The sequence below is a fragment of the Streptomyces roseoviridis genome (assembly GCF_039535235.1).
Taxonomy (GTDB): Bacteria; Actinomycetota; Actinomycetes; order Streptomycetales; family Streptomycetaceae; genus Streptomyces; species Streptomyces roseoviridis.
This window is the reverse complement of sequence record NZ_BAAAWU010000001.1, coordinates 4381869-4438802: the sequence shown is the minus strand read 5'-3', so window position 1 is coordinate 4438802 and position 56934 is coordinate 4381869. Positions and strand designations below refer to the sequence as shown.

Annotated in this window: 52 protein-coding genes (2 of these 52 running past the window's edge); 37 read left to right on the top strand and 15 right to left on the bottom strand. The window is 72.9% G+C overall.

What is annotated here, in order from left to right; genetic code table 11:
- Positions 1-1030, top strand: the 3' portion of a protein-coding gene (locus tag ABD954_RS20175; protein WP_345487480.1) for a P1 family peptidase. Its footprint begins 92 nt before the window's first position; only the last 1030 of its 1122 coding nucleotides appear in the window; its start codon lies off the left edge, out of view; the stop codon is at positions 1028-1030.
- Positions 1031-1200: 170 nt separating this feature from the next.
- Positions 1201-1980 (top strand): DUF6227 family protein, encoded by a 780-nt coding sequence (locus tag ABD954_RS20170; RefSeq protein ID WP_345487478.1) that lies wholly within the window; start codon positions 1201-1203, stop codon positions 1978-1980.
- Positions 1981-2013: 33 nt separating this feature from the next.
- Here the strand turns inward: ABD954_RS20170 and ABD954_RS20165 are convergent, their stop codons facing one another.
- Both ABD954_RS20165 and ABD954_RS20160 read right to left on the bottom strand, forming a co-directional pair.
- Positions 2014-2298: a hypothetical protein gene (locus ABD954_RS20165; RefSeq protein ID WP_345487476.1), complete on the bottom strand. Its 285-nt coding sequence runs from the start codon at positions 2296-2298 to the stop codon at positions 2014-2016.
- Between the two features lie 10 nt (positions 2299-2308).
- Positions 2309-3670, bottom strand: a complete 1362-nt coding sequence (locus ABD954_RS20160) for a tetratricopeptide repeat-containing glycosyltransferase (RefSeq protein ID WP_345487474.1) — start codon at positions 3668-3670, stop codon at positions 2309-2311.
- 422 nt (positions 3671-4092) lie between these two features.
- Here ABD954_RS20160 and ABD954_RS20155 point away from each other — a divergent pair, with 422 nt between their 5' ends.
- Positions 4093-5157 (top strand): proline-rich domain-containing protein, encoded by a 1065-nt coding sequence (locus tag ABD954_RS20155; RefSeq protein ID WP_345487472.1) that lies wholly within the window; start codon positions 4093-4095, stop codon positions 5155-5157.
- A gap of 83 nt (positions 5158-5240) precedes the next feature.
- Here the strand turns inward: ABD954_RS20155 and ABD954_RS20150 are convergent, their stop codons facing one another.
- Positions 5241-6767, bottom strand: coding sequence for an MFS transporter (locus tag ABD954_RS20150; protein WP_345487470.1), 1527 nt, complete (start codon positions 6765-6767; stop codon positions 5241-5243).
- Between the two features lie 61 nt (positions 6768-6828).
- Between ABD954_RS20150 and ABD954_RS20145 the strand changes: the two genes are divergently transcribed.
- Complete coding sequence (locus ABD954_RS20145) at positions 6829-7788, top strand: helix-turn-helix transcriptional regulator (RefSeq protein WP_345487468.1); 960 nt, start codon at positions 6829-6831, stop codon at positions 7786-7788.
- A gap of 1462 nt (positions 7789-9250) precedes the next feature.
- Here the strand turns inward: ABD954_RS20145 and ABD954_RS20140 are convergent.
- Positions 9251-10255 (bottom strand): sigma-70 family RNA polymerase sigma factor, encoded by a 1005-nt coding sequence (locus ABD954_RS20140; protein ID WP_345487466.1) that lies wholly within the window; start codon positions 10253-10255, stop codon positions 9251-9253.
- A gap of 154 nt (positions 10256-10409) precedes the next feature.
- Between ABD954_RS20140 and ABD954_RS20135 the strand changes: the two genes are divergently transcribed.
- Complete coding sequence (locus ABD954_RS20135) at positions 10410-10922, top strand: GNAT family N-acetyltransferase (RefSeq protein ID WP_345487464.1); 513 nt, start codon at positions 10410-10412, stop codon at positions 10920-10922.
- Here the strand turns inward: ABD954_RS20135 and ABD954_RS20130 are convergent, their stop codons facing one another.
- Positions 10923-11684: a dioxygenase family protein gene (locus ABD954_RS20130; protein WP_345492323.1), complete on the bottom strand. Its 762-nt coding sequence runs from the start codon at positions 11682-11684 to the stop codon at positions 10923-10925.
- A 129-nt stretch (positions 11685-11813) separates the two neighbouring features.
- On the opposite strand from ABD954_RS20130, the gene ABD954_RS20125 reads away from it, so the two are divergent.
- Entirely contained in the window at positions 11814-12302 is a 489-nt protein-coding gene (locus tag ABD954_RS20125; RefSeq protein WP_345487462.1) for a MarR family winged helix-turn-helix transcriptional regulator, read from the top strand.
- 98 nt (positions 12303-12400) lie between these two features.
- On the opposite strand, the gene ABD954_RS20120 is transcribed toward ABD954_RS20125, so the two are convergent.
- On the bottom strand, positions 12401-13939 hold the full coding sequence (locus tag ABD954_RS20120) for an MFS transporter (RefSeq protein WP_345487460.1): 1539 nt from the start codon (positions 13937-13939) through the stop codon (positions 12401-12403).
- Between the two features lie 75 nt (positions 13940-14014).
- Positions 14015-14686 (bottom strand): TetR/AcrR family transcriptional regulator, encoded by a 672-nt coding sequence (locus tag ABD954_RS20115; protein WP_345487458.1) that lies wholly within the window; start codon positions 14684-14686, stop codon positions 14015-14017.
- Positions 14687-14903: 217 nt separating this feature from the next.
- Here ABD954_RS20115 and ABD954_RS20110 point away from each other — a divergent pair, with 217 nt between their 5' ends.
- Complete coding sequence (locus tag ABD954_RS20110; RefSeq protein ID WP_345487456.1) at positions 14904-16178, top strand: M6 family metalloprotease domain-containing protein; 1275 nt, start codon at positions 14904-14906, stop codon at positions 16176-16178.
- Here ABD954_RS20110 and ABD954_RS20105 read toward each other — a convergent pair.
- From ABD954_RS20105 to ABD954_RS20090, 4 genes are all read right to left on the bottom strand, one after another.
- Positions 16151-17836 carry a class I adenylate-forming enzyme family protein gene (locus ABD954_RS20105; RefSeq protein WP_345487454.1) on the bottom strand — a complete coding sequence of 562 codons (1686 nt, stop codon included), beginning with the start codon at positions 17834-17836 and terminating at the stop codon, positions 16151-16153. The genes ABD954_RS20110 and ABD954_RS20105 overlap by 28 nt on opposite strands.
- An 89-nt stretch (positions 17837-17925) precedes the next feature.
- Entirely contained in the window at positions 17926-18729 is an 804-nt protein-coding gene (locus ABD954_RS20100) for a ScbR family autoregulator-binding transcription factor (protein ID WP_345487452.1), read from the bottom strand.
- 178 nt (positions 18730-18907) lie between these two features.
- Positions 18908-20143, bottom strand: a complete 1236-nt coding sequence (locus ABD954_RS20095; protein ID WP_345487450.1) for a cytochrome P450 family protein — start codon at positions 20141-20143, stop codon at positions 18908-18910.
- 101 nt (positions 20144-20244) lie between these two features.
- A complete protein-coding gene (locus ABD954_RS20090; protein WP_345487448.1) occupies positions 20245-20940 on the bottom strand; it encodes a ScbR family autoregulator-binding transcription factor in 696 nt (231 codons plus the stop codon).
- Positions 20941-21202: 262 nt separating this feature from the next.
- Here ABD954_RS20090 and ABD954_RS20085 point away from each other — a divergent pair, with 262 nt between their 5' ends.
- Positions 21203-23029 (top strand): acyl-CoA dehydrogenase family protein, encoded by a 1827-nt coding sequence (locus ABD954_RS20085; RefSeq protein ID WP_345487446.1) that lies wholly within the window; start codon positions 21203-21205, stop codon positions 23027-23029.
- A gap of 297 nt (positions 23030-23326) precedes the next feature.
- Complete coding sequence (locus tag ABD954_RS20080; protein ID WP_345487444.1) at positions 23327-23908, top strand: TetR family transcriptional regulator; 582 nt, start codon at positions 23327-23329, stop codon at positions 23906-23908.
- A gap of 200 nt (positions 23909-24108) precedes the next feature.
- Here the strand turns inward: ABD954_RS20080 and ABD954_RS20075 are convergent, their stop codons facing one another.
- Positions 24109-24810 (bottom strand): ScbR family autoregulator-binding transcription factor, encoded by a 702-nt coding sequence (locus ABD954_RS20075; protein ID WP_345487442.1) that lies wholly within the window; start codon positions 24808-24810, stop codon positions 24109-24111.
- Positions 24811-24980: 170 nt separating this feature from the next.
- Positions 24981-25751, bottom strand: coding sequence for a response regulator transcription factor (locus ABD954_RS20070; RefSeq protein WP_345487440.1), 771 nt, complete (start codon positions 25749-25751; stop codon positions 24981-24983).
- A gap of 457 nt (positions 25752-26208) precedes the next feature.
- Between ABD954_RS20070 and ABD954_RS20065 the strand changes: the two genes are divergently transcribed.
- The 4 genes from ABD954_RS20065 to ABD954_RS20050 all read left to right on the top strand — a co-directional run bounded on the left by ABD954_RS20065 (position 26209) and on the right by ABD954_RS20050 (position 31132).
- Positions 26209-27132: a ScbA/BarX family gamma-butyrolactone biosynthesis protein gene (locus ABD954_RS20065; RefSeq protein WP_345487438.1), complete on the top strand. Its 924-nt coding sequence runs from the start codon at positions 26209-26211 to the stop codon at positions 27130-27132.
- 31 nt (positions 27133-27163) lie between these two features.
- Positions 27164-28096: an NAD-dependent epimerase/dehydratase family protein gene (locus ABD954_RS20060; protein ID WP_345487436.1), complete on the top strand. Its 933-nt coding sequence runs from the start codon at positions 27164-27166 to the stop codon at positions 28094-28096.
- A gap of 120 nt (positions 28097-28216) precedes the next feature.
- Positions 28217-29209 (top strand): aldo/keto reductase, encoded by a 993-nt coding sequence (locus ABD954_RS20055; RefSeq protein WP_345487434.1) that lies wholly within the window; start codon positions 28217-28219, stop codon positions 29207-29209.
- Positions 29210-29377: 168 nt separating this feature from the next.
- The gene (locus ABD954_RS20050) at positions 29378-31132 is read left to right on the top strand and encodes an acetyl/propionyl/methylcrotonyl-CoA carboxylase subunit alpha (RefSeq protein WP_345487432.1); all 1755 of its coding nucleotides are present in this window, start codon (positions 29378-29380) and stop codon (positions 31130-31132) included.
- Positions 31133-31211: 79 nt separating this feature from the next.
- Here the strand turns inward: ABD954_RS20050 and ABD954_RS20045 are convergent, their stop codons facing one another.
- A complete protein-coding gene (locus ABD954_RS20045; protein WP_345487430.1) occupies positions 31212-32123 on the bottom strand; it encodes a hypothetical protein in 912 nt (303 codons plus the stop codon).
- Between the two features lie 311 nt (positions 32124-32434).
- Here ABD954_RS20045 and ABD954_RS20040 point away from each other — a divergent pair, with 311 nt between their 5' ends.
- From ABD954_RS20040 to ABD954_RS19930, 23 genes are all read left to right on the top strand, one after another.
- Entirely contained in the window at positions 32435-33730 is a 1296-nt protein-coding gene (locus ABD954_RS20040) for an MFS transporter (protein ID WP_345487428.1), read from the top strand.
- Positions 33727-34386: a TetR/AcrR family transcriptional regulator gene (locus tag ABD954_RS20035; RefSeq protein ID WP_345487427.1), complete on the top strand. Its 660-nt coding sequence runs from the start codon at positions 33727-33729 to the stop codon at positions 34384-34386. Before ABD954_RS20040 ends, ABD954_RS20035 begins: the two co-directional genes overlap by 4 nt.
- Positions 34387-34437: 51 nt before the next feature.
- Positions 34438-36012, top strand: a complete 1575-nt coding sequence (locus ABD954_RS20030) for an acyl-CoA carboxylase subunit beta (protein ID WP_345487425.1) — start codon at positions 34438-34440, stop codon at positions 36010-36012.
- A gap of 249 nt (positions 36013-36261) precedes the next feature.
- Positions 36262-36591, top strand: a complete 330-nt coding sequence (locus tag ABD954_RS20025; RefSeq protein ID WP_345487423.1) for a TcmI family type II polyketide cyclase — start codon at positions 36262-36264, stop codon at positions 36589-36591.
- Positions 36588-37859, top strand: coding sequence for a beta-ketoacyl-[acyl-carrier-protein] synthase family protein (locus tag ABD954_RS20020; RefSeq protein ID WP_345487421.1), 1272 nt, complete (start codon positions 36588-36590; stop codon positions 37857-37859). Before ABD954_RS20025 ends, ABD954_RS20020 begins: the two co-directional genes overlap by 4 nt.
- Positions 37856-39070 (top strand): ketosynthase chain-length factor, encoded by a 1215-nt coding sequence (locus tag ABD954_RS20015; RefSeq protein ID WP_345487419.1) that lies wholly within the window; start codon positions 37856-37858, stop codon positions 39068-39070. The genes ABD954_RS20020 and ABD954_RS20015 overlap by 4 nt, the downstream gene beginning before the upstream one ends.
- Before the next feature lie 62 nt (positions 39071-39132).
- Positions 39133-39396 (top strand): acyl carrier protein, encoded by a 264-nt coding sequence (locus ABD954_RS20010; RefSeq protein WP_345487417.1) that lies wholly within the window; start codon positions 39133-39135, stop codon positions 39394-39396.
- A gap of 137 nt (positions 39397-39533) precedes the next feature.
- Entirely contained in the window at positions 39534-40319 is a 786-nt protein-coding gene (gene fabG / locus ABD954_RS20005) for a 3-oxoacyl-ACP reductase FabG (protein WP_345487415.1), read from the top strand.
- Between the two features lie 20 nt (positions 40320-40339).
- Complete coding sequence (locus tag ABD954_RS20000; RefSeq protein WP_345487413.1) at positions 40340-41281, top strand: aromatase/cyclase; 942 nt, start codon at positions 40340-40342, stop codon at positions 41279-41281.
- Positions 41262-42188 (top strand): 4'-phosphopantetheinyl transferase family protein, encoded by a 927-nt coding sequence (locus ABD954_RS19995; RefSeq protein ID WP_345487412.1) that lies wholly within the window; start codon positions 41262-41264, stop codon positions 42186-42188. The genes ABD954_RS20000 and ABD954_RS19995 overlap by 20 nt, the downstream gene beginning before the upstream one ends.
- On the top strand, positions 42143-43621 hold the full coding sequence (locus tag ABD954_RS19990; protein ID WP_345487411.1) for an FAD-dependent monooxygenase: 1479 nt from the start codon (positions 42143-42145) through the stop codon (positions 43619-43621). Before ABD954_RS19995 ends, ABD954_RS19990 begins: the two co-directional genes overlap by 46 nt.
- The gene (locus tag ABD954_RS19985; RefSeq protein WP_345487410.1) at positions 43621-45633 is read left to right on the top strand and encodes an SDR family oxidoreductase; all 2013 of its coding nucleotides are present in this window, start codon (positions 43621-43623) and stop codon (positions 45631-45633) included. The genes ABD954_RS19990 and ABD954_RS19985 overlap by 1 nt, the downstream gene beginning before the upstream one ends.
- Before the next feature lie 60 nt (positions 45634-45693).
- Positions 45694-46461, top strand: coding sequence for an SDR family oxidoreductase (locus ABD954_RS19980; protein ID WP_345487409.1), 768 nt, complete (start codon positions 45694-45696; stop codon positions 46459-46461).
- The gene (locus ABD954_RS19975) at positions 46458-47831 is read left to right on the top strand and encodes an MFS transporter (protein WP_345487408.1); all 1374 of its coding nucleotides are present in this window, start codon (positions 46458-46460) and stop codon (positions 47829-47831) included. The genes ABD954_RS19980 and ABD954_RS19975 overlap by 4 nt, the downstream gene beginning before the upstream one ends.
- Positions 47832-47932: 101 nt before the next feature.
- Positions 47933-48958: a methyltransferase gene (locus tag ABD954_RS19970; protein WP_345487407.1), complete on the top strand. Its 1026-nt coding sequence runs from the start codon at positions 47933-47935 to the stop codon at positions 48956-48958.
- A gap of 41 nt (positions 48959-48999) precedes the next feature.
- Positions 49000-49674, top strand: a complete 675-nt coding sequence (locus ABD954_RS19965) for a hypothetical protein (RefSeq protein WP_345487406.1) — start codon at positions 49000-49002, stop codon at positions 49672-49674.
- A 49-nt stretch (positions 49675-49723) separates the two neighbouring features.
- Positions 49724-50650 (top strand): LLM class flavin-dependent oxidoreductase, encoded by a 927-nt coding sequence (locus tag ABD954_RS19960; protein ID WP_345487405.1) that lies wholly within the window; start codon positions 49724-49726, stop codon positions 50648-50650.
- An 81-nt stretch (positions 50651-50731) separates the two neighbouring features.
- Entirely contained in the window at positions 50732-51502 is a 771-nt protein-coding gene (locus ABD954_RS19955) for an SDR family NAD(P)-dependent oxidoreductase (protein WP_345487404.1), read from the top strand.
- A gap of 13 nt (positions 51503-51515) precedes the next feature.
- Entirely contained in the window at positions 51516-52193 is a 678-nt protein-coding gene (locus ABD954_RS19950; protein WP_345487403.1) for an antibiotic biosynthesis monooxygenase, read from the top strand.
- A gap of 1 nt (position 52194) precedes the next feature.
- On the top strand, positions 52195-52986 hold the full coding sequence (locus tag ABD954_RS19945) for an SDR family oxidoreductase (RefSeq protein WP_345487402.1): 792 nt from the start codon (positions 52195-52197) through the stop codon (positions 52984-52986).
- Between the two features lie 103 nt (positions 52987-53089).
- Positions 53090-53674, top strand: a complete 585-nt coding sequence (locus ABD954_RS19940; RefSeq protein WP_345487401.1) for an NADPH-dependent FMN reductase — start codon at positions 53090-53092, stop codon at positions 53672-53674.
- 15 nt (positions 53675-53689) lie between these two features.
- Positions 53690-54322: an antibiotic biosynthesis monooxygenase family protein gene (locus tag ABD954_RS19935; RefSeq protein ID WP_345487400.1), complete on the top strand. Its 633-nt coding sequence runs from the start codon at positions 53690-53692 to the stop codon at positions 54320-54322.
- Positions 54319-55461, top strand: a complete 1143-nt coding sequence (locus ABD954_RS19930) for an acyl-CoA dehydrogenase family protein (RefSeq protein ID WP_345487399.1) — start codon at positions 54319-54321, stop codon at positions 55459-55461. Before ABD954_RS19935 ends, ABD954_RS19930 begins: the two co-directional genes overlap by 4 nt.
- Positions 55462-55560: 99 nt before the next feature.
- On the opposite strand, the gene ABD954_RS19925 is transcribed toward ABD954_RS19930, so the two are convergent.
- The gene (locus ABD954_RS19925; protein WP_345492321.1) at positions 55561-56016 is read right to left on the bottom strand and encodes a MarR family winged helix-turn-helix transcriptional regulator; all 456 of its coding nucleotides are present in this window, start codon (positions 56014-56016) and stop codon (positions 55561-55563) included.
- Between the two features lie 193 nt (positions 56017-56209).
- Between ABD954_RS19925 and ABD954_RS19920 the strand changes: the two genes are divergently transcribed.
- A protein-coding gene (locus ABD954_RS19920; RefSeq protein WP_345487398.1) for an NAD(P)/FAD-dependent oxidoreductase crosses the window boundary here: on the top strand, positions 56210-56934 show its 5' portion. 373 nt of this gene lie beyond the right edge of the window; only the first 725 of its 1098 coding nucleotides appear in the window; it begins with the start codon at positions 56210-56212; its stop codon lies off the right edge, out of view.

Sequence of the window (56934 nt, the reverse complement as noted above, 5' to 3'; positions counted from 1 at the left end):
GGGCCTCCGGGTCGGCCACGCGCGGGTGCCGGGTGACCGGGCGCTATCCGGCACGACGGTGGTTCTCGCCCCCGAGGGCGGTGTGGTGGCCGCCGTGGACGTGCGGGGCGGTGGCCCCGGCACGCGGGAGACGGACGCGCTGGACCCCCGTAACGTCGTCCAGCGGATCGACGCCGTGGTCCTGACCGGCGGCAGCGCGTACGGGCTCGACTCGGCGGGCGGGGTGATGGCCTGGCTGGAGGAGCACGGGCGAGGGGTGCGGGTGGGGCCGGACCCGGCGCACGTGGTGCCGGTGGTGCCCGCGGCCTGCGTCTTCGACCTGGGCAGAGGCGGCGACTTCGGTGCCCGGCCGGACGCCTCGACGGGCCGGGCAGCCGTGGTGGCGGCCGCCGCGAGCGGGCCGCACGCGCGCGTGGAGACGGGCGCGGTGGGGGCGGGGACGGGGGCCGTGGTCGGCGGGCTCAGGGGCGGGGTGGGGACGGCGAGCACGGTCCTGGAGTCGGGGATCACGGTCGGGGCGCTGGTCGTGGTCAACGCGGTCGGTTCGGCGGTCGACCCGGAGACGGGAGTGCCGTACGGCAGCTACTTCGCCGGCGGACGGCCCTCGTATCCCGATCCGGTCGTCCACGGGGAGGCGCTGCGGCGGCTCGCCGAGGCGCGGGAGAGGTTCTCCCCACCGCCTCTGAACACCACGCTCGCGGTGGTCGCGACCGACGCGGCGCTGACCCGCGCGCAGGCGCAGAAGCTCGCGGGGACGGCGCACGACGGCATCGCGCGCGCGGTCCGTCCGGTGCATCTCCTGAACGACGGCGACACCGTGTTCGCGCTCGCGACGGGGGCGCGCGAGCTGCCCTCCGCGCCGGGGTCGCCGCCCGGTCCGCTGGCCCTCAACGACCTCCTCGCGGCGGGCGCGGACACCGTCACCCGGGCCATCGTCCAGGCGGTCCTCGCGCCGTCTGAGGGGGTGTCGGGGCCGGGCGGGGAGTTCCCCGCGTACCGGGAGCTGTACGGGACGGTGTCGCGCGACTAGCCCCGGCCATGCGACTGCCGGTATACCAAAGGGAGTTGACGGATGAACGAAGGGTGCGGGAACTCCCCGCTTGCCCCCGATCGTTTTCCCGAACGCCGGACACGATGTCAGACCCAGGGACTACGTTAAGCAAGCACCAAGTGACATGTGGCGACGGCCTGGAGACCCTCTTGAACGATCCGCGGGATCATTCTCACGATCCTTTCGAGACGACCGAGACCCACCTTGAGCGCCTCCTCGGCCGGGCGCTCAACTCCTTCGACCTGCCCGACTCCCTGATCGAGCGCCTGGAGACGGCGCTCGCCCACTCCAGTGCGCTGTACTCCTCGCACCACAGTGCGTCGCTGCACCGCACCACCTACCGCCACACCTACCTGCTCCCCGACGGCGCCGCGCTCAGCCTCTGGGAGCTGGTGCACAACTCCGGCCGGGACGGGGCGGAGCAGCACGAGCTGTACGCGGAGGAGGCGGAGGTACGGCTCGCGGCCTCCCGGCTGCCGGCCGGCCCCTCGCTCGGCTGGACCGCCGAGAACGCCGACGGCACGCCGGCCGAGGAGGACGGCGACCTGGAGCTGCTCAGCGCGCTCCTGGCCCGCCCGATACCGGCCCAGCCCCGGATGTACGTGCCGGACAACTCCGCAGACCACGCCCGCCGGGTGCTGCGCCGGGCGGAGAACGCGGACCGGCCGGGTGAGGCGACCGCCCGGCGGCTGCGGCTCGCGTTCGCGCACCACATCACGCAGGCTTTCGGGCGCCAGTGTCCCGTGGACGCGGGCCGGGACGCCGGCTTCACCCTCTACGAGCACCAGTTCCTGCTGCTGGACGGCAGCGAGGTCAGCCTGTGGGAGGTCGAGCACACGGCGACGCCGGACGGCCGCCACATGTGCGAGGTGTACGAGGACGAGCGCGCGGCGCGCGAGGCGATGGAGTCCCGTTCCCGGGTGCGCTGACGCCCTCGCGGCCGGGCCTGCAAGGAGGCCCGGTCAGCGGGGCCTGCGGACGAGCAGCGCGACCGTCACGCCGGTCAGCCGCTCGGTGCCGGTGGCGGTGTAACGGGCGCGCAGGACGCCGGCCCGGGCGGCCGGGAGGGCGCCCAGCGGGTCCGCCGCACCGGCCGGGACGACCAGCCAGAGGCGGGGTTCGGCGCCCGGGCCTGGACCCGCCGTCCCGGCCGGGCCTGCGGCGCCCGAGCGGCCGGTGAGGCCGGCAGAGACGATGGGGCCGGTGGGGCCGGTGGCGCGGTGTCTCACGGAGGCGGGAGTTTCCATGGTCGGCTCCTCAGGCGCGGAGGGCGGCGGACACGCTGTCCGGGGCGGGTCCCAGGGACGTGGCAGCGGAGCCGGGGGTTGGGGCGGGCGCTGGAGCCGGGGAAAACGCGGGCCCCCGGGCGGGGGTGGGATCCGAGGCGCAGGCGGCAGTGGAGACGGAGGCCGGGGAAGACGCGGGCCCCGGGACGGGGGTGGCATCCGGGATGGGGGTGGCGCCCGGGGCGCAGGCGGCAGTGGAGACGGGGGCCGAGGAAGACGCAGGATCCAGGGCGGCGGGCGCAGCGGGGACAGGGGGTAGGGAAGAGGCGGGGAGGGGGGTTCGGGGGACGGCGAGCTTCGCCAGGGCGAACTCGCGGTTCGCCCGGGTCTGTTGCCGGTAGGGGGCGGGCAGGTCCGGCAGGCCGAGCAGCCGGTCGCAGGCGGCGAGCGATGCCTGGTGGTCGCCGACCCAGTAGGCGGTGATCGAGTACTCGAACAGCAGCCCCCAGCGGTACACCCACGGCTGGAGGAACAGCACGTCCTCGGCCGGCTGCGGACGGTCGAGGACGGACGAGACGATCGCGTGGGCGGCGTGGTGACGGTTCATCCTCCGCAGGCCCGAGGCCAGCTCGTAACACGCCTCCAGGCGCTGCGGCCGGGACTCCCAGGCCCGTACGAACGCGTCCTGCGCGGTCGGCCAGTCGCCGGACGCGGCGGCGAGGACGCCCGCCTGGAGGAGGGAGTAGTAGACCTCCTCGCCCCAGCCGCCCATGGCCGCGCGTCGCTCGTACAGGGCGGCCGCCTCCTTCGCCCGGCCGCCGGAGTCGCGCAGGGTCTGGGCGAGGTAGAAGACGGTACGGGGGTTGGACGGGTCGCGGGCGAGTTCGGCGCGCAGGAGGCGGGCGTCGCGTTCGAACTTGTCGTGGCGCGAGCCGCCGTCGGCGTGATCCTCGACGACGAGTGCGTCCAGGTTCTGCTGGACGTGGTCGCGGTCCGCGGTCAGGTACTCGTGGGTGACGCCTTCGTAGCGCCAGGGAAGATCGCCCCTGACCAGGCGTTTGATCCGGTACTCCAGGGCACCCCGGTGCCGCAGCAGATAGGCGTCGGCGGTCAGCTCCGGCAGCGGGCCGTCCTGGTGCAGGACGTGGTCGGCGTCGAGGAGGAGCAGGTAGTCGGCGCGGCCACGGGCACGAGCGATGTTCAGGCTCCGGTTGTGACCGAAGTCCACCCAGGGCTCCTCGCGGAGTTCGCCGGGGATGCCCTGGAGAGCGGCGCGGATCAGGTCCTGCGTGCCGTCGGTGGAACCGGTGTCGGACACCACCCATGTGTCCACCAGGGGCCGGACTGAGGTGAGGCACCGTTCGATGACCGCGGCCTCGTTCTTGACGATCATGCACAAGCAGATGGACGGCCGCACGGCAACCCCGCTTCCGGTGGATCGGTCGGGGGCGACCGTACGCACGGCCGTTACGGGCGCGGCGACGGCACGCCGACTCGCCCACCCGGGTTCGCCTTCGCGTACGCATCCATACGGCTGGAGCGAATACGCCATGGCGTGGAGAGAGCCCCGGACCCATCAAGGCTTCGCAGGTGCGATCCGATGATCAGAAAGGAAGCTCATCCGACGCTTTCCGGTCATCACTCCTGTTCATCACTCGTGTCTCTCGCGCCGGCTCGTGACGGCCGGCGGAGGAAGGAGCATGCATGCGTCCTGATCCAAGGGATCGGTCCCGCTCCCGTCCCCGGTCCCCGCTCGGCCCGCTGCCACGGCGGCGTGGCTGGTTGAACGGTGGTGCGATCGCGTCGGTCGCTCTGGTGCTGACGGGCCTTACGCCCTCGGCGGCCGCGTGGGGCGACCCGGTGGCCGACGGCCGGTCCGGCGTCGCGACGGCCGGGCCCGTGACCGACGACGAGTGCGAGGACCGGCCGCCGCACGGCGAGCCGCAGGGACCGCCGCCCTGGGAACAGGAAGGCCCGCCGCCGTGGGAGCAGGAGGGCCCGCCGCCGCACGGCGATCCGCAGGGGCCCCCGCCGCACGGCGAGTCGCAGGGACCGCCGCCCTGGGAACAGCAGGGCCCCCCGCCGTGGGAGCAGGGGCCGCGTGGCCCCCAGGGGTCGCCGGTGCCCGAGGGCCTCCAGCAGTTCCTGGACGACAAGATCGGTTCGTTGCCGGGCAGCCGCTTCCTGCGGGCCGTCCCGTTCACGGGCGACGGCCACGACCCTTGCGAGGTCGGACCGACCGGACCGACGGGACCGACCGGACCGACCGGACCGACCGGACCGACGGGGCCCACAGGTGGCACGGGGCCCACCGGCCCGACCGGGCCCACCGGAGCGACGGGGGCTACCGGAGCGACGGGGGCCGCCGGGCTCACCGGACCCACTGGACCTACCGGCCCCACGGGACCCACCGGCCCCACGGGGCCCACTGGACCTACCGGCCCCACGGGACCCACCGGGGCCACCGGGGCCACGGGCGCGACCGGGCCCTGTTCCGACATCGACCTCTACGCCCCCTCGAACGCCGAGGACCAGCAGGCAGTCCTCACCGGCGGACGCGTGTACGTCGGCAGGGCGCCCTCACCGGGTGCCCTGATCGTCTGGCAGGACCTCACCAACGCGGTCGGGACCATGGCCGACCCCGCCAATCCCGGCTTCCCCGGCAACGCCTGCGGCGTGGCCTTCGCGGACCAGGGCATGACGGCCTTCGTCAAGATCGTGACGACCACCGGGCAGGTGTGGCAGACGATGGGCAACACCGCGGGGGCCAACTTCATCTGGAACCAGCCCTGGTTCCAGCAGACGACACCCACCCCGGCGGCGCTCCGCGCGAACAAGTTCGTGCGCGCCCTGCCCCCGGGCGCTTCTCCCAACAGGTGACACGGCGAAGGGCCCCGGGTGCGCCCGGGGCCCTTCGGTGTCCTGCGGTGTCCTGCGGTGTGCTGCCGCCCTCGCGGCGCCCTTCAGCCCGCCAGCGCCGGTTCCTTCACCGGCTCGGTCGGCTCAGCCGGTTCCTCCACCGCGCCCTCGACGTGCTGCTTCGGCTTCGCCGGCAGCGCGAACATGACCAGGAAGATGCCGGCCAGCACCAGCGCCGCCCAGCCCAGCGAGTTCTGGAACGCGTCGATGAACGCCGCGCCCGTCTCCGCCGGAGCCGCCGCCAGCCGCTCCTCGTCGATCGTGCCGAAGAACACCACCGACACCAGGCCGAGACCCAGCGCGTTGCCCATCTGTCCGGTCGTGTTGATCAGGCCCGAGGCCGAACCGGCGTGCTCGCGCGGCACCTCCGACAGCACCGCGTCCGTCAGCGGGGCCACGATCAGGCCCATGCCGAGCCCCATCACCACCAGCGGCAGGATCATCTGCCACGGGTCGATGCCCGACCCGTAGCGGCCCGAGACGAAGAAGTACAGGAGGATGCCCGCCGCCATGGTCAGGGCGCCCGCCTGGAGCACCTTGCGGCCGAAGCGCGGCACCAGCTGCTGGACCGACAGCCCCGCCGCCAGCGAGACCGCGATCGAGAACGGCACGCCCGTCAGACCGGCCCTGAGCGGGCTCCAGCCGAGCCCGATCTGCATGTACAGCGTCCAGACCAGGAAGAAGATGCCCATCACCACGCCGAACGTCAGCTGCACCGCGATGCCCGCCGCGAAGCTCTTCACGCGGAACAGCGACAGCTCGACGAGCGGCGAACCGTCCTTCCGGGTCTTGTACTTCTCGTACGCGACGAGGGCGGCGAACACGACGAGGCTGCCGGCCATCATCAGGTGGCCCCACAGCGGCCAGCCCAGCTCGCGGCCGCGCGTCAGCGGGTAGATCAGCATCAGCAGCGCCACCGTCACCATCGCCACGCCGACCAGGTCGAGGCGGAGCGCCTTCGGCGCCTTCGACTCGATGATGAACTTGCGGCCGAGGATCAGGGCGGCGATTCCCACCGGCAGGTTGATCAGGAAGATCGGCCGCCACTCGAGGCCCGCGATGTTCCACTGCGTCAGCAGCGCGCCGAGCAGCGGGCCCGAGACCGCGCCGAGGCCGACGATGGCGCCGAACAGGCCGAAGACCTTGCCGCGCTCGTGCGCCGGGAAGGTCACGTGCACGATCGACAGCACCTGCGGCACCATCATCGCCGCCGCCACGCCCTGGAGGAGACGCGAGCCGACCAGCATCTCCGGGCCGGCGGCGAAGCCGCACAGCGCCGAGGCGAGGGTGAAGCCCGCCGTTCCGAGGAGGAAGAGGCGCTTGCGGCCGTAGATGTCACCGAGCCGGCCGCCGGTGATCAGGCCGGCGGCGAACGCCAGCGCGTAACCGGCGGTGATCCACTGGATCGCGCCGAACGAGGCGCCGAGGTCCCGCTCGATGCTGGGGATCGCGATGTTGACGATCGTGGCGTCGACCAGGTCCATGAAGGCGGCGGTCATGACGATCGCGAGGGCGATCCAGCGCCTCTTGTCGGTGGTGGCCGCATCCATGACGGCGTCGTGTGAACTCATGCGGGAAACGTAGAGGGGATATAGGTCAGGTCGCGTCCTAGATGGCGCGCATCCTGGACGCATGACCGACACACCGGCACGACTCCTGAATCTGCTGTCGCTCCTCCAGACCCCTCGTGAGTGGCCGGGCAGCGAGCTCGCCGAACGGCTCTCGGTCTCGCCGCGCACCATCCGGCGGGACATCGACCGGCTGCGCGACCTCGGCTACCCGGTCGAGGCGACCATGGGCGCCGTCGGCGGCTACCGCCTGGTGGCCGGCACCGCGATGCCGCCGCTGCTCCTCGACGACGAGGAGGCCGTCGCCATCGCGGTGGGGCTCCGGGCGGGTGCGGGGCACGCCATCGAGGGCGTCGAGGAGGCATCTGTACGGGCGCTGGCCAAACTGGAGCAGGTCCTGCCGTCCCGGCTGCGGCACCGCGTCTCCACCCTCCAGAACGCCACGATCCCGCTCACGCGCGGGGACGGGGCGACCGTCGCGCCGCAGACCCTGACCGCGCTCGCGGGCGCGGTCACCGGGCAGGAGCGGTTGCGGTTCGGCTACCGGGCGGGCGACGGGGCGGAGACGAAACGGCTCGTGGAGCCCTACCGGCTCGTGTCGACGGGCCGACGGTGGTACCTCGTCGCCTACGACCTGGGGCGGGAGGACTGGCGGACGTTCCGGGTCGACCGGGTCAGCGAGCCCTTCCCCACCGGGGCGCGCTTCGCGCCGCGGGAGCTGCCGGCCGGGGACGCGGCGGCCTATCTGGAGCGGTCGATGACGCGGACCCAGCCGGAGCTCGACCTCGACGTGAGCTTCGAGGCACCGGCGGAGTTCGTGGCGGCGCGGCTGCCGGCACACCTGGCGCCGGTGGCCGACGGGGAGACGGCCTGCCGGCTGCGGGCCCGCACCGTCGACTCCGTCGAGTGGCTGGCCCTGCGGCTGGCGCTGGTCGACGCGGAGTTCACGATCCACGGCCCGGCGTCGCTGATCGCGTACGTGGAGGACCTGACGGGGAGGCTGTCGGCGGCCACGCGGGGGTGAGGGGACCTGCGGTCGGCCGCGGGCAGGTGGCGCGGACGCGAACCGGGGTCCTCGACGGCCGTGAGCGGGCCGCAGAGAGGTGCGCCGGGATCTGCGGTTGGCCTGGGTGGTGGCTGGGGCGGGAGCCGGGGTCCGCGGCGGGAGCCGGGGTCCGCGGCGGGAGCCGGGGTCCGCGGCGGCGGCCTTGACGGCCACGCGGGGGTGCCCCGAGCCCGCTGCTGCTCGCCAGGCTTACGCGGTCGCAATCCGACTCGCGGATGGCCAGGCACGGCGACCACCGAAGGCGGCCGTGCGCAGTGGTGACGGCGAGCCGGGCCCTGGAGGCTGCTGTCATCGGCCCCGCCGGGACCTGCGACCGGCGTGAGCGGGGGCGCGGTCGCGAACCGGGACCTGCGGTCGGCGTCGGCGTCGGCCGTGGGCGGTAGCGCGAGCCGGGGCCCGGGAGGGGCGGCCGCGAGCGGCTGCACCGGGGCGAGCCCAAGCCCTGCTGCTCGCCCGGCTGAGCGCGGTGGCGATGCGGCCCGGTCGGCGGGCCACGGCGGCCCCCCGTGGGTTGCCGCGAGCGGTGGCACGTAGGCGAGCGGGGACCTGAGATCGGCCGTGGGCGACGGCGCTGGGCGGGTCGGGGGCCGAGCGCCGTACGCGCGGACGGGAGCCAGGCCCCCGGGCCCCGGCCGCCACTGCTGTGGATGGACACGCAGGAACCTGCGGTCAGCCGTCGCGACGGCGCGGGAGGGCGAGCGGAGGCCTGCGGTCGGCCGTCCAGCGGTGCCCCGGGGGCGGGCCGGCCTGGAAGGCCGACGGCGGCCACGCCAGTGAGCCGGGCACCCGGACGCGGCCACGCTCGGGCGAGTCCGGGACCGAGCGCCGTACGCGCGGGTGCGGGGCCGGACCCCCGAGACCGCTGGCGGCCACGCCGGCGAGCCGAGCCCTCGCGAGCCCTCGCGGGCGGCCACGCCTGGCGGGCGGACCCCAACACGAGGCCCGTGGCCGTACGCGCGGGTGCCGACCGGGCCCCCGAGACCGCTGGCGGCCACGCCGGTGAGCCTAGCCCTCGCGAGCCCTCGCGGGCGGCCACGCCTGGCGGGCGGACCCCAGCACGAGGTCCGTGGCCGTACGCGCGGGTGCCGACCGGGCCCCGGAGGCCGCTGGCGGCCACGCCGGTGAGCCGAACCTCATGGGCCCTCGCGGGCCGGACCCCTGAGGCCGCTGGCGGCCCCGCCGGTGAGCCGAGCCCTCGCGAGCCCTCGCGGGCGGCCATGTCTGGCGGGCGGGCCCCAACACAAGGCCCGTGGCCGTACGCGCGGGCATGAGCCGCTCCGCCGCACGCGCCCCCTCCCCGGGCGGGTCCGGGGCCCCGGCCCCGGCGCGGCGCCCCCCCGGGGCAGGTCCGGGGCCGTCGCCCCCGGCGCGGTGACGCCAAGACGGGGCCGTCGGCCCCGGCGGCGGCGTGGGTGCCCCGTTACGCCACCGCGTCGAAGCCCGTGTCGCGGGCCAGCTTCTTCAGTTCGAGGAGGGCGTGCTTCTCGATCTGGCGGATGCGCTCGCGGGTCAGGCCGTGTTCCTTGCCGACCTCGGTGAGGGTGCGCTCGCGGCCGTCCTCGATGCCGTAGCGCATGCGGATGATGGAGGCCGTGCGGTGGTCCAGCCGGTCGATGAGGTCGTCCAGCTCCTCGCTGCGCAGCAGGGTCATGACGGACTGCTCCGGGGAGACGGCCGAGGTGTCCTCCAGGAGGTCGCCGAACTGGGTCTCGCCCTCGTCGTCCACCGACATGTTCAGCGAGACCGGGTCGCGCGACCAGTCGAGGACGTCGATGACCCGCTCGGGGGTCGAGCCCAGCTCGGCGGCGATCTCGGCGGGCTCCGGCTCGCGGCCGTGCTCGCGGTTGAACTCGCGCTGCACCCGGCGGATGCGGCCCAGCTCCTCCACCAGGTGGACGGGGAGCCGGATCGTGCGGGACTGGTCGGCGATGGAGCGGGTGATGGCCTGGCGGATCCACCACGTGGCGTACGTGGAGAACTTGAAGCCCTTCGCGTAGTCGAACTTCTCGACCGCCCGCACCAGGCCCGCGTTCCCCTCCTGGATCAGGTCGAGCAGGGGCAGGCCGCTGCGCGGGTAGCGCCGGGCGACGGCGACGACAAGGCGCAGGTTGGACTTGATGAAGAGGTCCTTGGCACGCTCGCCCTCGGCGACCAGCGCTTCGAGCTCCTCGCGCGAGGCGCCGGCGGCCTCGCTCTCCACCTCTCCGTCGAGGATCTGCTGGGCGTAGACGCCCGCCTCGATGGTCTGGGAGAGCTCGACCTCCTTGGCGGCGTCGAGCAGGGGCGTACGCGCGATCTCGTCGAGGTACATGCCGACCAGGTCGCGGTCGGCGATCTCCCCGCCCACGGCGCGAACGCTGCTTGCCCGGCCGCCGGTCCCGCTCGCGGCGGACGACTGACGACGGGCGACGGCACGGGTTGCCATGCGTGCTCCCTTGCTGAGTAGGTCGCGACACCCTTACGGGTGCCCTGCATCCGACGGAAACAACGACTGGAATCAGGACAGAATTCCCACCCGGCACCTGAGTTTTGGCGATCATGCAGTATCCTGCGCCGCCGACGACGGGGAGGGCGTGCCGATGGATCCCGGCAATGTGCAGGTCAGGGCGGGCACGGAGGGTGATCTGGCCGCGCTCACCGAGCTCTACAACCACTACGTCCGTGAGACCGCGATCACATTCGACACGGAGCCCTTCACTCCGGAGCAGCGGCTCCCTTGGCTCCGCTCCCACCCTGGAGACGGCCCCCACCGCCTTTTGGTTGCTCAGGCAACGAAGGCGGGCGGGATCCTCGGCTACGCGACGAGCAGCGCCTTCAGGCCGAAGGCCGCGTACGACACCTCGGTGGAGGTGAGCGTCTACCTCTCCCCCACGGCCGGCGGGCGGGGCATCGGCACCCTGCTGTACGGGGAGCTGTTCCGGGTCCTGGCGGGCGAGGACGTCCACCGGGCGTACGCCGGGATCGCGCTGCCGAACGCCGCCTCGGTCCGGCTGCACGCCCGCTTCGGTTTCCGCCACGCCGGCACGTTCGGGCAGGTGGGGCGGAAGTTCGGGCGCTACTGGGACGTGGCCTGGTACGAGAAGGACCTCTGATCAGCCGAACTGGACCGAGCGCTTGGCCAGGCCCATCCAGAAGCCGTCGATGACGCTCCGCCCCCGGTCCAGGTCGCCGGTCGCGTCGGCGGCGCCGAGGGTGACGAAGAGGGGGGCGAAGTGCTCGGTGCGGGGGTGGGCGAGCCGGCCCGCCGGTGAGGCGGACTCGAAGTCGAGCAGGGCGTCGACGTCGTGCGCGGCGAGCGCCTCGCGTCCCCAGGCGTCGAACTCGGCGGACCAGCCGGGCACTCCGGTGTGCCGGAGGGCGGCGAGGTTGTGGGTGAAGAAGCCGCTGCCGACGATGAGGACGCCCTCGTCGCGCAGGGGGGCGAGCCTGCGGCCGATGTCCATGAGGCGGCGCGGGTCGAGGGTGGGCAGCGAGATCTGCAGGACGGGGACGTCGGCCTCGGGGAACATCTCGACGAGCGGGACGTAGGCGCCGTGGTCGAGGCCCCGGTCGGGGATGTCCTGCACCGGGGTGCCGGGGGCGCGGAGCAGCTTGCGGACGGCGTCGGCGAGCCCGGGGGCGCCGGGGGCCGCGTACCGGACCCGGTAGTAGTGCTCGGGGAAGCCCCAGAAGTCGTACACGAGGGGGACGGTCTCGGTGGCGCCGAGGGCGAGGGGGGCCTCCTCCCAGTGGGCGGAGACCATGAGGATCGCCGTGGGGCGGGGCAGGCCGGCGGCCCAGGCGGCGAGCTGGCCGGGCCAGACGGGGTCGTCGGCGAGCGGCGGGGCGCCGTGCGAGAGGTAGAGCGCGGGCATCCGTTCCTGCGTGTGCCGTGTGGTGTCCACCGCGACCGCCTCCCGTTCATGGTCCTTGAAGTTTCAAGCTATGACCCCAGCGTACGGCGATGTAGTTCAACTTTCAAGAAGTGGCCGTACCATGGATCCATGACCGAACCCCGCTGGCTCAGCGACGAGGAACAGCGCGTCTGGCGCGCCTACCTCCACGCCACCACCCTCCTGGAGGACCATCTCGACCGCCAGCTGCAGCGCGACGCCGGGATGCCCCACGTCTACTACGGACTGCTGGTCCAGCTCTCCCAGGCCCCCCGCCGCCGGATGCGGATGACGGAGCTGGCCAGGGACGTGAAGATCACCCGCTCCCGCCTGTCGCACGCCGTCGCCCGGCTGGAGAAGAACGGCTGGGTGGCGCGCGAGGAGTGCCCCTCCGACAAGCGCGGCCAGTTCGCGCGACTGACGGACGAGGGGTACGAGGTGCTGCGCCGGACCGCGCCCGGGCATGTCGGGGCCGTACGGCAGGCCCTCTTCGACCGGCTGACGGACGAGCAGGTCGAGCAGCTCGGCGCGATCATGCGGACCGTCGCCGAGGGCCTCCAGCCCGCCGGCCCGGACGCGGACCTGCCCTGGCTCCGCTGAACCAGGCCCGGACGCGGATCTGCCCCGGCTCCACTGAGCCAGGGCAGGTCGCCGGAAGCGGGACGGGGCCGGGCGCCCCGCACGGTCGGTGAACGATCTCAGTGAACGATCACCGGCACCTTGACCTCGTCCTCGGCACCGGAGCCGGAGCCGGAGGCCGCCACCGCGCCGGTTCCCGGCCGGCCCGTGTTGATCAGGGTGACCGCCAGCGTCGCCGAGACGACCAGGATGCCGACCGCCCACCAGATGGCGGCCGTGTAGCCCTCGACCATGCCCTGGAGCTGGAGCAGCTGCCGCGCCGCCGGGGTGGTCGCGGCCGCCGCGTGGTCGGTGAGGTACGCGGTGGTCGCCGAGGCGGCGATGGTGTTCAGCAGCGCCGTACCGATGGCACCGCCGACCTGCTGCGAGGTGTTCACCATCGCGGAGGCCACACCGGAGTCCCGCGGGTCGACCCCGTGCGTGGCCAGGGACATGGCCGGCATGAACGCCGTACCCATGCCGAGGCCGAGCAGCAGCTGGGCCGGCAGGATCAGTCCGGCGTACGAGGAGCCGGTCTCCAGCTGCGTCAGGAGCAGCATGCCGAGGGCGGCGGTGAGGAAGCCGGGCCCCATCAGGAGCCGCGGCGGGACCCGGGTCATCAGCCGGGTGCCGATCTGGGTGGAGCCCACGATCATGCCGGCGATCATCGGGAGGAACGCGAAGCCCGTCCGGACCGGCGAGTAGCCCTTCACGACCTGGAGGTAGTAGGTCAGGAACAGGAACAGGCCGAACATCGCGATGACGGCGAGGCCGAGGGAGAGGTACACGCCGCCGCGGTTGCGGTCGGTGATCACGCGCAGCGGCAGCAGCGGGGACTTCACCACGGCCTCGACGGCCGCGAAGCCGGCGAGGAGCACGACGGAGGCGATGAACAGCGAGATGGTCAGCGGGTCCGACCAGCCCTCGGACTCGGCGCGGGTGAAGCCGTAGACCAGGGAGACCAGGCCGAGGGTGGACAGGATCACGCCCGGGACGTCGAGCGGGGCGCGGTTGCGGCCGCCGGAGGGCTCGCGGATCACGAAGTAGGCGCCGGCCGCGGCGACGACCGCGAACGGGATGTTCACGTAGAAGGTCCAGCGCCAGTCCAGGTACTCGGTGAGGAAGCCGCCGAGGATCAGGCCCACGGCGCCGCCGCCTCCGGCGATCGCGCCGTAGATGCCGAAGGCCTTGGCCCGCTCCTTGGCGTCGGTGAACATCACCGCGAGCAGGGAGAGGGCGGCCGGGGCGAGCAGCGCGCCGAACGCGCCCTGGAGCGCGCGGGCGCCGAGCATCATGGCCTCGCCACTGGCGGCGCCGCCGAGGGCGGAGGCCGCGGCGAAGCCGATCAGGCCGACCACGAAGGTCCGCTTGCGGCCCCACAGGTCGGCGACGCGGCCGCCGAACAGCAGCAGACCGCCGAAGGCGAGCGCGTAGGCGGTGATGACCCACTGGCGGTTGCCGTCCGAGATCCCCAGGTCCTGCTGGGCGGAGGGCAGCGCGATGTTCACGATCGTCGCGTCGAGCACGACCATCAGCTGGGCGAGGGCGATGAAGAGCAGGGCTTTCCAGCGGCTGGGATCGGCCTGGGCCGGCGGGGAGGTCTCGGTGATTCTGGACATGGGGGTAGCCACCTCTTGGCGCGGAAGGGTGAAAAAAGGACGTACGGGGCGGGGGGTGCGTTCGGTCGGGGCGGCTCAGGCGCCGCAGGCTTCGCGCCTCAGGTCCTCCAGGGTCGCGGGCGCGCCGGGCAGGGCGGAGCGGGCCGGGGCCTCCAGGCCGTCGAGGAACAGCCGCAGATGGCGGTGGACGAAGCGGTCCATGTGCGAGCAGGCCGTGCCGGGCAGCGGCCGGGTCAGCTGGAAGAGCGCGACCATCAGGTCGACGACGCTCACGTCGGCCCGCATCCGCCCGGCTTCCTGCGCCCGGACGACGAGGCCGTGGACGGCCTCCTCCAGCCGCTCGCGCTCGGCGCGCAGCTCCGGGTGCTCCTTGTCGAAGTCGCCGTCGAGCATCGGGCACAGGGCGCCGACCCGCTCGTCGGCGGCGGCGTGGGCGAAGCGGCGGACGGCGGCGAAGGCGTCGCTCTCCTGCTCGGCGGCCTCGCGGGCGCGCTCGGCGACGCGGGCCATGAGGGAGAGGACGACCTCGTGGACGAGGTCGGCGCGCTCGGGGAAGTTGCGGTAGAGCGTGGCGTTGCCGACTCCGGCGCGGCGGGCGATCTCGTCCAGGGGCACCTGGGGGCCGGACTCGACGAACATCTCCCGGGCCGCGGTCACGAGCCGCTCGCGGTTGCGCAGGGCGTCGGCCCGCGGGCGGGCCGCACGGCGCGGGGGCGCCGCGGCCGCCGTACCGGTGCTGGTGCTCACGTCGCTGTCTCCCTGCTGGTGAAGTGATCCGGGGACTCGTTCCCCGTTTCGCGGACACAGGGCAGAACGGGGAACGAGTCCCCGGTTATTTCCCGCCATGTGAGTGACCTGCGTCACATCGCCCGGTCGGGTCACTCGGCGCGCGCCTCCCGGGCGGCCCGCTCAGGCTGATCGCACGGCGCCGATCGCACCGGCGCGCGGACAGAGAGGCGACCGCATGCAGGAGACCCGCCGACGGATACGCAGGCCCATCGCCCTGGCTTCGGTGACCGCCCTCGCGCTCGCCGCCCTGGCCACCGCCAGCTCGACCCTGCCCGGCCCGGCCCCCGCCTCGGCGGGCCCCGTGGCCGCGGCGCCCCGGGACTCGCCGCTGGAACCGTGCCGGATCGCCACGACGATGGGTGTGCAGATGTCGGAGGGGCTGCCCACCGCACCCGGCTACGCCCGCTCCACCGGCCGGATCAGGGCCCTCAACCTGATGGTCGACTTCTCCGACGCCCCCGGGCAGGGCACGGCCATGAACCGCTTCCGCGAGTTCTTCCCGCAGACCGCCGACTGGTTCCGCGTCAGCTCCTACGGCCGCCTCACGTACCACCCGGAGGCCCCGATACCCGACTGGCTGCGGATGCCCCGCCCCTTCGCCTCGTACGGGGTCGAGCGCGGCGCGCCGTACGAGCCGGGCTACCGCAGGCTCGTCGAGGACCTCGTGAAGGCCGCCGACGCGAAGGTGGACTTCAGCGCGTACGACCTGGTGAACGTCCTCGTCACCCCGAACGCCGGGCCCTCGGCCCTCGACACCGTGCTGTCCGTGACCTTCTCCGGCAACGGTGACGCGCCCTACGCGGACGGCGTCCCGCTCGCCAACACGTCCTTCGTCTACAGCCGTCAGGACGACGGCTCCGGGACGTACGCGCAGACCGGCTACCGGGTGCTGCCGCACGAGAACGGCCACGTCTTCGGCCTTCCCGACCTCTACACCGTCGACGGCGGCGGCACGGTCGGGCACTGGGACATCATGTCCGAGGACTGGGGGGCCAACAACGACCTGCTCGGCTGGCACAAGTGGAAGCTGGGCTGGCTCGACGACGAGCAGGTCGGCTGCGCCTCGCGGACCGGCGACGCCGAGTTCACCCTCACCCCGCTCGCCCGGTCCGGCGGCCGCAAGCTGGCCTTCGTGCCGCTCTCCGGCACCTCCGGCTACGCGGCCGAGGTGCGCACCCGCGAGGGCAACGACGAGGCGGTCTGCAAGCCGGGCGTGCTCGTCTACCGGGTCGACACGGACGTCGACACCGGGCACGGGCCGGTCACCGTCGCCGACAGCGACGAGGGCACCGGCGGCTGCACCCGGCGGCCCAACGTCCACGCCGAGCTGTCGGACGCCCCGTTCCGCACGGGCGAGACCTTCACCGACCGGACCAACGGCGTCCGCATCACCGTCCTCGGCGAGGACGCGGCCACCGGCGGCTACCGGATCCGCGTCTCGCGCTCCTGAGCCGCCATCGCCTCGCGCAGCTCGCGCTTGAGGATCTTCCCGGTCGCGTTGCGGGGCAGCTCCGCCTCCCGTACGAGGACGTGGGCCGGCACCTTGAAGGCGGCGAGCCGCGCCGCCACGTGGGCCCGCAGCTCCTCGGCGCCGGCCGTCGCGCCGGGCCGGAACCGGACCACGGCCGCCACCTCCTCGCCGAGCTCGGGGTGCGCGAGGCCGAGGACCGCGGCCTCGGCGACGGCCGGATGGCGCTGGAGCACCTCCTCGACCTCGACGCAGTACACGTTCTCGCCGCCCCGGATCACCATGTCCTTGACCCGGTCGACGATGGTGACCCGGCCGTCGCACAGGCGGGCGAGGTCGCCGGTGCGGAACCAGCCGTCCGGGGCGAAGGCGGCGCGGGTGGCGGCCTCGTCGCCCCAGTAGCCGCGGAACAGGGACTGGCCGCGCAGCCACAGCTCACCGACGCCCTCGGCGTCCGGCCGCTCGATCCGCACCTCGACCGCCGGGGCGGGCCGGCCCGCGCTCTCGGGGTGGGCCCGGTACTCGGCGCCGAAGTGGGCGAGCACACCGCCGCAGGTCTCGGTGAGGCCGTAGCCGTTGCGGGGCTCGATCCGCTCGCCGTACCGGGCGGCGAGGCGGGCCGTGAGCCCGGCCGGGGCGGGCGCGCCGCCGGTGCTGATCAGGGTGAGCGACTCCAGCGGGTCGCCGGTGCGCTCGGCGAGGTCGAGCAGCTGGAGGGCGGTGGTGGGGACGCCGGCGTAATGGGTGACGCGGTGGGCGCGGATCAGCTCCAGGGCCCTGGCCGGGTCCCACTTGCGCATGAGGACGAGCGTGCCGCCGGCCGCCATGACCGAGTAGAAGGAGGTGAAGGCGGCCACGTGGAAGAAGGGGAAGGTGGTCAGGGAGACCGGCGCGGGCCCGGCGCCGGGCCGTTCGCCGCGGCGGAGCGCGGAGACGGCGGCGAAGTAGCGGGGGTGCGTCGCGGCACCGGCCTGGGCGAGGTGGGTGGCGACGGCGCCCTTGGGGCGGCCGGTGGTGCCGGAGGTGTAGAAGATCGTGGCGTCGTGCTCGGGCAGCACGTCCACGGGCGGCGGCCCGAGGAACGGATCGGTGTCGGGGACGTAGCGCTCGAAGCCACCGGGCAGCGGACGGTCCGGCTCCGGGTGGAAGACGATCGCGGGTACGGAGCGGGCCGCGGCCCAGGCGGCCACGCGCTCCACCCGCTCGCCGTCCACGAGCAGGACGCCGGGGGCGCAGTCGTCGAGGGCGTGGGCGAACTCGTGCGCGGTCCACCAGGCGTTGAGCGGGACGGCGACCAGCCCGGCGAGCTGCGCGGCCCAGAAGGCGACCTGCCACTCCGGGTGGTTGCGCATCGCGACGACGGCGCGGTCACCGGGGCGCAGGCCGTGCACGTCGACGAGCCGGCGGGCGAGGCCGCAGGCGGCGTCGAAGAACTCCCGGTAACTCGTCACGCCGTCCTCGGAGACGAGGAAGGGCCGGTCGCCGAAGCCCCAGACGGCCTCCACGAACTCGCGCAGGGTCCGGGGGCCGCCGGTGTAGACGCCGTCCTCGACGGCGAAGGGGGCGCCGGGCGCGGTGAGCGGGTCGGGGCACGGCGGGGCGAGGGGCGGGATGGGCGCGTCCGTGTGCGACTCGACCACGGTGGGCCCTCTTTCCGTCTTCCCTGCGTTCTGCCGTCCCGCCCCGGGCGCGGACCGGGAAGCGACGCTATGCGCGGCCGCCGTGCCGGTCAAGAGCGGACGTCGGCCCCCGTCGAGGGGCCGTGGGCACGCTCGCGGGCGGGCCCGGGAAGGGGCTCGGTGGCGCGCGCGGCCGGCGCGGGCTCGGAGGCGGGCGCGGGCTCGGCGAGGGGCGCGGGCGCGGAGGCGGGCGCGGGCTCGGCGAGGGGCGCGGTGGCCGTCCGGGGCTCGGGCGCGGGCTCCGCCTCCGGATCGCCCGAGGCGACGAACAGGCCGACCCGGGCGGCACCGACCACGCGCGGCAGCAGGAACGCCCAGAACCGGGTCAGCGGTGCCCGCTCCAGCCAGCGCGGATCCTGGTGGCCGAGGGCCTCGTGCCCGGCGGCCACCGCCACCACCGCCGCCGCCACGTCACGGGCGGCCACGTCCGGGGCCAACAGCCCCGCCCGCTCGGCCCGTACGACGAGGGACTCGACCCACTCGCGCCACTGCCGGCGCAGGTCCCGCGCCGTCCTGGTGCGCTCCGGGGCGGCGCTCAGGTCGAAGCCGGCGCGCAGCACCGCGTCGGACCGCAGGCCCTGGACGAGTTCGTGGCTGGCGTCGATCAGGGCCTGCAGCGGAAGCGTCTCGCGCTCCCGGGTGATGCGCACCAGCCGCTCGGCGGCCGCCGCGACGACCGCGTCGGCCAGGGCCGCCTTGCTGGGGAAGTGGAAGTGCAGGGCTCCGCTGCTGACTCCGGCGCGGGCACTGATGGTCGCGAGGGACGCGACCTCGAAGCCGTCCCGGTCGAAGAGCTCGGCGGCCGACTCGACGAGGGCGTTGCGGGTTCGGATCGCCCGCTCCTGCTTGGCCAAGGGGGACTCACTCCGTCACTACGCCGGGGGGCGCCAACACATGTCACTTTTCCGCACCCACTGTAACAAACCGGGTGAGCGGTTTTCCGGTCGACGGAAAAACCGAACGGCAGGGGCGGACCGGGGACTTGGGTCCGTGGGGCCGGGGCGGCGCGCCCCGGCCCCCACGGCGTGACTCTCAGACGCGGGCCGGAATCCGTACGGGCAGGGCCCCGTAGCCGTTGAGCAGGAAGGTCGGCAGCGCGGTCAGTTCCTCGGGCGGGCAGGCCAGTTCCAGGTCGGGGAAGCGCTCGAAGAGGGCGGCGAGGGCGACCGTGGCCTCCAGGGTCGCGAGCGGGGCGCCCAGGCACCGGTGCACGCCGTGACCAAAGCCGAGGACGTCGCGGTCGGTGCGCAGCAGGTCGAAGCGGGCGGCGTCGGCCCCGTAGCGCCGCGGGTCGAGGCCGGCGGCGGCGAAGTTGACGAGGATGGGGTCGCCCTGGGCGATCTTCACCCCGTCGAGCTCGATGTCCTCGACGGCGAAGCGCAGCGGCGAGTAGGCGGCGGGGCTGTGGGTGCGCATGGTCTCGTCGACCACGTCGTCCCAGGTGGCGCGGCCGGCCCGGACGTGGGCCAGCTGGTCGGGGTGGGTCAGCAGCGCGGCGGTGGCGTTGACGACGAGGGTGGCGGTGGTGTCCTGTCCCGCGGCGATCAACAGGAAGAGCGAGCCGAGGAGTTCGTTCTCGGTGAGGGCGTCGGCGCCGTCGCGGGCGGCGATCAGGGAGGAGGTCAGGTCGTCGCCCGGCTCCTGCCGGCGGGCGGCCACGAGCTCGCCGAGCAGCCGGAAGGCGGTGCCGCGCGCGGCCTCCATGGTCTCGGCGCTGACGCTGGAGCTGAAGACCGTGCGCAGGGCGGCGGTGAGTTCGTCGCGGGCGGCCCCCTCGGCGACGCCGAAGAGCTCGCAGATGACCTGCAGCGGCAGCGGATCGGCGTATCCGGTGCGCAGTTCGACGGTCTCACCGGTGGCGAGGCGGCCGGCGAGCCCGTCGAGGAGGGCGCTCGCGATCTCCTCGACCCGGGGCCGCAGGGCGGCGGTGCGGCGGGCGGTGAACGCGGCGGCGACCAGGCGGCGCAGCCGGGCGTGCTCGGCCCCGTAGGAGAAGAGCATGTTCTCGTTGGCGACCCACGGGTAGAGCGGCCACTCGGGGGTGATCCGGCCCTCGACGAAGGCGGGCCAGTGGCGCCGGGCGTCCTTGGAGACGCGGGGGTCGACGAGGAGCCGCTCGACGTGTTCCTGGCCGACGACGGCCCAGGCGCGGACGCCGCCGGGCAGTTCGATCTCGACGGCGGGGCCGCGTTCCCTCAGTACGGCGGCCTCGCCGGCCAGGTCTCGACCGGTCACGTCCAGCGCGTAGGGGCAGGAAGCCGTGTCCATGTGTGCTCTCTCCATTCGGGTGTGCCTGCGTTCCGTGCGTGCCCCCACCGCACACGCAACCGAGGAGAACCGGGCTTCCCCTCCCCTGTGGTGATGCCCCGTCAGGCGGTCGCCGGGCTCGCGTCCGGGATCGCCGCCGGCGTCTCGCGCAGCCGTACGGCCTCCCCGTACGCCCGCTCCGCGCGCCCGGAGGTGAAGTCCAGGCGGAGCAGCACTCCGGGGACGGCGATGGCGCTCAGGAGCGTCCGCATGAGGTCGGCCACCCGCTCCACCAGGTCGGCATGGTTCGTCATGATCTTGGACAGCACCTGAACTCCGGTGAAACTCCCGGCGAACAGGGTGGCGGCGGAGGGGATGTCGACGTGCGGCAGCAGCTCCCCGGCGTCCTTGGCCCGGGTGAGGACGTCCACATTGTGGTCGATCCACCCCTGCATGGGAACGCGCCGGTCGAGGCCGTCGTGCGGCGATCCCTGGTCCACGGTGAGGCGGACGCTGCCGCGCACCATGGGGTCGCCGAGGTGCAGCAGATGGGCGAGGACCAGCGCCTCGTCGGTGAACTGCTGGAGGTGGAGCTCACGCCGGGGCACCGGCGGCAGCGCGGCGACCTGGCCGGCGAGGACCTCCTGGGCGAGCTCCTCCTTGGAGGAGAAGTGGAAGTACAGGGCCCCCTTGGTGACGCCGCACTTCTTGAGGACCTCGGAGATCGTCGCGGCCTCGTAGCCGACCTCGTCGAAGAGTTCGGCGGCGGCCATCACGATCTTCTGGCGTGTGCGGATGGCCCGCTCCTGTTGTGCCACTGCATCCTCCGTACCTCACGGACGAAGAGACCGCGAGGTTGGTATTCCGACGGCTCGCGTGGGTGCGGGGACGGTGCCGCGCCCACTCGAACTCCCGTCGCAGTAGGGTGAGCCCGGGCAGGCACAATCCTTCACACATCCACATTTCGAGAATAAAACCATCCAACCGGTTTGACAAGGTTGAAAGAAAACCGGATGGTCCATATCTTCGTCATCGGCCACCCAGACCCCTGTCGGGCCCACTCACATCGGGGGACATTCGATGCTCCAGCACGCGCAAGCGCCGGTCAGACAAGGCGCCGGCGAGGGCAGCGGCGCGGACGACCTCACCCGTCTGCTCTTCGACGGTGACGACCGCGAGCGGGTCCACGGTGAGTGGCGCCGGCTGATCTCCGGCGACGACTTCGCCCCGCGCCCGGGGCTGACCCCCGCCGAGCGCACCGCCCTCTCCTACGAGCGGCTGCGCCTGGTCAACGACACCGTGGCCGGAGCCGGGGCCGAGGCGCTCAGCTACGACGCCCGCCGGCTCGCCGCCCTGCACGAGTGGACCGGCTTCGTCGACGGCGGACTGTGCACCCTGGCGAGCATCCACTACAACCTCTTCCTCGGCAGCCTCCTGGACCACGACGGCTACCGGCGCGACCTCTCCCCGTACACCGCGATGGAGCGCACCGGCACCTTCCTGTGCACCGAGCTCGCCCACGGCAACGACGTCACCTCCCTGGAGACCGTCGCCGTCTTCGACCGCGCGACCGGCGGCTTCGTCCTGCACACGCCCAACCCGGGGGCCCGCAAGTTCATGCCCAACACCAGCCTGGCCGGCGGCCCCAAGACCGCCGTGGTCGCCGCCCGGCTGCTCGTCGACGACCAGGACCAGGGGATCTTCCTCTTCCTGACCCCGCTCAGCGACGCCGACGGCCATCTGCCCGGCATACGGGTCAGCCGGCTGCCCGACCGCACCGGCACCCCGGTCGACCACTGCCTCACCGCCTTCGACCACGTACGGCTCCCCCGCGAGGCGATGCTGGAGGCCGCCCACGGCCGGCTCGACAAGGACGGCCGGCTCACCAGCAGCCTCGGCAACCGGCGCAAGCGGTTCCTGCGCTCGGTGGGCCGGGTCACCATGGGCAAGCTCTGCATGAGCGGCGGAACCCTCGGGATGGCCCGGGCCGCCCTCGCCATCGCCGTCCGCTACGCCCACCACCGGCGGATCGGCGCCCCGCGGGCCGGTGAGCGCATACCGCTCGCCGCCCACCGCAGCCACCACGGCCGGCTGCTGCACTCCCTCGCCACCGCCTACGCCATGACGCTGCTGCACCGCTCCGTCCTCGACCGCTGGGCCGGCCACGACCCCGCAGACGCCGAGGAGCGCGAGGACGTCGAGCGGCTGATCGCCGTCGCCAAGGGCTGGATCACCTGGCAGGCCCGCGACATCACCATCGAGGCCCGCGAGCGGTGCGGCGCGCAGGGCCTCTTCCCCGGCAACGGCATCGCCGACCTGCCGCTCAACGTGGAGGGCGGCATCACCGCCGAGGGCGACAACCTGGTGATCTGGGTGAAGGCCGCCTCCGAGATGCTCTTCGCCCACGAGGCCGGCCCCGCGCTCCCGCCCCGGGGGGACCTCACCGACCTCGCCTTCCTGCGGGACCTGCACGCCTGCGTGGAGCGCGTCTGGCAGACCCGCGCCCGCAGCGCCCTGCGCGGCGGCCCCTCCGGCGACCCGGTCGGCCGCTGGAACGAGACCTCCGGCGCCGCCCTGGAGATGGTCGCCGCCCACGCCCGGCTGCGCGCCGCCGACGCCCTGCTGGACGCGACGGCCCGCGCGGCCTCCCCGCGCGCCCGGTTCCTGATGGAGAACGTCTCCCGGCTCTTCCTCCTCCAGGAGCTCCGCCCGCACACCGGCGACCTGCTGGTCGCGGGCCACCTCACCGCCGGCCACGTCGAGGCCCTGCACACCACGACCGACCGCGTGATCGCGGACCTGGCCCCGCACCTGACGACCCTGGTGGACGCCTTCGACCTCCCCGAGGAGTTCCTGGCCGCCGTCCCGCTCGCGAACGCCGACTACCTGGACCGCTTCGGAGCCTGACCGAGGGTTCAAAAACAAACAGACCTGTATGACCATTGAGTAAACGGGTTTCGGCCGCCTTGACGCGTACACGGCGCTCAACAGCAGAAATCGGCCGTCTTCCGTGCGAAGAGGGATGCGAACCTTCAGTGGGTGTCCATTGAAACAGGCATGGCTGTATGGTTCTTGCTGCGGGAGACGCTTTCGGTGTCTCCTCACACAGGGGGATGTCGTACTGAGAGCTGACGTACCGGGCAAGGGGCATGCGCGATGCAAAAACGGTCGCAAACGACCCGTCAGGCACTCGTGCGTGCCGCCGTGGAACTCATCGCGAACGGCCGGCTCGCCGACGCAGGACTGGTCAACATCTGTAACACCGCCGGGGTGAGCCGCGGCGCGCTCTACCACCACTTCCCGTCCATCGCGGAGTTGGTGGCGGAGGTCCACGCCCAGGCCCAGGACCGCGTCCTCGCGCTGGCCGACGACAGCTTCGGCGAGCGGGGCGCGGACGCGCCGGCGCGCTTCAGCGTCGCCCTGGGCAAGGCCCTGACCGAGGACCAGCTGGTGCGGGCCGGGCTGCGCCTGGCCGCCGACGGCAGCGACAGTCCGCCCCGGCTGAGGGACGAGGTGCTGGCCCGGGTGCGGGCCGAGGTCCTGACGGAAGCCCCCGACCGGCCCGAGCGGCGGGTGCTCGCGGACCTGGCGGTCGTGGTCACCGCGGGCCTGGAGTCCCTCGGGTACACCGACACGACGTGGTGGAGCCGCGAGAACACCGAGCGGATATGGGACGTGCTGCTGCCGCTCTTCTCCGAGGACTGGCACGGCGGCGCGGCCGACGTGCCGCGCGGCGCGGCCGAGTCCGAACTGCGGCGTGACGCGGCTTGCGTGCCGAGCCAGTAGCGGAGGTCCCCGCCCGTACGGCCGGAGCGCGGACCCGTACGGCCAGGGGCAGGCAGACGCCCGGCCGGAGCGCGGACCCGTACGGCCGGGGGCAGGCGGACGCCCGTACGGCGGGGGCACACGGCCCGAACGGCCGGGGCGGCCCCGCTCTTCCACGGCGGCATGCGGACGCCCTCGCCGGGCGGCGAGGGCGCGGGGGGCTACGGGGCGGGGGTGCCGGCTTCGGCCGCTTCGGCCGCTGCGGCCGCTTCCGCTGCCGCGAACGCCTCGGCCCGGGCCTGGTCGGCGGCGGTCTCGGCGGCCGAGGGCGGGACGATGCGCAGGTTTCCGATCATGCCGGGGGTGACCATGCCCGGCAGCATGAGCCGCCACATCGCGGTGACGCGCTCGGGCAGGTCCTCGCGCTTGCTGTACACCTGCGACATCACCTGCATGCCGGTGAACGCGCCGACGATGACGTCCGTCACCTCGGCCAGGTTCAGGCCCGGCAGGACCTCGCCCTGCTGCTGGGCCTCTTCGAGGAGTGCGCGGGTGGCCACGCTGGACTGTTCGTACGGCGTCTTCCCCGGGAGGGGGAACGTGGCCTCCAAGGCCAGCCGCACGCTGGCCCGCAGCACCGGATCGCTCTGGAGCCGGAAGGCGAACGCGAAGCTCAGGTCGATGATCGACTGGAGTTTGGTGGACCGCTCGGGCGCCAGGAGGGCGCCGCTGTGCGCGTCGAGCAGCGCGAGGGCGATCGACTCCTTGGACGGGAAGTGGTGGTACAGGGCACCACGGGTCAGACCGCTGCGCGCGAGGATCTCGTTGGTGCTCGCGGCCTCGAATCCACGACGGTCGAAGACCTCGGCGGCGGCCTCCAGGATCGCTTGCCGCGATCGCGTTCCGCGTTCCTGTTTTGCCATACCCGGATCCTTGCCACTCGCCAACGAACGATACAGACAAGTCTGCATTCTACTTACCTACGCGTGACTGACCAGGGGCGCGCGGAGGAGAGGAGACGGATCGCGCATTTCCGCCGCGCTTCCCGGTGCCGACGGCGACGGCCTCCGGCACCGGGAAGCGGCGCGGCACCTCACGGGTTGCCCAGGCGGAATCCGACGCCGCGGACGGTCACGATCCAGTGGCTGGATCCGAGCTTGCCCCGCACGCTGCTGACGTGGGTGTCGATGGTGCGGCCCTTGTGCGACCAGGCGTCGTCCCAGACCTGGGTCATCAGCTGCCGCCGGGAGACGACGGCGCCCGGCTGGATCGCGAGCGCGTGCAGCAGGTCGAACTCCTTGCGCGTGAGGTCGACGGGCCGGCCGTGCAGGGTGACCTTGCGGGTGTCGGCGTCGATCCGCAGCGGGCCGTGCTCGATGGTCCGGGCGGTCGGGGACGGCCGCACGCGGCGCATCACCGCCCCTATGCGGGCCAGGAGTTCGTGGAATCCGTAGGGCTTGACCATGTAGTCGTCCGAGCCGGCCTGCAGCCCGAGGACGCGGTCGAGCTCGCTGCCGCGCTCGGTGACGGCGATGATCGGGGTGTCGCTCATCGCGCGGATGCTCCGGCACACCTCGAGCCCGTCCAGGTCGGTGAGGTCGAGGTCGAGCAGGATCAGGTCGGCCTGACGGTGCACCTGGAGCGCCTGGCTCCCGGTGGTGACGCTGTCGGCGCGGTACCCCCGCCGGATCAGGTCCTGCACCAGCGCCCTGGCCGAGCGCTCCTCGTTCTCGACGACCAGGATGCGCAGGGCAGGGTGCTCGACCGGGACGTGCAGTCGCGGCATGGCCGGGTGGCTGTGCTGGGGCACGGGGTGATGCCGCACGGTGTGGGAATCGGGTAGGTCTGCTACCTGCTGGTTCATCCGGTCCTCCTGGAGCGGGGGCGATCGCTGCCTGCCACATGCTCGTATCGAAGTTCAGGTGCGTCGCGAAGATACCAAACAGACTTGTCTGATTGTCAATGAGAGTCAAGACGGGCGTGACAAACGCCTGACAAATGCTATGACCTGCGTCGACCGTGAGATTGCCCGGATATGTTCCGGCGACCACGACCGTCGCGCAGCAGGTCAGCGACTGCGGCATGATGGCCAAGAACCGGCAAAACTGTCCGTTCGTCAACCTCGTTGCGTGGAACGGTCGTTGCCCAGTGCAGTCAAGGATCGCGGAGGCTCGCCCTCCACTCCCCGACACGCCCGACCCCAACTTTTTACTTGATTTACCCAACAGACCTGTCTGTATTTTGTGGGGTGTGTGGACCGGGGGCTGTTGCCGCACGCTCAGCAGCTCCGCCCTGCCCGAAAACAGACAGGAGCGCCAGCCATGACCGCAATGCTCGACTCCGCCATCACGCGTCTCACCACCACCGTTCCGCGCCAGTACGTCCACCGAGCCGCCGTGTCCGAGGTCCTGCTCACCGGCTGGCGGCCGACGGCCGAGCCGCACACCTTCGTGGTGACGGCCCAGTGGCCGCGGGGCCACGCGCTCTTCGCCCAGTCCGGCGGCTACCAGGACCCCATGCTGCTGGTCGAGTCGGTCCGCCAGAGCGGCCCGCTGCTCGCCCACGCCGAGTACGGAGTGGCCTTCGGTCACCAGTTCCTCATGCGGTCGATATCGTTCGCCGCCACCACGGACCTGTTCGTCGCCACCCCCACCCCCACCGAGGTCGAACTGCACACGGTGTGCCGCGACATCGTCCGAAGGGGCAACGACCTGCGCGGCATGCGCCTGGACGTGACCGCGAAGGTCGACGGGGTGGCCCTGGCCACCGCCGGCGGGGCCTTCACCCTGGCCGGGCCGAGCGTGTACGAGCGCCTGAGAGGCGGGCGGCCCACCTGCGTCGACCGCCTCCCGGGGCAGCCGATCGACCCCGCCCGGGTGGGCCGCACCGACCCCCAGCACGTGGTCCTCTCCGACGACCCGGACGGCCCGGACAACCGGTGGGAGCTGCGCGTCGACTGCAACCACCCGATCTTCTTCGACCACCGCTGCGACCACGTCCCGGGCATGGTGCTCCTGGAGGGGGCCCGCCAGGCCGCCCGCGCCGTCACCGGCATGCCCGACACCCTCGTCCTCGACCTGGACAGCACCTTCGAGCGGTACGCCGAACTCGACGAGCCCTGCTTCATCGAGGCCGAGCCGGTCGCCGTCGACGCCGCCGGCGACATCCACGTACGCGCCCGCGGACTCCAGCGCGGCCAGTCGCTCTTCGTCGCCCACCTCACGCTGCGGACCACCAGCCGTTGAGCCGTCACCGTCACGCGACCGGAGCGCCCACGTGCAGAACATCCTGATCACCGGGGCGGGCGGCTTCATCGGCGCCCAGGTCACCCGGGAAGCGGCCCGCGCCGGCGGGGACCTCACCCTGGTGGCGCACCGCCGGCCGACGCAGCCGCCGCCGGCCGGCCGGACCCGGACCGTCCGGGCGGACCTGGCGGACCCGGATTCCTTGCGCGGCCTGTGCGAGGGCGCCGACGTCCTGCTCCACTGCGCCTCCCGGATCGGCGGGACACCGGAGGCCAACGAGGCCGTCAACGCCAGGGGAACCGCCGCGCTCGTCGCCGAGGCGCAGCGCGCCGGGGTGTCCCGCATCGTCTACCTCAGCACCGCCTCCGTCTACGGCCGGGGCATCTTCCGGTGCGCCCGTCCCGAGCAGCTCCCGCGCCGGCCCCAGTCGCCCACCTCGCGCACCCGCGCCCGGGCCGAGGACGCCGTCCTCGCCGCCGGGGGGATCGTCGTCCGGCCGCACCTGGTCTACGGTCCGGGCGACACCTGGGTCGTGCCGGGACTCACCCGGCTGCTGCGCTCCCTGCCCGGCACCCCGACCGGCTGGGACGCCCGGATCTCCGTCATCAGCGTGATCGAACTCGCCGCGCTGCTCGTGGCGGTCGGACGCGCCCCGCGCGCACGGCTGTCGACCAGCGTCTACCACGCGGCGTACCCCACCCCGGTCACGGCGTCCGCACTGCTGGACGCGGTGGCCGACAGCACCGCACCCCGGCCGGCCCGGCGGAGCATCAGCCTGGCCCACGCCCGTGCCCTTCCGACGGAGAACGGGGCCGCCACCCGTGCGCTCGACCTCCTCGCCACCGACCACTGGTTCGACAGCGCCCCGCTCTGGGCAGACCTGGGCCGGACCCCGGGCCGGAGCTGGGAGGAGGACCTCGCCCGCATGAAGGAGTGGTACCCGGACCAGGCGGCAGCCGCCTGATCCCCGGCGCTCCCCCGCCGTACGGGCCCCGGACCGGCCCGTACGGCACACCCCTCAGCCCCGACCGCCGCCCCGGCGCGCGCGGTCGGCGATCCAGCACTATCTGAAGGACTGGCACACGTGGAATACACCAACCTCGGCCGCAGCGGACTGTCCGTGTCCCGGCTCGTGCTCGGCACGATGAACTTCGGGACGCAGACCTCCGAGGCCGACAGCCACACGATCATGGACCGGGCGCACGACCGCGGCATCAACTTCTTCGACACGGCCAACGTCTACGGCACCCGGCCGGGCGAGCAGCCCACCGAGCCGATCATCGGCCGGTGGTTCGCCGGCGGCAACGGGCGGCGCGAGAAGACCGTCCTCGCCACCAAGGTCTACCTGCCGACCGGCAGCTGGCCCAACGAGTCGTACCTGTCGGCGCTGAACATCCGGCGTGCCTGCGAGGCGTCGCTGAAGCGGCTGGGCACCGACTACATCGACGTGTACCAGATGCACCACGTCGACCGGAGCACTCCGTGGGAGGAGATCTGGGAGGCGTTCTCCGTCCTGCGCCAGCAGGGCAAGGTGCTCTACTTCGGCTCGTCCAACTTCGCCGGCTGGCACATCGCGCAGGCGCAGGAGGCCGCCCGCTCCCGGCACTTCCTGGGCCTGGTCAGCGAGCAGTCGCGGTACAACCTGATGACCCGCTGGGTCGAGCTCGAGGTGCTGCCGGCGGCGCGGCACTACGGCCTCGGCCTGATCCCGTGGGGGCCGCTGAACGGCGGTGTCCTCGGCGGTGTGCTGCGCAAGATGAAGGAGGGCGGCGCGGCCCGCGGCACCTCCGGTCACTCGGCGGGCCTGCTCGCCCAGCACCGCGACACGGTCGAGGCGTACGAGAAGCTGTGCGCCGAGATCGGGGAGGACCCGGCGCACGTCGGTCTGGCCTGGCTGCTCGCGCAGGAGGGCGTGACCGGCCCCATCATCGGGCCGCGCACGGCCGAGCAGCTCGACGGCTCGCTGCGGGCCCTGTCGATCAGGCTCGACACCGGCACGCTGGCCAGGCTGGACCAGCTGTTCCCGCCGCCCGGCCCGAACGGCGCCAAGCCGGCGCCCGAGGCGTACGCCTGGTAGCGCACGTCCGCCCGGTGAGCACCTCCGCGTGCTGACCGTGCCGTGGCGGCACGTGCCCGTACGGGGTGCCTGCCGCCGCGGCGGAACCGACCCGCAGGACCGGCCGGGAGCTCGCCAGACGGGCGGGCCGGCCGGACGTATTCGTACTCTCAGCAGAAGTGAGGCATCGTGCGCAAGGTGCTCATCGCCAACCGTGGCGAAATCGCTGTCCGGGTGGCCCGTGCGTGCCGGGACGCCGGGATCGCGAGTGTGGCCGTCTACGCGGACCCGGACCGGGACGCCCTGCACGTCCGGGCCGCGGACGAGGCGTTCGCGCTCGGTGGCGACACCCCGGCCACCAGCTATCTGGATGTCGACAAGGTGCTGTCGGCGGCGAAGGACTCGGGTGCGGACGCGGTGCACCCCGGTTACGGGTTCCTCTCCGAGAACGCCGAGTTCGCCCAGGCCGTCCTGGACGCCGGACTGATCTGGATCGGCCCGCCCCCGCAGGCCATCCGCGACCTCGGCGACAAGGTCGCCGCCCGTCACATCGCCCAGCGCGCCGGCGCCCCGCTCGTCGCCGGCACCCCCGACCCCGTCTCCGGCGCCGACGAGGTCGTCGCCTTCGCCCAGCAGCACGGCCTGCCCATCGCGATCAAGGCCGCCTTCGGCGGCGGCGGCCGCGGCCTGAAGGTCGCCCGCACCCTCGAAGAAGTGCCCGAACTCTACGACTCCGCCGTCCGCGAAGCCGTCGCCGCCTTCGGCCGCGGCGAATGCTTCGTCGAGCGCTACCTCGACAAGCCCCGCCACGTCGAAACCCAGTGCCTCGCCGACACCCACGGCAACGTCGTCGTCGTCTCCACCCGCGACTGCTCCCTCCAGCGCCGCCACCAAAAGCTCGTCGAGGAAGCCCCCGCCCCCTTCCTCACCGAAGCACAGAACGCGGAGCTGTACCGCGCCTCCAAGGCGATCCTCAAGGAAGCCGGCTACGTCGGCGCCGGCACCGTCGAATTCCTCGTCGGCACCGACGGCACCATCTCCTTCCTCGAGGTCAACACCCGCCTCCAGGTCGAACACCCCGTCACCGAAGAAGTCACCGGCATCGACCTCGTCCGCGAGATGTTCCGCATCGCCGACGGCGAGGAACTCGGCTACGACGACCCCGAAATCCGCGGCCACTCCTTCGAGTTCCGCATCAACGGCGAAGACCCCGGCCGCAACTTCCTCCCCGCCCCCGGCACCGTCACCACCTTCACCCCGCCCACCGGCCCCGGCGTCCGCCTCGACGCCGGCGTCGAATCCGGCAGCGTCATCGGCCCCGCCTGGGACTCCCTCCTCGCCAAACTCGTCATCACCGGCGCCACCCGCGAACAGGCCCTCCAGCGCGCCGCCCGCGCCCTCGCCGAGTTCAAGGTCGAAGGCATGGCCACCGCCATCCCCTTCCACCAGGCCGTCGTCACCGACCCCGCCTTCACCGCCGACCCGTTCCGCGTCCACACCCGCTGGATCGAGACCGAGTTCACCAACGACATCAAGCCCTTCACCCCCGCAGCCGGCGACACCGACGAAGACGAAACCGGCCGCGAGACCATCGTCGTCGAGGTCGGAGGCAAGCGACTCGAGGTCTCCCTGCCGTCGTCGCTCGGCATGACCCTCGCGCGCACGGGCCTGGCCGCCGGTGCCAAGCCGAAGCGACGGGCGGCCAAGAAGTCCGGCCCGACCGCCTCCGGCGACACCCTCGCCTCCCCGATGCAGGGCACGATCGTCAAGATCGCGGTCGAGGAGGGCCAGGAGGTCAAGGAGGGCGACCTCATCGTCGTCCTCGAAGCCATGAAGATGGAACAGCCCCTCAACGCCCACAAGTCCGGCACCGTCAAGGGCCTCACCGCCGAGGTCGGCGCCTCCCTCACCTCCGGCGCCGCCATCTGCGAGATCAAGGACTGATGCAGACCGCACCACGCACGAGGGCTCCTGGCGATGCCAGGAGCCCTCGTGGCCGTCGGACCGGGCCGACGGGTGGTGCCTACGCCGCCTCGTCGCGCCGGTGCAGCGTCTCGTAGACGTCGCCGGCGTGGTAGTAGGTCCGGCCGTTGCGGCTGCGGCGGCGCCACTTCTGCGTGCTGGCGTGGCGGTAGACGCTGCCCGGCGGCATGTCCCACAGCCGGGCGATGTCCGCGGCGGTCATCCAGCGCACCTCCGCGTCCAGGTCCGTGACCGTGCCCGTCCGCGCGGGAACGGCCGCCGTCCCGGTGCCGCCGCCCTCCTCGTCCGCCCGGCTCGCGCCCGCCGTCGCCGCGCCGATGCGGCGGCTGAGCTGGAGCCACTCGTGGCCGACCCAGTGGTGGGAGGAGTCGGCGCCACAGGTGATCGTGGCGGGCAGCTGCGGCTGGCGGGGCCGTACGACCGCGGTGAGCGCGCCCGAGCAGCCGGGCTCGACGCACTCGCCCACCGCGATGCGCCGGCTGGTCGCCGGGTCGATCACGCCGAGCGCCCTGCGGACCAGCTGGGCGACCTCGGCGGACACCTCGCCCGCGGCGTCGTGCGCCGCGAGCCAGCTGCCGTGCCGGGTCAGGAAGTGGACCAGCGGGCCGACGGCGCGCCGCGGGCCGGCGAGGCCCCGCTCCTCCAGGACCAGGCCGGCCCAGCCGCTGAGCACCGCCAGGATGGAGGTGCGCACGTCCGCCGCGCGCAGGTTGAAGGGCATCCCGGGCAACGGGCCGCCCGAGGTCTTCTCCAGGCCGCGGTCCCCGCCGCTGCCGTCGAGGTGCCGGGCGCACTCCTCGTACAGCTCCGGCAGCCGGTTCAGGTCCCGCACCAGACGCTCGTGGCAGTCCAGGCAGAGGCGGCTGGCGGCCGCGGCCGGGCGTCTGGCCCGTCCGGCGGCTTCGCGCCGGACACAGCCCGCTCCTGCGCAGACGGTCGTCACCACGGACATTCGATTACCCCCTGAGTCTCGGCGACCTCCGGTCGGAGGCGCCCACGGACCCGGGAACCGTATTTCCGCGATTATCGGGGCCGCAAGGGCCGGGGAATGTCACCTGTAGTACGTGACGGAATTCGATGAATACCACCCATGTCTTTTCGCTGCTCTGACACGAATTCACACCCTCCTACGGAACCGGCCATTCCTGACATGCCTTGACCTGGATCTGACATGGGAATGATTGACCGCGGGACCGGGGCCGAAGAAGCTATAGGGCAGATTCCCTTGCCGTGCGCCCGTATTCTCCTGAAGCCAAGGAAGAGATGAGATCACCTCTCGCGGGCACGCTCCAGTCCCTGTCCGTCCGCAACTTCCGGCTCTTCGCGGCGGGACAGCTCGTCTCCGTCGCCGGCACCTGGATGATGGTCGTCGCCCAGGACTGGCTCGTGCTCTTTCTGACCGGCGACTCCGGGACCGCCCTGGGCGTCGTGACCGCCCTGCAGTTCGCGCCGCTGCTGCTGCTCACCCTCTACGCGGGCGGGCTCGCCGACCGCCACGACAAGCGCCGGCTGCTGATGGCCGCCAACCTCGTGTCGGGCGTCCTGGCGCTCCTCCTCGGAGTCCTCGTGCTCACCGGCGCGGCCGGACTGTGGCACGTCTGCCTCTTCGCCCTCGCACTCGGCATCGTCAACGCGGTCGAGGTGCCCACCCGGATGTCCTTCGTCAGCGAGCTCGTCGGCGCCGACCTGCTGCCCAACGCCTCGGCGCTCAGCGCCGCGTACTTCAACGTGGCGCGGGTCGCCGGGCCGGCGCTGGCGGGCCTGCTGATCGGCTGGTTCGGCACCGCGACCGTGATGCTGCTCAACGCGGTCAGCTACCTGGCGACCGTCGCCGCCCTGCGCGCGATGCGTCCCGGGGAGCTGCACCGCTCGAAGCGGCGGCCCGCGCGGGCGCCCGTCATGGACGGCGTACGGCACATGGCGACCCGCCGCGACCTGCTGCTCCCGATGGTCCTCGTGGCCGTCGTCGGCATGCTGGGCTTCAACTTCCAGCTCACCCTGCCGCTGCTCGCCAAGACCGAGTTCCACGCGGACGCCGCCGCCTTCGGGCTGCTCACCACGGCCTTCGCGGCCGGTTCGCTGCTCGCGGCGTTCGTCACCACGCGCCGCCGCGGCCGGCCCGCGGCCGGTGTCGTCATCGGCTCCGCCCTCGCCGCCGGGATCCTCCAGTGCGCGGCCGGGCTCGCCCCCACCTACGCCTGGGCCGCGGTGCTGCTGCTGTGCACCGGATTCGGCTCGCTCTACTTCGCCCAGGCGGCCAACCACCGCATCCAGCTGGGCACCGACCCCGCCTACCGGGGACGGGTGATGGCCCTCTACACGCTCGTCTTCCAGGGGACCACTCCCCTGGGCGCCCTCCTGATCGGCGCCCTCAGCGAGCGGTACGGCGCCCGCGCCGGGCTCCTGGCGGGCGGCGGCGCCACGCTCCTGGCCGCCCTCGCCGTGCTGGCCGCGCACCTGCGGACCGGAGGGCACCGGCCCGGGGCGTCCTCGGTCCCGTACGCCCGGGAAGACCCGCACGCCATAGATCCGCACCTCACACGGAGGAACACACCATGACCATCCAGCAGGCAACGAGCGCCCCCGTCCAGGCCGGCTCGGCGGAGGAGCGCAGGGACATCGTCCAGGCGGCCCGTGCCGTCTTCGCCCGCGAGGGCTGGACCCACACCGGCGTCCTGGACGTCGCCGTGGAGTGCGGGCTCGACGAGGCCACCGTCACGCACTACTTCAAGGACAAGGAGCGGCTGCTGCTCGCCGTCCTCCTGGAGGGCGCCGCGTCGGTCGCCGCCTCGCTGACCGTCATCGCCGAGGAGCACCTGTCGGAGATCACCGACCTGGAGAAGGACCTGACGGAGCTGGGCCGCGCCTGGCTGACGCCGCTGGCCGCCTTCCCGGAGCACTTCGCGATCGTGCGGCACCTGGGCGCCGAGATCGCGACGTGGCCGGCCGGGGTGGTCGAGATGTGGCGGACCGCCGGTCCGCGGCAGGCCAACCGCGAGCTGGCCCGCCGGCTCGCCCGCGTCGCCGAGCAGGGGCTGCTCTCCTTCGAGGACCCGGAGCACGCCGCCGAGCGCTTCGTCCAGCTGGTCGCGGGCGGTGTCGTCCAGCGGTCCTTCCACGGCGCCGTGCCGCTGTCGGACTTCGAGCGCGACGCGGTGATCAGCGCCGGTGTCGCCGACTTCATCCGGCTGTACCGGCCGGGCGCCGACCGCTGATCCACGCACCACACGACCCACGAACCGCGACCCATGGAGGTGGGGAACACCATGGCCACAGCAGGCACACCGCAGGACTCGATCCAGGCCCGGATCGACGAGCTGGCCGAGATCAAGGAGAGCGCGCGGCAGGGCCCCGACCCGGCGGCCACCGAACGCCAGCACAGCAAGGGCAAGCTGACCGCGCAGGAGCGGATCGCCCTGCTCCTGGACAAGGGCTCGTTCAACGAGGTCGAGCCGCTGCGGCGGCACCGGGCCAGCGGCTTCGGGCTGGAGGACAAGAAGCCGTACAGCGACGGCGTCGTCACCGGCTGGGGCACCGTCCACGGCCGCACCGTCTTCGTCTACGCCCATGACTTCCGGATCTTCGGCGGTGCGCTCGGCGAGGCCCACGCGCAGAAGATCCACAAGATCATGGACCTGGCCGAGGCGGCCGGCGCCCCGCTGGTCTCGCTCAACGACGGGGCGGGCGCCCGCATCCAGGAGGGCGTCACCGCGCTCGCCGGCTACGGGGGCATCTTCCAGCGCAACACCCGCTCCTCCGGGGTGATCCCGCAGATCTCGGTGATGCTCGGCCCGTGCGCGGGCGGCGCCGCCTACTCCCCCGCGCTCACGGACTTCGTGTTCATGGTCCGCGAGACCTCGCAGATGTTCATCACCGGTCCGGACGTCGTCAAGGCGGTCACCGGCGAGGAGATCTCGCAGAACGGGCTGGGTGGCGCCGACGTCCACTCGGCCACCTCGGGCGTGTCGCACTTCGCGTACGACACCGAGGAGGAGTGCATCGAGGACGTCCGCTACCTGCTCTCGCTGCTGCCCGCCAACAACCGCGAGCTGTCGCCGGTGGAGCGCTCCGGCGACCCGGTCGACCGGATCAACGACGCGCTGCTCGACCTGGTGCCGTCCGGCGCCGGGCAGGCGTACGACATCCGCAAGGTGATCGAGGAGGTCGTCGACGACGGCGACTACTTCGAGGTGCACCCGGCCTGGGCGACGAACATCGTCTGCGCCTTCGCCCGGCTCGACGGGCACGTGGTCGGCATCGTCGCCAACCAGCCGGCCTCCATGGCCGGTGTGCTCGACATCAACGCCTCGGAGAAGGGCGCGCGGTTCGTGCAGTTCTGCGACGCCTTCAACATCCCGCTGATCACCCTGGTCGACGTGCCCGGCTTCCTGCCGGGCGTGGACCAGGAGCACAACGGCATCATCCGGCGCGGGGCCAAGCTCCTGTACGCCTACTGCAACGCGACCGTGCCGCGGATCTCGCTGGTGCTGCGCAAGGCCTACGGCGGCGCGTACATCGTCATGGACTCGCGCTCGATCGGCGCGGACCTGGCGCTGGCGTGGCCGACCAACGAGATCGCGGTGATGGGCGCCGAGGGCGCGGCCAACGTCATCTTCCGGCGGGAGATCAACGCCGCCGAGGACCCGGAGGCCGTGCGCAGGCAGCGCATCGAGGAGTACAAGAACGAGCTGATGCACCCCTACTACGCGGCCGAGCGCGGGCTGATCGACGACGTCATCGACCCGCGGGAGACCCGCTCGGTGCTGATCCGGTCCCTCGCGATGCTGCGCGCCAAGCACGCGGACCTGCCCTCGCGCAAGCACGGCAACGCCCCGCAGTGAGCCGGCACGTGACGTAACCCACAGTCACGCCTTGGCCCGTGCAATTCCTGTAGTTCCTGCACGGAGATTTGACATGACTCCCCTTGAACGAGGGGGTGTCACCGAAGAACATAGATGTCAGAGTCCGGCGCTTTGTCAAAGCGCCCTCTTTTTTTGACTCCGTCCGGTTCCGGCCCTCTTGCTGTCGAACCGTCGACGTGACGTGAAACTCCAGTCCGCCGTACGGCTTTCCACTTGGAGAAGAATCGTATGCACAGCAATCTGATCGTGGCACGGATGGAGCCCGGATCGAGCGGCAACGTGGCCGATCTCTTCCGCGCGTTCGATGCCACCGAGATGCCGCACCGGATGGGCACGCGCCGGCGCCAGCTCTTCCACTACCGCGGCCTCTACTTCCACCTCCAGGACTTCGACACCGACCAGGGCGGCAAGCAGATCGAGGAGGCGAAGCACGACCCGCGCTTCGTGCGGATCAGCGAAGACCTGAAGCCGTTCATCGAGGCGTACGACCCGGCGACCTGGCGCTCGCCCGCGGACGCCATGGCGACCCGCTTCTACCACTGGGAGGGCACGCAGTGAGCGGCCGACGCGTAGTCATCACGGGCCTGGAGGTCCTGGCCCCCGGCGGCGTGGGCCGTGACGCCTTCTGGTCGCTGCTGAGCGAGGGCCGCACGGCGACCCGCGGCATCACCTTCTTCGACCCGTCGCCGTTCCGTTCCCGGGTGGCGGCCGAGATCGACTTCGACGCCGAGGCGCACGGGCTCAGCCCGCAGGAGATCCGGCGCATGGACCGGGCCGGCCAGTTCGCCGTGGTCGCCGCCCGCGGCGCCGTCGCCGACAGCGGCATCGACCTCGCCGAGCACGCCCCGCACCGCGTCGGCGTCACCGTCGGCACGGCCGTCGGCGCCACGATGGGCCTCGACCAGGAGTACCGGGTCGTCAGCGACGGCGGCCGGCTGAACCTGGTCGACCACACGTACGCGGTCCCGCACCTCTACAACCACCTGGTGCCCAGCTCCTTCGCCGCCGAGGTGGCCTGGGCCGTGGGCGCCGAGGGCGCCAACGCCGTGGTCTCCACCGGCTGCACCTCGGGCATCGACTCCATCGGCTACGCCGTCGAGCTGATCCGCGAGGGCTCCCTCGACGTGCTGGTCGCCGGCGCCACCGACGCCCCGATCTCGCCGATCACGATGGCGTGCTTCGACGCGATCCGCGCCACCACCCCGCGGTACGACGAGCCGGAGCGCGCCTCGCGCCCGTTCGACGGCACCCGCAACGGCTTCGTCCTCGGCGAGGGCACCGCCTTCTTCGTGCTGGAGGAGCTGGAGAGCGCCCGCCGCCGCGGCGCCCGCATCTACGCGGAGATCGCCGGCTACGCGACCCGCTCCAACGCGTACCACATGACCGGTCTGCGCCCCGACGGCGCCGAGATGGCCGAGGCCATCCGCGTCGCGCTCGACGAGGCGAGGATGAACGGCGACGAGATCGACTACATCAACGCGCACGGCTCGGGCACCAAGCAGAACGACCGCCACGAGACGGCCGCGTTCAAGAAGAGCCTCGGCGACCACGCGTACGCCACCCCGGTGAGCTCCATCAAGTCGATGGTCGGCCACTCCCTCGGCGCGATCGGCGCCATCGAGATCGCCGCGTCGACGCTGGCGATGACGCACAACGTGGTGCCGCCGACGGCGAACCTCCACACCCCCGACCCCGAATGCGATCTCGACTATGTGCCCGTCACCGCGCGGGAGCACCAGACGGACGCCGTGCTGACCGTCGGCAGTGGCTTTGGAGGCTTCCAGAGCGCGATGGTCCTGGCCCGGCCGGAAAGGACCGCGGCATGAGCGCCTCTGTAGTGGTGACCGGTCTCGGCGTCGTCGCGCCCAACGGGCTCGGCGCCGAGGAGTACTGGCAGGCCGCCCGCGTGGGCAAGAGCGGCATCGGCCGCATCACCCGCTTCGACCCGTCGCAGTACCCGGCGCGGCTCGCCGGTGAGATCCACGGGTTCGAGGCGTCCGAGCACCTGCCGAGCAAGCTGCTGCCGCAGACCGACCGGATGACCCGCCTCGCGCTGGTCGCCGCGGACTGGGCGCTCGAGGACGCCGGCGTGAACCCCAAGGAGCTGCCCGCCTTCGACATGGGCGTGGTCACCTCCAGCGCGTCCGGCGGCTTCGAGTTCGGCCAGCGCGAGCTGGAGCGGCTGTGGAGCCAGGGCAGCGAGTACGTGTCCGCGTACCAGTCGTTCGCCTGGTTCTACGCCGTCAACAGCGGCCAGATCTCCATCCGGCACGGCATGAAGGGCCCGAGCGGCGTCGTCGTCAGCGAGCAGGCCGGCGGTCTGGACTCCGTCGCGCAGGCCCGCCGCCAGGTCCGCAAGGGCACCCCGCTGGTCGTCACCGGCTCGGTCGACGCGTCCCTGTGCCCGTGGGGCTGGGTGGCGCAGCTGACCAGCGGCCGGGTCACCACGCAGGACGACCCGGCGGCCGCCTTCCTGCCCTTCGACGAGCGGGCCTCGGGCCACGTCCCGGGCGAGGGCGGCGCCATCCTCATCATGGAGCGCGAGGACGTCGCCCGGGCGCGCGGCGCCAAGGTGTACGGGGAGATCGCCGGCTACGGCGCGACCTTCGACCCGAAGCCGGGCAGCGGCCGGCCGCCGGCCCTGCGCCAGGCGATCGAGACCGCGCTGGCCGACGCCGGGGTGAGCGCCCGTGACGTGGACGTGGTCTTCGCGGACGGCGCGGCCGTCCCCGAGCTCGACCGCGTGGAGGCCGAGGCGCTGAACGCGGTCTTCGGCCGCGAGCAGGTGCCCGTCACCGTCCCCAAGACGACGACCGGTGCCCTGTACTCGGCCGCCGGCGCGCTGGACCTGGCGACGGTCTTCCTCGCGATGGAGGAGGGCCTGATCCCGCCGACCATGAACACCCGGCCGTCCGACGCCTACGGCCTCGACCTGGTCGTCGGCCACCCGCGGACGCACGAGGTGCGCACCGCGCTGGTGCTCGCCCGCGGCCTGGGCGGCTTCAACTCCGCGCTCGTCGTGCGCTCCGCCGACTGACACCCGCACACCGCCCCGTACCGCCATCACGCCGAACGGGCACGACCCGGAAAGGAACCACCATGGCCGAGCAGGCTTTCACCTTCGACGACCTCCGCCGCATCCTGATCGAGGCGGCGGGCGCCGACGACTCGTACAACCTCGACGGTGACATCCTCGACACCGACTTCGAGGAGCTGGGCTACGAGTCGCTGGCCCTCCTGGAGACCGGCGGCCGCATAGAGCGCGAGTACGGCATCTCCCTCGACGAGGACATCCTGAGCATCGCGAACACCCCGCGCATGCTGATCGACGCGGTCAACAGCGGCCTCGCCGCCCTGGTCTGACCGCTCCGGGGCCGCCCCGCCGTCCCCGTCCCCCCTCCGCGCGACACCCCCCACACCCCCCACGCCCACTCGCCGCCGGGCGGTGCCTCCTCGCACCGCCCGGCGGGCCCTTTTCCCTCCCACTGGAGACGCCACCCATGTCAGATCAGCACAAGCGGGTCGCCCTGGTCACCGGAGCGACCAGCGGCATCGGCCTGGCCGCCGCCCGGCTCCTGGCCGAGCAGGGCCACCGGGTCTTCATCGGCGCCCGCAGCGCCGACAACGTCGCCGCCACCGTCAAGGAGCTCCAGGCCGAGGGCCTGGAGGTGGACGGCACCACCCTGGACGTCCGGTCCTCCGACAGCGTGCGGGACTTCGTGCAGGCCGCCGTCGACACCTTCGGCACCGTCGACGTGCTCGTCAACAACGCCGGCCGCAGCGGCGGCGGTGTCACCGCCGACATCGCCGACGAACTGTGGGACGACGTCATCGACACCAACCTCAACAGCGTCTTCCGGCTGACCCGCGAGGTGCTCAACACCGGCGGCATGCGCCACAAGGACCGCGGCCGGATCATCAACATCGCCTCCACCGCCGGCAAGCAGGGCGTCGTCCTGGGCGCCCCGTACTCGGCGTCCAAGCACGGCGTCGTCGGCTTCACCAAGGCGCTGGGCAACGAGCTCGCGCCCACCGGCATCACCGTGAACGCGGTCTGCCCCGGCTACGTGGAGACGCCGATGGCCCAGCGCGTGCGCCAGGGCTACGCCGCCGCCTACGACACCACCGAGGACGCCATCCTCGAGAAGTTCCAGGCCAAGATCCCGCTCGGCCGCTACTCGACGCCGGAGGAGGTCGCGGGTCTGGTCGGCTACCTCGCCTCCGACACGGCGGCGTCCATCACCGCGCAGGCGCTGAACGTCTGCGGCGGACTCGGCAACTTCTAGAGCCCCAAGGAGAGCTGACCATGACCATCCGTGAGGTCGAGCACGAGATCACCGCGGCCGCGCCGGCCGAGACGGTGTTCCGGCTCATCGCCGAGGTGGAGAACTGGCCGCGGATCTTCCCGCCCACCATCCACGTCGAGCACGTGGAGCGCGGCGAGCGCGAGGAGCGCATCCAGATCTGGGCCACCGCCAACGGCGAGCCGAAGAACTGGACGTCCCACCGCACCCTGGACCCGGAGAACCTGCGGATCACCTTCCGCCAGGAGATCCCCACCCCGCCGGTGGCGGCCATGGGCGGCACCTGGATCATCGAGCCGGTCTCCGCGACCGAGTCGCGGATCCGGCTGCTGCACGACTACCGGGCGATCGACGACGACCCGGAGAGCCTGAAGTGGATCGACGAGGCCGTCGACCGCAACTCGCGCTCCGAGCTGGCCGCACTGCGCGAGAACGTCGAGCGCGTCCACGCCGAGACCGAGGCCGAGCTGACGTTCTCCTTCGAGGACTCCGTGGAGATCGCCGGCTCCGCCAAGGACGTCTACGACTTCATCAACGAGGCGAACCTCTGGTCCGAGCGGCTTCCGCACGTGGCCACCGTCCGCCTCGACGAGGACTCCCCGGGCCTGCAGACGCTGGAGATGGACACCCGCGCCAAGGACGGCTCCGTGCACACCACGAAGTCGTACCGGGTGACCTTCCCGCACCACAAGATCGCCTACAAGCAGGTGACGCTGCCGGCGCTGATGACCCTGCACACCGGCTACTGGACGTTCACCGAGACCGCCACCGGCGTCACGGCGTCCTCGCAGCACACGGTGACCATCAACACCGAGAACATCGCCCGCATCCTCGGCGCGGACGCCACCGTCGCCGACGCCCGGGAGTACGTGCACACCGCGCTCAGCACCAACAGCAAGGCCACGCTGGGCCACGCCAAGGCCCATGCCGAGGCCCGGCGCTGAACCCGGCGGTCCACCCCGTGAGTCCGGACCGCGTCCGTCCCCGGCCGGCGCGTCCGGGCCGCGCGCGGCCGGGCAGCCGCTGATCACGGTCCCGGGCGAGCGGCCACGCCTCTCGCTGTGGCTGCTGCGCCCGCCGTCGGCGGACAGCCCGGCGGCGGCCCGGCTCGCGGTGCGCGAGCTGGACGCCGCGGAGCTGCGGCGGGCGGAGCTGTTCGTACGGCCCCGGGACCGGGTGCAGTACCTGTCGGCGCACATCGCGCTGCGCCGGATCCTCAGCGACGCCACGGGCTGCCCGCCCGAGCGGCTGCGCCTGGGCCGGGAGCCCGGCCCGGCGCGCCCGCACCGCACGACCCGGCCCGTGCTGCGCGACCCGCCGCTGCCGGTCCACTTCTCGCTCTCGCACAGCCACGGGCTCGTCCTGATCGGCACGGCGGCCACGGTCGTCGGCGTGGACGTGCAGCGCACCCCGACGGCCGGGGCGGTGGAGGTGTGCGGGCCCGCGCTGCATCCGGCGGAGTGGCGGGAGCTCCTGGCCCTTCCCGAGGCCGGCCGGCCCGACGCGTTCGCGGAGCTGTGGACCCGCAAGGAGGCGTATCTGAAGGGCCTGGGCACCGGCCTCGGCCGCAGCCCCGCCCTCGACTACCTGGGCCTCGGGACGGACGCCGACGCCCCGCCCGGCCCGCCCGGCTGGATCGTGCGCAACGTGCCGGCCGGGCCGCACCACGCCGCCGCCGCCGCGCTGGCCGCCCCCGCGGAGCCGGTCGTCACGCTGCGCTCGCTGCCCGCGGCCTGCCTGTTCGACGGCGCGGCGGGCCTGCCGCTGTCCGCGGCTCCGCTACTGGCTTTGAGAAGGAGAAGTTCATGGACGCTTCGGTGGTCGTTGTTGGAGCGGGACCCGCCGGGCTGATGCTCGCCGGGGAACTGCGCCTGGCGGGGATCGACGTCACGGTGCTCGAACGGCATGCCGGGCGCACCGGGGAGTCCCGGGGCATCGGTCTGACCATCGGCACGATGGAGGTCTTCGACCAGCGCGGACTGCTGCGCCGGCTCGGCGACTACGAGACCAGCGGCATGGGCCACTTCGGCGGCATCCCGCTGGACATGGGCGTGCTCGGCGCCTTCCACGAGGCGGCCAAGACGGTGCCGCAGTCGGTGACCGAGGAGGCCCTGGAGGCGTGGGCGACCGAGCTCGGCGCCGACATCCGCCGTGGGCACGCGTTCGTCTCGTACGAGGAGACCGGCGACGGCGTCACGGTCACCGTGCGCCACGAGGACGGCGAGGACCGGCTGCGGGCCCGCTACCTCGTCGGCTGCGACGGCGGCCGCAGCACCGTCCGCAAGCAGGCCGGGTTCGACTTCCCCGGCACGGCCGCCACCACCGAGATGCTCCTGGCCGACCTGCGCGGGGTCGACCTGGAGCCGCGGATGACCGGCCAGCACACCGACGGCGGCTTCGTGATGGTCGCCAAGCTGCCCGGCGGCATCCACCGGATCATCGTCGGCGAGCACGGGGTGCCCCCGCGCAAGCGCACCGGCCCGCCGGAGTTCGCCGAGGTCGCCGACGTGTGGAAGCGGCTCACCGGCATCGACATCGGCCACGCCGAGCCGGTGTGGGTCAGCGCCTTCGGCAACGCCTCCCGGCAGGTCACCGAATACCGCCGGGGCCGCGTCCTGCTGGCCGGCGACTCCGCGCACGTGCACCTGCCCGCGGGCGGCCAGGGCATGAACACCAGCGTCCAGGACTCCCACAACCTGGGCTGGAAGCTGGCCGCCGTGCTGCGCGGCGACGCGCCGGAGGAGCTGCTCGACACCTACCACTCCGAGCGGCACGAGGTGGGCCGCGGGCTGCTCGCCAACACCCGGGCGCAGAGCCTGCTGATCCTCGGCGGCGAGGAGTCGGTGCCGCTGCGGGACGTCCTGGCCGAGCTGGTCCGGATCCCCGGCGTGTCCCGGCACCTGGCCGCCAAGGTCAGCGGGCTCGACATCCGCTACGACATGGGCGGCGGGTCCAGCCCGCTGCTCGGGCGGCGCCTTCCGCACCTGCCGCTGACGGTGGAGGGCCGCGCCACCAGCAGCACCGAGCTGCTGCGCACCGGCCGCGGGGTGCTCCTCGACCTCGACGACACGGCCGTGCTGCGGCGCCGCGCGCAGCCCTGGCGGGACCGCGTCGACATCGTGACCGCCACGCCCGGCGACGTTCCCGCCGACAGCCCGCTCGCGGGCGCCTCGGCGGTGCTGCTGCGCCCCGACGGCTATGTCGCCTGGGCCGCGCCGGGCAGCCACCTCGGCCTGAGCGGCGCGCTGGCCCGCTGGTTCGGGCCGGCGCTCGGTCAGCGGTGATGGCCCGCACGTCTGCCACCCGCACCGATGTCGTGGTCGTCGGCGCCGGGCCCGTCGGTCTCTTCCTGGCGGCCGAACTGCGGGCCGGCGGCGCCGACGTCGTCGTCGTGGAGAAGCTGACGGAGCCGACCGGCGAGTCCAGGGCGTCGATCCTGCACGCGCGGACCATGGAGATCTTCGCCGACCGCGGTTTCCTGCCGCGGCTCGGCGAACTCCCGCCGGTCGGCCCCGGCCACTTCGGCGGCCTGCGCCTCGACCTGGCCGAGGCCGACCCGGACCATCCGTACGCCGGGCAGTGGGAGTGCCTCCAGTACCACCTGGAGACCGAACTCCAGGCGTACGCGCTCGACCTGGGCGCCGAGATCCGGCGCGGTCACACCGTGACCGGGCTGCGGGACACCGGCGAGGGGGTGCGCGTCGAGGTGCGCGGCCCCGGCGGCGGCGCCCGCGCCGGCTCGTACGCGATCGACGCCCGCTATGTCGTCGGCTGCGACGGCGAGCACAGCACCGTGCGCGCGCTCGGCGGCTTCGAGACCGCCGGTCACGACGCCGACAAGGTGATGCTGCGCGCCGACGTCGCCGGCATCGAGATCGCCAACCGGCGCCTCCAGCGCTTCGACGGCGGCATCGCCACCGCGTACCGCAGGCCCGACGGCACCACCCGGCTGATGGTCCACCGCTTCGGCGAGCAGCCGGCCGGCGAGGTCACCTTCGCGCAGGTGGTGTCCGCCTGGGCCGCCGTGACCGGCGAGGACATCGGGCACGGCGAGCCGCGCTGGCTCAACCGCTTCGGGACCGTCTCGCGGCAGGTCACCGCCTACCGGCGCGGCCGGCTGCTGCTTGCCGGCGACGCCGCGCACAGCCAGATGCCGGTCGGCGGGCAGGCGGTCAACCTGGGCCTCCAGGACGCGGCGAACCTGGGCTGGAAGCTGGCCCGGGTCGTCACCGGCGCGGACCGGCCCGAGCTGCTCGACACCTACCACGCCGAACGGCATCCGGTCGGGGCGCGCACGCTGGCCAACATCGAGGCGCAGGCCCGGCTGCTGTTCGGCACACAGGAGGTCGTCGCGCTGCGCGACGTCTTCGGCGAACTGCTCGGACAGGCCCCGGTGCGCCGCCACCTCGCCCGCATGATCAGCGGCCTCGACGTCACGGAACGGCCCCGCCCGGCGGCGCCCGCGCCGACCCGGCCGGCCGCGCGTCCGGCGCCGCACCCCCCGCACATCCACCAACCCGGAAGGTCAACCGTGGACAGGCTCACCGACAAGACGGCCCTCGTGACCGGTTCGAGTCGCGGCATCGGCAGGGCGACCGCCATCCGGCTCGCCCGCGAGGGCGCGCTCGTCGCCGTGCACTACACCGCCAACGAGCAGGCGGCGAACGACACCGTCGAGCTCATCGAGAAGGAGGGCGGCAGCGCCTTCACCGTCCGCGCCGAACTGGGCGTGCCCGGCGACGTGCACGAGCTGTTCCTCGGCCTGGAGCGCGGCCTGAAGGAGCGCACCGGCGACACCCGCCTGGACATCCTGGTCAACAACGCGGCGGTCACGTCGACGGGTTCGGCGCCGGAGGACCTCACGCCCGAGGAGTTCGACCACTACTTCGCCGTCAACGCGAAGGCGCCGTACTTCATCGTGCAGCGGGCCCTCGGGCAGATGCCCAGCGGCGGCCGGATCGTCAACCTCACCACCGGCGTCACCCGCACCTCCGTGCCCGACCAGGTCGCCTACGCCATGACCAAGGGCGCGATCGAACAGCTCACCTTCCAGCTGGCCCGCATCCTCGCCCCGCGCGGCATCACCATCAACAGCGTGGCGCCCGGCATCACCAACAACGGCGGCCCGATCTTCGACAACCCGCAGGCGGTCGAGGCGATGGCGAAGTTCTCGGCCTTCAACCGGGTCGGCGAGGCCGGTGACGTCGCCGACGTCATCACCTTCCTGACCACCGACGAGGCCCGCTGGATCACCGGCGCCTTCATCGACGCCACCGGCGGCACCCTCCTCGGCTGACCCGCGGCCGTCCCGCCCGGGCGTGTCCCCCACCCCACCCACCCATGTGAGAGGCCCTACATGTCCGCCCACCCCGCGCGCGTCGCCGTCGTCACCGGAGCCAACAAGGGGATCGGCCGCGAGATCGTCCGGCAGCTCGCCGAGCGCGGCCACACCGTCTACCTCGGGGCCCGCGACGAGCGGCGCGGCCGCGAGGCCGCCGCCGCCCTGTCCGTGGGCGGCCTCGACGTGCGCTTCCTGCACCTCGACGTCACGGACGAGGACTCCGTCGCGCTCGCCGCGAAGCGGCTGGCCGAGGAGGCGGGCGTGCTGCACGTCCTGGTCAACAACGCCGGCGTCGGCGGCCCCATGCAGCTGCCCAGCGAGACCCCCGCCGAGCAGGTCCGCACGGTCTACGAGACCAACGTCTTCGGCGTGATCACCGTGACCAACGCCCTGCTGCCGCTGCTGCGCAAGGCGCCGTCCGCCCGGATCGTCAACGTCAGCAGCGCCATCGGCTCGCTGAAGTCGGCCGCCGAGAACAACGACCAGACCGGGGAGCACCCGCCGGGCGAGTTCCCGGTGACGCTGCTGTCGTACGCGTCGTCCAAGACGGCCCTGAACGCGGTCACCCTGGCGTACGCCAACGAGCTGCGCGGCACCGGAATCCTCGTCAACGCCGCCTCCCCCGGCTTCGTGGCCACCGACATCAACGGGCACCACGGCCGGCTCACCACCGAGCAGGGCGCCCGCATCCCCGTGCTGCTCGCGACCCTCCCCGACGACGGGCCGACCGCCACCTTCCTCGGCGAGGACGGCACGCCCGAGGGCCAGGTGCTGGACTGGTGACCGCGACCGCCGTCCCCCCGACGGGAGCCGCCCCGGAGCCCGAGGTGACGTGGGACGCACGCCAGTGGTCCCGGCTCCTCGTGCTCTCCGGCAACATGCTGCTCGACGCGATCGAGGTGTCGGTCATCCTCATCGCGCTGCCCACGCTCGCCGCGCGGTTCGGTCTGACGCCGTGGGGCGCCCAGTGGATGATGAGCGGCTTCGCGCTCGGCTTCGCCGCGCTGCTGCTGCTCGGCCCCGTGCTGTGCGCCCGGCTCGGGCGGCGCCGGGCCTACCTGGGCGCGATGCTGCTGTTCGGGGCGGCCTCCCTCGCGGGCGGCCTCGCCGGCGGGCCCGCGCTGCTCGTGGCCGTACGCGTCGTCAAGGGCTGCTGCGCGGCGCTGACCGCGCCGACCGGCCTGGCCATCATCAACGACCTCTTCCCCGAGGGGCCCGAGCGGCGGCGGGCCCTTTCGGTGTACTCGCTGTTCGGCGCGGCCGGCTTCACCGCCGGACTGCTGCTGGCCGGCGGGCTGCTGGAGGCGGACTGGCGCTGGGTCTTCGTCTTCCCGGCGCCGGTGGCCCTGGTGCTGCTGGTCGCCGGGGCGTACGTGCTGCCGCGCGAGGGCGGTGGTCCCGGTGGTGACGGCGCTCCGGCCGGCGGCGGTGCGGTGGCCGGCCCCGGCCCCGGTGACGGCGATGCGGGGGCCCGCTCTGGCGACGGCGGTCCCGCGGCCGGTCCCGGCGCCGGTACGGGCGGTGGCGCCGCCGACAGCGGCGCTCCGGCGCACCGGCCGGGCGCGCGGCTGCCGAGCCTCGCGCTGCTGAAGCGGGGCCCGCTGCTGCGGTCCGCGCTCGGCGCCGCCTCCCTCAACGGCACCTACCAGGCCGTCCTGGTCGTCATGGTCTTCCAGATGGCGGACGACTTCGGCTGGTCGCCCTGGCTGTCCGCGCTCGCGCTGCTGCCCGCCTGCGTCCCGCTCGCGCTGACCGTGCCGTTCGCCGGCCGGTTCATCGCCCGCCACGGCAGCGGCCGGCTCGTCACGCTCGGCGCGCTCTTCCCGCTCCTCGGATACGGGCTGTACCTGGCCCGTCCCGACAGCGGCTCCTATCCGCTCGGCATGCTGCCGGTCCTGCTGCTCGTGGAGGCCGGTTTCTGCTGCGCGTTCGTCGCCCTGAACACCCAGGCGACGGCCGGTCTCGACCCGGCGGACCGGGGTGCGGCCGTGTCGCTGTACCAGGCCGCGGTCCAGCTCGGCGCCGCCGTGCTGCTGCCGGCGGCCGCCCTGCTGCTCACCCACGCCACGGGCCCGCGGCCGGCGCTGGTGCTGATCACCGCCGTCGGCGCGCTCGGCCTCGTGGCCGCGCTGGCCCGCCGCGGGGCGCGCTGACCCGTGCCCCGTTCACCGGCCCCGGACCGCTCGCCGGGACCCGTACGACCCGCGTTCCCTCTGCTCACCTCCGCTTCCTCACCTCAAGGAGATCCACCACCATGGCAGTCGACACGCCCGACACCTCCGTGAACCCCGGCCCGATCATGGGCCTGATCCTCGGCTCCTGGCAGTCGCGGATCCTGCTCGCGGCCGTCGAGTACGACCTGTTCACCGAGCTGGCCGAGGGCCCGGCGACCACCGCCGAGCTGGCCGAGCGCCTCGGCCTGGTCGAGCGCGGCACCAACGACCTGCTCGCCGGTCTCGTCCACCTCGGCCTGCTGGAGACGTCCGGCGGGAAGTTCACCAACGCCCCCGTCAGCGACGCCTTCCTGGTCAAGGGCCGCCCCGCCTACCTCGGCGGCTACCTGCACTTCTGCGAGCAGGAGCTGAACCCGGCGTGGAACGGCCTGGCCGACTCGCTGCGCACCGGAAAGCCGCAGAACCAGGCCGCCGTCGCCGGCAACCCGTACGACAGCCTGTACGCGGACGCCGAGGCGACCGACGGCTTCCTCGACAGCATGGACCTGCTCAGCGCCCCCATCGCGCAGGCCCTCAGCCGCATCGACTGGAGCGGCTACACCTCCTTCGTCGACGTCGGCGGCGCGCGCGGCAACTTCGCGCACGAGGTCGTCAAGCACAACCCGCACCTGAAGGGCGCGGTCTTCGACCTGCCGCCGCTCCAGTCCGCCTTCGAGCGGCACATGGACCGGCTCGGCGACACCGGCCTGACCTTCCACGGAGGCGACTTCTTCAAGGACGACCTGCCCAAGGCCGACGTCCTCGTCTTCGGCCACGTGCTGCACAACTGGGGCGTCGAGGACCGCCTCACCCTCCTCAAGCGCGCCTACGACGCCCTGGAGCCGGGCGGCGCCGTCTTCGTCTACGACCCGATGGCGGGCGGCGAGCAGCCGTCCATGCACGGCGCCCTGGCGGGTCTCACCATGCTCGTCTGGTCCCGCGGCGGCCACGAGTACTCCGCCGACGCCCTGCACGGCTGGCTGCGCGAGGCCGGCTTCGAGCCCGAGACCGTCGAGGTGGACGGGCTGCACGAGGACGTCCTGGTCATCGGCCGCAAGCGCGCCTGACCCCCGGCCCCCGACCGACCGACATTCAAGAGGAGTCGACGATGCCGAGCACGTCGGACGTCCGGCCGGAGATCGGCCGCCCGGACGTCACCACCGCCCTGGTGGAGGAAGTCACCTCCGGCGACCCCGAGCGCCTGCGGGAAGCCGGCGCCGCGGTCGTGGCGCACTGGGAGTCCGCCGCGTGGCCCGAGGGCCTCGCGACCGCGTCCCTGTTCTACGGCACCGACGGCACGTCGCTGCTGGTCTACGCCCAGTGGACGGCCGACGCCGGAGACGAGGCGGCCGTCCGCGCCGCCTACGACGCCCTGCGTCCCGACTGGCGCGCCCTCGGCTACGAGCCGGGCAGCCCGGCGACGTACCGGCTGTACCGCAGGGTGCAGCCCGCCGTCCTGCCCGACCCGCTCCCCGAGGTCGGCTGCTACCCCGCCGCCTTCTTCGCGATGCGGCCCGGCGAGACCGCCCGCGCCTGGGTCGACGGCCTCCTCGGGCAGGAGGAGGAGACCGTCGGCGAGGACCGGGCCTACCCCGGCGCCATCGCCGCCAACTTCCACGTCTCCTCGGCCGACGACGGCATCTTCCTGCTGTCCGAGTGGGCCTCCGAGGCCGAGGCGCTGGTCCACATCAAGGCGGAGATCGAGCCGCTCCTGGAGTACATGGGGCAGGCCGAGGCCGGAGCGGGCCGCCGCTACGAGTTCCACACCACCCGAACGAAGTGACCCGTACGGACGTGACCCGTACCTCCGTACAGAAGTGAAGGGCACCCCTTTGGCAACGACACCGTCCGCACGCTCCGTCGTCTTCGGCTTCGGCGCGCACAGCGTCATCGGCGAGGCGCCCGCGCTGCTGGAGATGGCCCAACTCGCGGACCGGGAGAAGCTCGACCTCTTCTCCCTGTCGGACCACCCCTACGTGGGGCAGCGCCTGGACGCGTACGCCACCGTCGGCTTCGTCATCGGCCGTACGCGGCACCTGGCGGGCTTCGCCAACGTCAGCAACCTGCCGACCCGGCCGCCCGCCATGCTGGCGCGGACGGTGACGACGCTGTCCGCGCTCTCCGGCGGCCGGGTCGTGCTCGGCATGGGCGCCGGCGGGCTGTGGGAGCGGATCGCCGACATGGGCGTCGAACCGCTCACCCCGTCCCAGGCCGTGGACGCCTTCGAGGAGGCGATCGTCCTCGTCAAGAAGCTGTCCGGCGGCGGCCCGCCGGTCACCTTCGAGGGCCGCCACTACCAGGTCCGGCAGATCGACCCGGCCCCCGTCCCGGCGCCGCCGGTGTGGACCGGGTCGGTGGGCCCCAAGTCCCTCGCCGCCACCGGCCGGGTGGCCGACGGCTGGATCCCCGGCCACGCGGCGGACTGGCTCAGCCCCCGCTACCGCGCCTCCCGCCCGGTCGTCGACGACGCCGCCCGGTCCGTGGGCCGCGATCCGCGCGAGGTCCGCACGATCTTCAACTTCCCCGGCCAGATCACCGACCGGCCGGTGGCCCGGACCCGCGACCGGGACGGCCGCTGGCTCGGCGGCAGCGTCGACCAGTGGATCGAGGAGCTGACCGGCGCCGTCGTCGAGCACGGCGCGTCCGGCTTCATGCTCTTCTCGCCCCGCGGCGGCACCCCCGACCTCGCGTCCCTCGGCCGCTGGGCCGGTCAGATCGCCCCGGCGGTGCGCGAGGCCGTCGCCAAGCACGCCGGCTAGCGACCCGGCCCGGGGCAGCCGGCCCTCCGGTCCCCGCCCCGCACCGACTTCCTCTTCCACTCCTTTTCCGAAGGGTTTTCCATGACCAGCAGGCTTGAGAACAAGACGGCGCTCGTCACCGGCGCCAGCCGGGGCATCGGCCGCGCCATCGCGCTGCGCCTCGCGAAGGACGGCGCGGTCGTCGCCGTCAACTACTCCGGCAACGAGACCGCCGCGAAGGAGACCGTGGCGCTGATCGAGGAGGCCGGGGGCCGCGCGTTCACCGTGCAGGCCAGCCTCGGGCAGCCGGGTGCGATCGAGCGGCTCCTCGACGGCACCAGGGCCGGTCTGGTCGAGCTGACCGGCTCGGACCGGCTGGACATCCTGGTGAACAACGCCGCGGCCACCGGCTTCGCCGGCGCGGGCCCGGCCTCGGTCACCGAGGAGATCCTCGACAACTGCTACAACATCAACGCCAAGGCGCCGTTCCTGCTCATCCAGAAGGCCCTGGAGCTGATCCCGGACGGCGGCCACATCGTCAACGTCTCCTCCGGCGTCACCCACTCCGCGTTCCCGATCCAGATCGCGTACGCGATGAGCAAGGGCGCCCTGGAGCAGATCACCCTGCACATGGCCCCGGTGCTCGCGCCCCGCAACATCACCATCAACACCGTCGCCCCGGGCGTCACCGACAACGGCGACCCGGTCTTCCAGGACCCCGAGGCCCTCAAGCAGATGTCCGCCCTTTCGACCTTCAACCGGGTCGGCACGGTGGAGGAGGTCGCCGACATCGTCGCGTTCGTCGCCTCCGACGAGGCCCGCTGGATGACCGGTTCGTTCGTCGACGCCACCGGCGGCACCCTTCTCGGCTGAGGAGCCCGACATCATGCAGAACGAGATCCAGTCGGCGGTGGGCTTCGCCCACGCCAAGCCGGAGAAGGCGGAGGAACTGGGCGCGCTGCTCGTCTCCTTCGCCGAGCGCTCGCGCGGCGAGCAGGGCTGTCTGGGCAGTTGGATCAACCAGGACGCCGAGGACCCGAACCTCTTCGTGTTCTACGAGATCTGGGCGACCCGCAAGGACCTGGCGGCCCACCTCGCGCAGCCGTACATGAAGGAGTTCCTGGCCGGCCGGGACGCCTACCTGGCCAAGGAGCTGGAGGTGCGCCAGCTGCACCTCACCGGCACCCCCGGGCCGGCCGCCGAGCCCGCCGACCCCGCCGAGATGAACCAGCGCTACCTGGACGCCTACGCCGCCCGCGACATCGACGCGATCATGGCGGTGTACGCGCCGGGCGCCGCGGCCGTGTGGGAGCCGGGCAAGGCCGTCAGCGGCGCCGAACACCGCGCCGCCGTGACCGAGTTCCTGAAGCTGGAGCCGCAGCTGTCGGCGAAGGTCGCCGAGAGCTACGTCGCCGGCGACACCGCCGCGCTCGTCGTCGACTGGAGCATCGAGGTCCCCTCGAAGCCCGAGATGACCGGCACCGGACGGGGCCTCGACGTCCTGAAGAAGAACGCCAGGGGCGAGTGGCGTTACGTGATCACCAACCCGTTCGGGAGCCTGTGACATGAAGGTCGAAGGCAGTGTCGCGGTCGTCACCGGAGCCGCCAGCGGCATCGGCAAGGCCATCGCGGAAGCCCTGGTCGCCGCCGGCGCCAAGGGGGTCGTGGTCTCCGACATCGACGCCGCGGGCGCCGAGCGGGTGGCCGCCGGCATCGGCGCCAAGGCGCTCGCGGTGCCGGCGGACGTCGCCGACGAGGCGTCGATCCGCGAGCTCGTCGACCGCAGCCGGGAGCACTTCGGCTCGGTCGACATCTTCGTGTCCAACGCGGGCCTGACCGTGACGGGCGGCTTCGACGCCTCCGACGAGGAGTGGAAGCGCGCCCTCGACGTCAACATGATGTCGCACGTGTGGGCGGCCCGGGCCGTCGTCCCGGCGATGCTGGAGGCCGGCCGGGGTCACCTGGTGCAGACGATCGCCGCCTGCGGGGTCCTCACCGCGTTCGGCGCGGCACCGTACTCGGTCGCCAAGATGGGCGCCGTCGCCTTCGCCGAGTACCTCGCCGTCGAGTACGGGCACCGCGGCCTGGGCGTCTCGTGCCTGATGCCGCAGGCGGTCAACACCCCGATGCTGACCGCCAGCGTCAGCAGCAACGAGCAGTTGGCGAAGCTGAAGGAGGTCTCCGAGGTCCTCGAGCCCGAGCAGGTCGCCAAGGCCGCGATCGAGGCCATCGAGGAGAACCGGATCCACGTCTTCACGCACCAGGGCTCGGCCGAATCCTTCCGCCAGCGGGCCGACGACGCCGACGTGTGGGTGGCCCAGATGCAGGCGATCCGCCACGGCGGCCGTCGTCCCTGACGTCGGACCGTCCCCACGGGTGCGGGGCGCGGCCCCTCGCGCCCCGCACCCGTGCTCCCGTACCCCTCGCCGTATCTGGTTCCGGCTCACAGGAAGGAAAAACATGTCCGAGGAAACACTGCGCCTTGCCGTGATCATCGGTTCGTCCCGCGTGGGCCGCACCGGTCCGGCCGTCGCGCGCTGGTTCGTCGAGGAGGCCGAGTCCTGCGCGATGTACGACGTCGACGTCCTCGACCTGGCCGACGTGGAACTGCCGCTCTCGCTGACGCGGGAACCCGGCGACACCGGGTCCGCCGAGCTGCTCGCCTCCGTCGCCGAACGCCTGGGCTCGGCCGACGCGTTCGTCGTGATCACCCCCGAGTACAACCACAGCTTCACCGCCCCGATGAAGAACCTGATCGACTGGCACCGCGCCGAGTGGCAGGCCAAGCCGGTCGCCTTCGTCTCCTACGGCGGCCTGTCCGGCGGGCTGCGGGCCGTCGAGCAGCTGCGCCTGGTCTTCGCGGAGCTGCACGCCGCCACGATCCGGGACACCGTCAGCTTCCACGGCGTGTGGCAGCACATCGGCGAGGACGGCGTGCTGCGCGCGCCGGACGCCGCCGTCCCCGCCAAGGTCATGCTCGAAAAGCTCCAGTGGTGGGCGTCCGCCCTCAAGGACGCCCGCACGTCGCGCCCGTACGCCGCCTGAGACCAGGGAGATCCCATGAGTTCCATCAGGGTGGAGGACGGCTACTTCACGCTGTTCAACATCTTCCACACCGACGGCCCCGAGGGGCAGAAGGTGCTGTTCGACCAGTGGCGGAGCCTGCCGCCGGCGAACGTCCAGCCCGGCCTGATCTCGGGCAACTTCCACCGCGGCCTCGACGGCCGCTCGGTGGTCAACTACGCGCAGTGGGAGAGCAAGGAGGCGTACGACGCCTTCATGAGCGAGCGCGCCACCCAGGGGCGGCTCGGCAGCGCCCTGAACGTCTCCCGCCTGGACAACATCCCCTGCGAGGTCGTCCACACCTGGCGTCCCGAGCCCCACATCTCCCTGGACCGGCCCCTGTTCACGGTGGTGATCGTGGTCAGGTCGGCGCCGGAGGACCAGGAGACCGTGCTCAAGGAGATGACGTACGACCCGCCGGAGCTGGCGACCACCGCCGGCTACGTGTCGCACGCCGTGCACCGCGGGCTGGACGGCGAGCACGTCGTCAAGCTCGCCCAGTGGGAGGACGAGGACAGCTTCCGCGCCTTCCTCGCCCGGCCGAAGGAGCCGTCGGCGATCGACGGGCTCGACGGCGTCACCGTCGAGCTCCACTTCAGCGAGATCGAGTACATCAGGGAGCGCGTGTGAACAGCGGGCAGGACCGGGCCGGGTGGCACGAGGCCGAGGCGCTTCGGGCGGCGGCCCGCACGGCCGGGCGCGGGGCGGCGGAGGCCGACACCTCGGGGCGGCTCGCCGACGGTACGGTCGACGCGCTGGGCGCGGCGGGTTTCGCCGCCGCCTTCGCGCCGGTCCGGCCGGACGGCTTCCCGTCGGCCACGGCGACCTTCGAGGCCGTGACGCGGGCCGTCGCCGCGATCGGCGAGGGCTGCACGTCCGCCGCCTGGCTCGCCTCCCTGTGGGCGTACAACGGGCGCTTCAGCGCCTTCCTGCCGGACGAGGGACGGCAGGAGGTGTGGGCCAAGGGCCCGGACACCCGGCTGGTGAGCTCCATGGTCGCGGCGGGTGTGGAGGCGGAGCCGGTGGACGGCGGCTGGGAGCTGTCGGGCACGTGGCTGTACGTCAGCGGTGTCGAGTTCGCCGACTGGGCGCTGCTCAGTTCGGCGCCGCCGCGCGAGGGCGACCGCTCGATCCGGGTGTTCGCGGTGCCGAAGGACTCGTTCACGCACGAGGTGTCCTGGTCGACGCTGGGCATGCGGGCCACCGGCAGCCACACCCTGCTGGTGGAGCGGGCGTTCGTACCGGAGTACCGGTCGTTCGTCTGGGACGACATGCGGCAGGGCGTGCTGCCGTCGGAGACCGGGTCGGCGGTGCACGCGGCGCCGCTGTTCGCGGTGAACGGCCTCACCTTCGCGGCGCCGATCCTCGGCGCGGCCCGCGCCGCCCTGCGGCTGGTGGCGGAGCACCTCGGCCGGCAGCCGAGCGGGGCGCGTGCGGCGGCCCAGAACTCGGCCCGGATCGCCTACACCCGCGCGGCGGGCGAGATCGACGCGGCGGCGCTGCTGCTCGCGCGGGTCGCCGAGACCGCCGACGGGGGCGGGCTCGCCGAGGACGGTGCGGCCTTCCGCAGCCACCGTGACGCCACGCTGGCGGTGGAGATCCTGGTCGGCGCGGTGGACCGGCTGTTCCGGGTGACCGGGACGCGCGGGCAGGCGGCGGCCCACCCGATGCAGCGGATCTGGCGCGACGTCCACGCGGCGGGTTCGCACGCGGCCCTGCAGTTCGAGCCGGCCGCGCTCGCGTACACGCAGGGTCTGCTCGCGGCCTGAGCCGCGTCCGCGGCAGGCGTACGGCGTACGGCGTGAGGCCGGGCGGCCCGGGGGCGTGCGGGCTCCCGGGCGAGGGGCGGCGGGGGGCGTGCGGGTCCTTCAGCCGCGGGCGGTGGCGGCTCCGTGGTCCGGTTCCACGAAGACCACGGGGCCGTCGTTGTCCAGGACGACCCGGGCGAGCAGTCCGGTGAGCACGTCCCGGTCGGCCGGGTCGAGGCCGGCCGGCAGCTCCTCGATGCGCCGGCAGGCGTCGGTGTAGAACCGGTCGGTGAGCCGGGCGCCCCGGGAGGTGAGCGCCACCCTCACCGCACGGCTGTCGCGCGGATCGGGCTCACGCCGCACCAGGCCGTTGTTCTCCGTGCGGTCCACCAGGCCGGTCAGGCTGGATTTGGCGAGGCCGAGCATCGAGCAGAGTTCGCCCATGCCGTACGGCTGCGCCATCAATACGCACAGCAATTGGCCCTGCTGCGGCGTGAGACCGTGCTCACGGCTCGCCTGGGCATATACGGCATGCACCAGGAACGAGGACCGCACCAGTGCGGCCGCCAGCCCCATCCTGCCGTCGTCATCACGCTTGGCCACGCGCACAGCGTAGCACGCGAATATCGAAAGTTCGTAGCAGGAACTTCTCTTTCTTAACAAAGATCTGTAGTTCTTGGACTTCTTGTGTGTTGTGGTTCGTAGTGCGAACCACTAGCGTCTTTCATCAGAACCCGTCGCAGTTTCATTGGTTTGTGGAGCGTGAATCATGAGTCGTAAGGTCGCTGTTGTCGGCGGAGGCTACGGGGGCGCCGCGGTTGCCAAGGCCCTGGAGAACGAGGCCGAGGTCGTCCTGATCGACCCGCGTGACGCCTTCGCCAACGTGGCCGGGTCGCTGCGTGCCCTCACCCAGCCCGAGTGGGCGCCCAACATGTTCTTCCCGTTCAAGACGCTGGTCACCCAGGGCAAGGTGATCCAGGACCGCGCCGTGTCGGTCGACCCCACCGGTGTCACCCTGGCCTCGGGCGAGCACGTCGCCGCCGACTACGTCGTCCTCGCCACCGGCTCCAGCTACCCGTACCCGGCCAACCCGGCGGCCCCCCACGTCTCCGAGGCGCTGGAGGACTTCCGCACCTCCCACAAGGAGCTGCTCCAGGCCGACCGCGTCCTCATCCTCGGCGCCGGCCCGGTCGGCCTCGAGCTCGCCGGCGAGATCAAGGAGGTCTGGCCGGCCAAGCAGGTCACCATCGTCGACCCGGCCACCGAGCTGCTCCCCGGCTTCAAGCCCGAGGTCGTCGAGGACCTGCACAAGCAGCTCGGCGAGCTGGGCGTCGAGGTCCGCCTCGGCACCGGCCTGACGGCCGAGCCCGGCACCCAGTCCGGCCAGGCCGGTTCCTTCACGGTCACCACCACCGCCGGCGACGAGATCACCGCCGACGTCTGGTACCGCGCCTACGGCACCACGACCAACAACGACTACCTCGCCGACGGCAA

Coding starts and splice junctions, on each gene's coding strand:
- ABD954_RS20075 (WP_345487442.1), bottom strand. CDS start 24,810: ATGGCAAAACAGGAACGCGGAACGCGATCGCGGCAAGCGATCCTGGAG.
- ABD954_RS19950 (WP_345487403.1), top strand. CDS start 51,516: ATGCAGAACGAGATCCAGTCGGCGGTGGGCTTCGCCCACGCCAAGCCG.
- ABD954_RS20150 (WP_345487470.1), bottom strand. CDS start 6,767: ATGAGTTCACACGACGCCGTCATGGATGCGGCCACCACCGACAAGAGG.
- ABD954_RS19965 (WP_345487406.1), top strand. CDS start 49,000: ATGCCGAGCACGTCGGACGTCCGGCCGGAGATCGGCCGCCCGGACGTC.
- ABD954_RS20135 (WP_345487464.1), top strand. CDS start 10,410: ATGGATCCCGGCAATGTGCAGGTCAGGGCGGGCACGGAGGGTGATCTG.
- ABD954_RS19985 (WP_345487410.1), top strand. CDS start 43,621: ATGGCCCGCACGTCTGCCACCCGCACCGATGTCGTGGTCGTCGGCGCC.
- ABD954_RS20010 (WP_345487417.1), top strand. CDS start 39,133: ATGGCCGAGCAGGCTTTCACCTTCGACGACCTCCGCCGCATCCTGATC.
- ABD954_RS19995 (WP_345487412.1), top strand. CDS start 41,262: ATGCCGAGGCCCGGCGCTGAACCCGGCGGTCCACCCCGTGAGTCCGGA.
- ABD954_RS19990 (WP_345487411.1), top strand. CDS start 42,143: ATGGACGCTTCGGTGGTCGTTGTTGGAGCGGGACCCGCCGGGCTGATG.
- ABD954_RS19980 (WP_345487409.1), top strand. CDS start 45,694: ATGTCCGCCCACCCCGCGCGCGTCGCCGTCGTCACCGGAGCCAACAAG.
- ABD954_RS20110 (WP_345487456.1), top strand. CDS start 14,904: ATGCAGGAGACCCGCCGACGGATACGCAGGCCCATCGCCCTGGCTTCG.
- ABD954_RS19935 (WP_345487400.1), top strand. CDS start 53,690: ATGAGTTCCATCAGGGTGGAGGACGGCTACTTCACGCTGTTCAACATC.
- ABD954_RS20095 (WP_345487450.1), bottom strand. CDS start 20,143: ATGGACACGGCTTCCTGCCCCTACGCGCTGGACGTGACCGGTCGAGAC.
- ABD954_RS20160 (WP_345487474.1), bottom strand. CDS start 3,670: ATGATCGTCAAGAACGAGGCCGCGGTCATCGAACGGTGCCTCACCTCA.
- ABD954_RS20140 (WP_345487466.1), bottom strand. CDS start 10,255: ATGGCAACCCGTGCCGTCGCCCGTCGTCAGTCGTCCGCCGCGAGCGGG.
- ABD954_RS20000 (WP_345487413.1), top strand. CDS start 40,340: ATGACCATCCGTGAGGTCGAGCACGAGATCACCGCGGCCGCGCCGGCC.
- ABD954_RS20120 (WP_345487460.1), bottom strand. CDS start 13,939: ATGTCCAGAATCACCGAGACCTCCCCGCCGGCCCAGGCCGATCCCAGC.
- ABD954_RS20145 (WP_345487468.1), top strand. CDS start 6,829: ATGACCGACACACCGGCACGACTCCTGAATCTGCTGTCGCTCCTCCAG.
- ABD954_RS20165 (WP_345487476.1), bottom strand. CDS start 2,298: ATGGAAACTCCCGCCTCCGTGAGACACCGCGCCACCGGCCCCACCGGC.
- ABD954_RS19970 (WP_345487407.1), top strand. CDS start 47,933: ATGGCAGTCGACACGCCCGACACCTCCGTGAACCCCGGCCCGATCATG.
- ABD954_RS19925 (WP_345492321.1), bottom strand. CDS start 56,016: ATGGGGCTGGCGGCCGCACTGGTGCGGTCCTCGTTCCTGGTGCATGCC.
- ABD954_RS20040 (WP_345487428.1), top strand. CDS start 32,435: ATGAGATCACCTCTCGCGGGCACGCTCCAGTCCCTGTCCGTCCGCAAC.
- ABD954_RS20070 (WP_345487440.1), bottom strand. CDS start 25,751: ATGAACCAGCAGGTAGCAGACCTACCCGATTCCCACACCGTGCGGCAT.
- ABD954_RS19955 (WP_345487404.1), top strand. CDS start 50,732: ATGACCAGCAGGCTTGAGAACAAGACGGCGCTCGTCACCGGCGCCAGC.
- ABD954_RS20030 (WP_345487425.1), top strand. CDS start 34,438: ATGGCCACAGCAGGCACACCGCAGGACTCGATCCAGGCCCGGATCGAC.
- ABD954_RS20085 (WP_345487446.1), top strand. CDS start 21,203: ATGCTCCAGCACGCGCAAGCGCCGGTCAGACAAGGCGCCGGCGAGGGC.
- ABD954_RS19945 (WP_345487402.1), top strand. CDS start 52,195: ATGAAGGTCGAAGGCAGTGTCGCGGTCGTCACCGGAGCCGCCAGCGGC.
- fabG (WP_345487415.1), top strand. CDS start 39,534: ATGTCAGATCAGCACAAGCGGGTCGCCCTGGTCACCGGAGCGACCAGC.
- ABD954_RS19940 (WP_345487401.1), top strand. CDS start 53,090: ATGTCCGAGGAAACACTGCGCCTTGCCGTGATCATCGGTTCGTCCCGC.
- ABD954_RS20015 (WP_345487419.1), top strand. CDS start 37,856: ATGAGCGCCTCTGTAGTGGTGACCGGTCTCGGCGTCGTCGCGCCCAAC.
- ABD954_RS20045 (WP_345487430.1), bottom strand. CDS start 32,123: ATGTCCGTGGTGACGACCGTCTGCGCAGGAGCGGGCTGTGTCCGGCGC.
- ABD954_RS20130 (WP_345492323.1), bottom strand. CDS start 11,684: ATGCCCGCGCTCTACCTCTCGCACGGCGCCCCGCCGCTCGCCGACGAC.
- ABD954_RS20025 (WP_345487423.1), top strand. CDS start 36,262: ATGCACAGCAATCTGATCGTGGCACGGATGGAGCCCGGATCGAGCGGC.
- ABD954_RS20035 (WP_345487427.1), top strand. CDS start 33,727: ATGACCATCCAGCAGGCAACGAGCGCCCCCGTCCAGGCCGGCTCGGCG.
- ABD954_RS20065 (WP_345487438.1), top strand. CDS start 26,209: ATGACCGCAATGCTCGACTCCGCCATCACGCGTCTCACCACCACCGTT.
- ABD954_RS20125 (WP_345487462.1), top strand. CDS start 11,814: ATGACCGAACCCCGCTGGCTCAGCGACGAGGAACAGCGCGTCTGGCGC.